At 70.9% G+C, this 56116-nt stretch carries 51 protein-coding genes and 2 pseudogenes; 25 read left to right on the forward strand and 28 right to left on the reverse strand.

Features of this window, described 5'->3' with window-relative positions; all coding sequences use genetic code 11:
- The 6 genes from ACWEBX_RS17740 to ACWEBX_RS17765 form a co-directional block, all read left to right on the forward strand.
- Nucleotides 1-395: hypothetical protein (locus ACWEBX_RS17740; protein WP_451885762.1), on the forward strand; the 395-nt coding region annotated here is incomplete at its 5' end.
- Complete coding sequence (iolE, locus tag ACWEBX_RS17745) at nucleotides 392-1306, forward strand: myo-inosose-2 dehydratase (protein WP_451885763.1); 915 nt, start codon at nucleotides 392-394, stop codon at nucleotides 1304-1306. The genes ACWEBX_RS17740 and iolE, both read left to right, overlap by 4 nt.
- A gap of 2 nt (nucleotides 1307-1308) precedes the next feature.
- Nucleotides 1309-2304 (forward strand): sugar phosphate isomerase/epimerase family protein, encoded by a 996-nt coding sequence (locus ACWEBX_RS17750; protein ID WP_451885809.1) that lies wholly within the window; start codon nucleotides 1309-1311, stop codon nucleotides 2302-2304.
- A gap of 19 nt (nucleotides 2305-2323) precedes the next feature.
- On the forward strand, nucleotides 2324-3151 hold the full coding sequence (locus ACWEBX_RS17755; protein WP_451885764.1) for an MBL fold metallo-hydrolase: 828 nt from the start codon (nucleotides 2324-2326) through the stop codon (nucleotides 3149-3151).
- Nucleotides 3152-3170: 19 nt separating this feature from the next.
- Nucleotides 3171-4826, forward strand: coding sequence for an alpha-keto acid decarboxylase family protein (locus ACWEBX_RS17760; RefSeq protein ID WP_451885765.1), 1656 nt, complete (start codon nucleotides 3171-3173; stop codon nucleotides 4824-4826).
- Between the two features lie 70 nt (nucleotides 4827-4896).
- On the forward strand, nucleotides 4897-7746 hold the full coding sequence (locus ACWEBX_RS17765; protein WP_451885766.1) for an NACHT domain-containing protein: 2850 nt from the start codon (nucleotides 4897-4899) through the stop codon (nucleotides 7744-7746).
- 25 nt (nucleotides 7747-7771) lie between these two features.
- Here ACWEBX_RS17765 and ACWEBX_RS17770 read toward each other — a convergent pair whose 3' ends face one another.
- Nucleotides 7772-8896 (reverse strand): PLP-dependent cysteine synthase family protein, encoded by a 1125-nt coding sequence (locus ACWEBX_RS17770; RefSeq protein WP_451885767.1) that lies wholly within the window; start codon nucleotides 8894-8896, stop codon nucleotides 7772-7774.
- Nucleotides 8897-9302: 406 nt separating this feature from the next.
- On the opposite strand from ACWEBX_RS17770, the gene ACWEBX_RS17775 reads away from it, so the two are divergent.
- Nucleotides 9303-9626: a hypothetical protein gene (locus tag ACWEBX_RS17775; protein ID WP_451885768.1), complete on the forward strand. Its 324-nt coding sequence runs from the start codon at nucleotides 9303-9305 to the stop codon at nucleotides 9624-9626.
- 214 nt (nucleotides 9627-9840) lie between these two features.
- The gene (locus ACWEBX_RS17780; RefSeq protein ID WP_451885769.1) at nucleotides 9841-10356 is read left to right on the forward strand and encodes an ATP-binding protein; all 516 of its coding nucleotides are present in this window, start codon (nucleotides 9841-9843) and stop codon (nucleotides 10354-10356) included.
- Between the two features lie 62 nt (nucleotides 10357-10418).
- Here ACWEBX_RS17780 and ACWEBX_RS17785 read toward each other — a convergent pair.
- The 5 genes and pseudogenes from ACWEBX_RS17785 to ACWEBX_RS17805 form a co-directional block, all read right to left on the reverse strand.
- Nucleotides 10419-12981 (reverse strand): annotated as a pseudogene (locus ACWEBX_RS17785) (FtsX-like permease family protein).
- Nucleotides 12978-13736 (reverse strand): ABC transporter ATP-binding protein, encoded by a 759-nt coding sequence (locus ACWEBX_RS17790; protein WP_451885770.1) that lies wholly within the window; start codon nucleotides 13734-13736, stop codon nucleotides 12978-12980. Before ACWEBX_RS17790 ends, ACWEBX_RS17785 begins: the two are co-directional and overlap by 4 nt.
- Complete coding sequence (locus ACWEBX_RS17795; protein ID WP_384783232.1) at nucleotides 13733-14038, reverse strand: SHOCT domain-containing protein; 306 nt, start codon at nucleotides 14036-14038, stop codon at nucleotides 13733-13735. The genes ACWEBX_RS17790 and ACWEBX_RS17795 overlap by 4 nt, the downstream gene beginning before the upstream one ends.
- Nucleotides 14039-14292: 254 nt before the next feature.
- On the reverse strand, nucleotides 14293-15531 hold the full coding sequence (locus tag ACWEBX_RS17800) for an ROK family protein (RefSeq protein ID WP_451885771.1): 1239 nt from the start codon (nucleotides 15529-15531) through the stop codon (nucleotides 14293-14295).
- 81 nt (nucleotides 15532-15612) lie between these two features.
- Complete coding sequence (locus ACWEBX_RS17805) at nucleotides 15613-16290, reverse strand: alpha-ketoglutarate-dependent dioxygenase AlkB family protein (RefSeq protein WP_451885810.1); 678 nt, start codon at nucleotides 16288-16290, stop codon at nucleotides 15613-15615.
- A 59-nt stretch (nucleotides 16291-16349) separates the two neighbouring features.
- Between ACWEBX_RS17805 and ACWEBX_RS17810 the strand changes: the two genes are divergently transcribed.
- Nucleotides 16350-17504, forward strand: a complete 1155-nt coding sequence (locus tag ACWEBX_RS17810; protein WP_451885772.1) for a methyltransferase — start codon at nucleotides 16350-16352, stop codon at nucleotides 17502-17504.
- A 140-nt stretch (nucleotides 17505-17644) separates the two neighbouring features.
- The gene (locus tag ACWEBX_RS17815; RefSeq protein WP_451885773.1) at nucleotides 17645-19042 is read left to right on the forward strand and encodes an NAD(P)/FAD-dependent oxidoreductase; all 1398 of its coding nucleotides are present in this window, start codon (nucleotides 17645-17647) and stop codon (nucleotides 19040-19042) included.
- Nucleotides 19043-19177: 135 nt separating this feature from the next.
- Here ACWEBX_RS17815 and ACWEBX_RS17820 read toward each other — a convergent pair whose 3' ends face one another.
- From ACWEBX_RS17820 to ACWEBX_RS17830, 3 genes are all read right to left on the reverse strand, one after another.
- Complete coding sequence (locus tag ACWEBX_RS17820) at nucleotides 19178-20410, reverse strand: MAB_1171c family putative transporter (protein ID WP_451885774.1); 1233 nt, start codon at nucleotides 20408-20410, stop codon at nucleotides 19178-19180.
- Between the two features lie 542 nt (nucleotides 20411-20952).
- Nucleotides 20953-21804, reverse strand: coding sequence for a class II fructose-bisphosphate aldolase (locus ACWEBX_RS17825; RefSeq protein WP_451885775.1), 852 nt, complete (start codon nucleotides 21802-21804; stop codon nucleotides 20953-20955).
- Nucleotides 21805-21934: 130 nt separating this feature from the next.
- Nucleotides 21935-22816 carry an SIS domain-containing protein gene (locus ACWEBX_RS17830; RefSeq protein ID WP_451885776.1) on the reverse strand — a complete coding sequence of 294 codons (882 nt, stop codon included), beginning with the start codon at nucleotides 22814-22816 and terminating at the stop codon, nucleotides 21935-21937.
- Nucleotides 22817-22938: 122 nt separating this feature from the next.
- Here ACWEBX_RS17830 and ACWEBX_RS17835 point away from each other — a divergent pair, with 122 nt between their 5' ends.
- Nucleotides 22939-23718 (forward strand): DeoR/GlpR family DNA-binding transcription regulator, encoded by a 780-nt coding sequence (locus ACWEBX_RS17835; RefSeq protein ID WP_451885777.1) that lies wholly within the window; start codon nucleotides 22939-22941, stop codon nucleotides 23716-23718.
- A gap of 233 nt (nucleotides 23719-23951) precedes the next feature.
- A complete protein-coding gene (locus ACWEBX_RS17840) occupies nucleotides 23952-25397 on the forward strand; it encodes a glyceraldehyde-3-phosphate dehydrogenase (RefSeq protein WP_451885778.1) in 1446 nt (481 codons plus the stop codon).
- A 118-nt stretch (nucleotides 25398-25515) separates the two neighbouring features.
- Here the strand turns inward: ACWEBX_RS17840 and ACWEBX_RS17845 are convergent, their stop codons facing one another.
- Complete coding sequence (locus ACWEBX_RS17845; protein WP_451885779.1) at nucleotides 25516-26010, reverse strand: SRPBCC family protein; 495 nt, start codon at nucleotides 26008-26010, stop codon at nucleotides 25516-25518.
- A gap of 363 nt (nucleotides 26011-26373) precedes the next feature.
- On the opposite strand from ACWEBX_RS17845, the gene ACWEBX_RS17850 reads away from it, so the two are divergent.
- Together ACWEBX_RS17850 and ACWEBX_RS17855 are read left to right on the forward strand one after the other, a co-directional pair.
- Complete coding sequence (locus tag ACWEBX_RS17850; RefSeq protein ID WP_451885780.1) at nucleotides 26374-27540, forward strand: MFS transporter; 1167 nt, start codon at nucleotides 26374-26376, stop codon at nucleotides 27538-27540.
- A gap of 278 nt (nucleotides 27541-27818) precedes the next feature.
- Nucleotides 27819-28589 carry a maleylpyruvate isomerase family mycothiol-dependent enzyme gene (locus tag ACWEBX_RS17855; RefSeq protein WP_451885781.1) on the forward strand — a complete coding sequence of 257 codons (771 nt, stop codon included), beginning with the start codon at nucleotides 27819-27821 and terminating at the stop codon, nucleotides 28587-28589.
- 62 nt (nucleotides 28590-28651) lie between these two features.
- On the opposite strand, the gene ACWEBX_RS17860 is transcribed toward ACWEBX_RS17855, so the two are convergent.
- Nucleotides 28652-29065 (reverse strand): MarR family winged helix-turn-helix transcriptional regulator, encoded by a 414-nt coding sequence (locus tag ACWEBX_RS17860; protein ID WP_451885782.1) that lies wholly within the window; start codon nucleotides 29063-29065, stop codon nucleotides 28652-28654.
- An 85-nt stretch (nucleotides 29066-29150) separates the two neighbouring features.
- On the opposite strand from ACWEBX_RS17860, the gene ACWEBX_RS17865 reads away from it, so the two are divergent.
- On the forward strand, nucleotides 29151-30647 hold the full coding sequence (locus ACWEBX_RS17865; RefSeq protein ID WP_451885783.1) for an MFS transporter: 1497 nt from the start codon (nucleotides 29151-29153) through the stop codon (nucleotides 30645-30647).
- A 66-nt stretch (nucleotides 30648-30713) separates the two neighbouring features.
- Entirely contained in the window at nucleotides 30714-31061 is a 348-nt protein-coding gene (locus ACWEBX_RS17870; protein ID WP_451885784.1) for a DUF6332 family protein, read from the forward strand.
- Here ACWEBX_RS17870 and ACWEBX_RS17875 read toward each other — a convergent pair.
- From ACWEBX_RS17875 to ACWEBX_RS17885, 3 genes are all read right to left on the reverse strand, one after another.
- Complete coding sequence (locus ACWEBX_RS17875) at nucleotides 31022-31687, reverse strand: response regulator (RefSeq protein WP_451885785.1); 666 nt, start codon at nucleotides 31685-31687, stop codon at nucleotides 31022-31024. The genes ACWEBX_RS17870 and ACWEBX_RS17875 overlap by 40 nt on opposite strands.
- Entirely contained in the window at nucleotides 31684-32922 is a 1239-nt protein-coding gene (locus ACWEBX_RS17880) for a histidine kinase (RefSeq protein WP_451885786.1), read from the reverse strand. Before ACWEBX_RS17880 ends, ACWEBX_RS17875 begins: the two co-directional genes overlap by 4 nt.
- Before the next feature lie 278 nt (nucleotides 32923-33200).
- Nucleotides 33201-33929: a TetR/AcrR family transcriptional regulator gene (locus tag ACWEBX_RS17885; protein ID WP_451885787.1), complete on the reverse strand. Its 729-nt coding sequence runs from the start codon at nucleotides 33927-33929 to the stop codon at nucleotides 33201-33203.
- 233 nt (nucleotides 33930-34162) lie between these two features.
- On the opposite strand from ACWEBX_RS17885, the gene ACWEBX_RS17890 reads away from it, so the two are divergent.
- Entirely contained in the window at nucleotides 34163-34612 is a 450-nt protein-coding gene (locus ACWEBX_RS17890; RefSeq protein WP_451885788.1) for a nitroreductase family deazaflavin-dependent oxidoreductase, read from the forward strand.
- A gap of 201 nt (nucleotides 34613-34813) precedes the next feature.
- Here the strand turns inward: ACWEBX_RS17890 and ACWEBX_RS17895 are convergent, their stop codons facing one another.
- The gene (locus ACWEBX_RS17895) at nucleotides 34814-36070 is read right to left on the reverse strand and encodes a geranylgeranyl reductase family protein (RefSeq protein WP_451885789.1); all 1257 of its coding nucleotides are present in this window, start codon (nucleotides 36068-36070) and stop codon (nucleotides 34814-34816) included.
- Between the two features lie 176 nt (nucleotides 36071-36246).
- Here ACWEBX_RS17895 and ACWEBX_RS17900 point away from each other — a divergent pair, with 176 nt between their 5' ends.
- Nucleotides 36247-37602 carry a M20/M25/M40 family metallo-hydrolase gene (locus tag ACWEBX_RS17900; RefSeq protein ID WP_451885790.1) on the forward strand — a complete coding sequence of 452 codons (1356 nt, stop codon included), beginning with the start codon at nucleotides 36247-36249 and terminating at the stop codon, nucleotides 37600-37602.
- A 178-nt stretch (nucleotides 37603-37780) separates the two neighbouring features.
- Here the strand turns inward: ACWEBX_RS17900 and ACWEBX_RS17905 are convergent, their stop codons facing one another.
- The 3 genes from ACWEBX_RS17905 to ACWEBX_RS17915 form a co-directional block, all read right to left on the reverse strand.
- Nucleotides 37781-38821, reverse strand: coding sequence for an NUDIX domain-containing protein (locus tag ACWEBX_RS17905; RefSeq protein WP_451885811.1), 1041 nt, complete (start codon nucleotides 38819-38821; stop codon nucleotides 37781-37783).
- A gap of 129 nt (nucleotides 38822-38950) precedes the next feature.
- Nucleotides 38951-39148: a hypothetical protein gene (locus ACWEBX_RS17910; protein ID WP_451885791.1), complete on the reverse strand. Its 198-nt coding sequence runs from the start codon at nucleotides 39146-39148 to the stop codon at nucleotides 38951-38953.
- A gap of 382 nt (nucleotides 39149-39530) precedes the next feature.
- Nucleotides 39531-40484 (reverse strand): ROK family protein, encoded by a 954-nt coding sequence (locus ACWEBX_RS17915; protein WP_451885812.1) that lies wholly within the window; start codon nucleotides 40482-40484, stop codon nucleotides 39531-39533.
- A 236-nt stretch (nucleotides 40485-40720) separates the two neighbouring features.
- On the opposite strand from ACWEBX_RS17915, the gene ACWEBX_RS17920 reads away from it, so the two are divergent.
- The gene (locus ACWEBX_RS17920; protein ID WP_451885792.1) at nucleotides 40721-41803 is read left to right on the forward strand and encodes a LacI family DNA-binding transcriptional regulator; all 1083 of its coding nucleotides are present in this window, start codon (nucleotides 40721-40723) and stop codon (nucleotides 41801-41803) included.
- A 15-nt stretch (nucleotides 41804-41818) separates the two neighbouring features.
- Here ACWEBX_RS17920 and ACWEBX_RS17925 read toward each other — a convergent pair whose 3' ends face one another.
- Nucleotides 41819-43123, reverse strand: a complete 1305-nt coding sequence (locus ACWEBX_RS17925; protein WP_451885793.1) for a DUF6986 family protein — start codon at nucleotides 43121-43123, stop codon at nucleotides 41819-41821.
- A 216-nt stretch (nucleotides 43124-43339) separates the two neighbouring features.
- Between ACWEBX_RS17925 and ACWEBX_RS17930 the strand changes: the two are divergent.
- Nucleotides 43340-44234, forward strand: a pseudogene (locus tag ACWEBX_RS17930) (endonuclease/exonuclease/phosphatase family protein).
- Nucleotides 44235-44287: 53 nt separating this feature from the next.
- Here the strand turns inward: ACWEBX_RS17930 and ACWEBX_RS17935 are convergent.
- The 4 genes from ACWEBX_RS17935 to ACWEBX_RS17950 all read right to left on the reverse strand — a co-directional run bounded on the left by ACWEBX_RS17935 (nucleotide 44288) and on the right by ACWEBX_RS17950 (nucleotide 47532).
- Nucleotides 44288-45250, reverse strand: a complete 963-nt coding sequence (locus ACWEBX_RS17935; protein WP_451885794.1) for an electron transfer flavoprotein subunit alpha/FixB family protein — start codon at nucleotides 45248-45250, stop codon at nucleotides 44288-44290.
- 99 nt (nucleotides 45251-45349) lie between these two features.
- Nucleotides 45350-46135 (reverse strand): electron transfer flavoprotein subunit beta/FixA family protein, encoded by a 786-nt coding sequence (locus tag ACWEBX_RS17940; protein ID WP_384783153.1) that lies wholly within the window; start codon nucleotides 46133-46135, stop codon nucleotides 45350-45352.
- Between the two features lie 231 nt (nucleotides 46136-46366).
- Complete coding sequence (locus tag ACWEBX_RS17945; protein ID WP_451885795.1) at nucleotides 46367-46876, reverse strand: flavin reductase family protein; 510 nt, start codon at nucleotides 46874-46876, stop codon at nucleotides 46367-46369.
- A 242-nt stretch (nucleotides 46877-47118) separates the two neighbouring features.
- Nucleotides 47119-47532, reverse strand: a complete 414-nt coding sequence (locus ACWEBX_RS17950; RefSeq protein ID WP_451885796.1) for a TlpA family protein disulfide reductase — start codon at nucleotides 47530-47532, stop codon at nucleotides 47119-47121.
- A gap of 75 nt (nucleotides 47533-47607) precedes the next feature.
- Here ACWEBX_RS17950 and ACWEBX_RS17955 point away from each other — a divergent pair, with 75 nt between their 5' ends.
- Nucleotides 47608-48024, forward strand: coding sequence for a DUF4395 domain-containing protein (locus ACWEBX_RS17955; protein ID WP_451885797.1), 417 nt, complete (start codon nucleotides 47608-47610; stop codon nucleotides 48022-48024).
- A gap of 184 nt (nucleotides 48025-48208) precedes the next feature.
- A complete protein-coding gene (locus ACWEBX_RS17960; RefSeq protein WP_451885798.1) occupies nucleotides 48209-48937 on the forward strand; it encodes a lysophospholipid acyltransferase family protein in 729 nt (242 codons plus the stop codon).
- A 39-nt stretch (nucleotides 48938-48976) separates the two neighbouring features.
- Here the strand turns inward: ACWEBX_RS17960 and ACWEBX_RS17965 are convergent, their stop codons facing one another.
- The 4 genes from ACWEBX_RS17965 to ACWEBX_RS17980 form a co-directional block, all read right to left on the reverse strand.
- A complete protein-coding gene (locus ACWEBX_RS17965; protein WP_451885799.1) occupies nucleotides 48977-49549 on the reverse strand; it encodes a transglutaminase domain-containing protein in 573 nt (190 codons plus the stop codon).
- 89 nt (nucleotides 49550-49638) lie between these two features.
- A complete protein-coding gene (locus tag ACWEBX_RS17970) occupies nucleotides 49639-50712 on the reverse strand; it encodes a threonine aldolase family protein (RefSeq protein WP_451885800.1) in 1074 nt (357 codons plus the stop codon).
- Complete coding sequence (locus ACWEBX_RS17975) at nucleotides 50709-51464, reverse strand: SDR family NAD(P)-dependent oxidoreductase (RefSeq protein WP_451885801.1); 756 nt, start codon at nucleotides 51462-51464, stop codon at nucleotides 50709-50711. Before ACWEBX_RS17975 ends, ACWEBX_RS17970 begins: the two co-directional genes overlap by 4 nt.
- 41 nt (nucleotides 51465-51505) lie before the next feature.
- Nucleotides 51506-52903 carry a DUF6421 family protein gene (locus ACWEBX_RS17980; RefSeq protein WP_451885802.1) on the reverse strand — a complete coding sequence of 466 codons (1398 nt, stop codon included), beginning with the start codon at nucleotides 52901-52903 and terminating at the stop codon, nucleotides 51506-51508.
- Nucleotides 52904-53374: 471 nt separating this feature from the next.
- On the opposite strand from ACWEBX_RS17980, the gene ACWEBX_RS17985 reads away from it, so the two are divergent.
- Nucleotides 53375-54058, forward strand: a complete 684-nt coding sequence (locus ACWEBX_RS17985) for a glycerophosphodiester phosphodiesterase (protein WP_451885803.1) — start codon at nucleotides 53375-53377, stop codon at nucleotides 54056-54058.
- Nucleotides 54059-54194: 136 nt separating this feature from the next.
- On the opposite strand, the gene ACWEBX_RS17990 is transcribed toward ACWEBX_RS17985, so the two are convergent.
- The gene (locus ACWEBX_RS17990) at nucleotides 54195-54737 is read right to left on the reverse strand and encodes a GNAT family N-acetyltransferase (protein WP_451885804.1); all 543 of its coding nucleotides are present in this window, start codon (nucleotides 54735-54737) and stop codon (nucleotides 54195-54197) included.
- A 92-nt stretch (nucleotides 54738-54829) separates the two neighbouring features.
- On the opposite strand from ACWEBX_RS17990, the gene ACWEBX_RS17995 reads away from it, so the two are divergent.
- Both ACWEBX_RS17995 and ACWEBX_RS18000 read left to right on the forward strand, forming a co-directional pair.
- The gene (locus ACWEBX_RS17995; RefSeq protein WP_451885805.1) at nucleotides 54830-55216 is read left to right on the forward strand and encodes a VOC family protein; all 387 of its coding nucleotides are present in this window, start codon (nucleotides 54830-54832) and stop codon (nucleotides 55214-55216) included.
- An 83-nt stretch (nucleotides 55217-55299) separates the two neighbouring features.
- Complete coding sequence (locus ACWEBX_RS18000) at nucleotides 55300-56067, forward strand: VOC family protein (protein WP_451885806.1); 768 nt, start codon at nucleotides 55300-55302, stop codon at nucleotides 56065-56067.
- The last annotated feature ends 49 nt before the right edge of the window (nucleotides 56068-56116 follow it).

Genomic DNA, 56116 nt, shown 5'->3' on the forward strand with positions numbered 1-56116 from the left:
AGATCGTCACCGCCCTCCTGGAGGCCCACAGGGCGGCCCGGGCCGACGCGGCCGGCGAGGCCGGAAGCCGCACCCGGGCCCCGCTCGACCGGGATCTGTTCGACCGGGCCCTGCGCCACCGGATCTTCGGCGACGACCGGCTCGGCCCCGTGGCCCGCAACGTGATCAAGCTCTGGTACGCCGGAATGTGGTACGCGCTGCCTGCCGAGTGGACCGACCGCTACGGGGCCAGGGCAGCGGGCGAGACCTCCACGGTCACCGCCGCCGCCTACCAGGAGGGGCTCCTGTGGCGGGCCATCGGGGCCAATCCCCCGGGTGCCAAGGCCCCCGGATACGGCTCCTGGGCTCAGCCGCCCCGCATCGCGGACCGCTACCTGAAGGGGGCGACGAGATGACGGACACACTCGAACGTCTCAGCCCGGACAAGGTGAAGCTCGGCGTCTGCTGCACCCTGTGGTGGAACGACGACTTCCCCGCCATCGACGCCGGCATCTCCTTCGGCCAGGCCGTGAGCGACATGGCGCTCGCCGGCTTCCAGGGCTGCAGCATCGGGCACAAGTACCCCTCGGACGCCGCCGAGCTCAAGGCCGCACTCGATCTCCGCGGCCTGAGTGTGTCCGAGCCCTGGACGAGCACGTACTTCACGATCGGCAGGATGCGGGAGAAGACGGTCGCCGCTTTCGAGGAGACGCTGACCCATATCAAGACCCTGGGCGGGACCGAGCTGGTCGTGGCCGAGTTCGGCGCCTCGTCCCACCTGCTGCCCGTGGACGTCTTCGCCAACCGCCCGGTCTTCACCGACTCCCAGTGGGACGCCTTGACTTCGGGCCTGAACGAGCTCGGCGGGATCGCCGCCTCGGCCGGGCTGAAGCTCAGCTATCACCACCACATGGGCACGGGCGTCATGACGCGGGCCGACATCGACCGGCTGATGGCCTCGACCGATCCGGAGCTGGTCCACCTGCTGCTCGACACCGGGCACATGGCCTTCGCCGGTGACGATCCGCTGGATCTGGCCCGGGACTACGCCGACCGCATCGGTCACGTCCACCTGAAGAGCGTCCGGCCCGAGGTCGTGAGCCGGGTGCGGGAAGAGGGCCTGTCGTTCCAGGAGGCCATCCAGCTCGGCGTCTTCACCGTGCCGGGAGACGGCGGGATCGACTTCCGGCCCATCCTCGAAGCGCTGGCCGCCGCCCACTACCAGGGGTGGCTGGTCGTGGAAGCGGAACAGGACCCGAACAAGGCCGTACCGCTCGAGTACGCCAAGAAGGCCCGTGCCTACCTCGCCGACATCCTGGGCTGGTGACCATGAACGCGACCATCGGACGAGACGTCTTCTTCAGCTTCTTCATGTTCACGGCTGATCTGCGACCACAGGACGCGCGGTACAGCCGCGTACTGATCGATCACTTGAAGGTCCTGACCGACATGGGCTACGACGGCTTCGACGTGCACATCGCCGCCCAGCCCGCGAGCGTCGATCACAAGCTCGAGGTCGACGGTTACGCCGGCCTCAGGAAGACATTCGAACGGGCGGGGCTGGGGGACGTGAAGTTCACCACCAACGTCGGGACCACACGCACCTTCGACCCGACGTCGCCCTACGAGGAGCAGCGCGCGCAGGCCCTGTCCTACCTCAAGTCGCGCGTCGACATCACACGCGTCCTGGGCGGCGACTCCATCATGTCCGGGCCGTTCATCTATCCCTACGGGGTCTTTCCCCTCACGGACACCGATGAGCCGATCTGGAGCGACGCCCTGCAGGACTGGATGAAGCCGCGCTACGACGCGGCGCGTTCCGTCTTCGAGGAACTGCTGGAGTACGCCGCGGCGCGCGAGGTGAGGCTCGCCGTCGAGCCCGTCAAGAGCTGGGAGACGCCGCCGCCCAACATGGTCTCGGAGGTACTGGACTTCCTCGAGGGCCTGGAGCACCCGCAGGGCGGCGTGACGATCGACACGGCGCAGGTCGTGATGGAGAGCCAGGGTCCGTCGGTCCTCAGGGAGAACGTCGGGCGGGCGACACGGCAGGACCGGCTCTACTACGTCCACATCTCCGCACCCGACCGGGGGGCGGTGAAGGACAGCTGGATTCCGTGGGACGTCCTCGCGCGCGAGATCGAGCCGGTGTACCGCGGGCCGTACCTGATCGAAGTGTTCAACGCGATCCCGCCGTTCGACGCTTCCATGCGCATGGCGCGCCGGCGTTTCTGGCGACCCGGCGAGGACGAGCCGGTGCCCGGCAGGGACAGCGCCTACGACGTGGCCGAGGCCGCGTTGGAGGAGCTGCGAGAGAAGACCGCCTAATCCCGGAAAGGGGACTCCCGTGCTGGCTCAGGTGTCGGATCCCATCACCATGGTCGTGAAGCAGACGGGCGACGTGCGTATTCACACGTTCGTCGCGTCCTTCACGGGCAGCAACATCGCGAACGCCACGCATGTCATCGAAACCAGGAACCAGCTCGTTCTCGTCGACGCGCAGTTTCTCGCCCCCTACGCGAGAGCCTTCAGGGACTACGCGGACAGCCTGGGCAAGCCGATCGAAAGGCTGTACCTCTCCCACCGTCATCCCGACCACTGGTTCGGTCTCGGGACCGCGTTCAGCGACGTCACGGTCCACGCGCTGTCCGAGACCATGACGTTCATCCACGACCATGGCGAGGACTCGAGAAGCGACCACTGGAAACTCGGTGACCTCGCCCCGGAGCGCGTCGTCGTTCCGGAACGGGTCGCCAGTGCCGGCGAGGACAAGATCGACGGGGTCAGGTACGTCTTCGACCGGGTGACGGACACCGAGATCGACTACCACCTCACCATCAGGCTTCCCGATCTGGGCGTGTACTTCACTCAGGATCTGCTCTACAGCGGCACCCATCTGTACCTGACGAAACACATGGACCACTGGATCCGGGTGCTGGGCGACATGCTGGTGTCGGACTACGAACTGTTCCTGCCGGGCCACGGTCTGCCGGCCGACAAGAACGAAGTCGCCCGCAACATCGAGTACCTTTCCGCCGCTCGGCAGGCGATCGGTGACGGGCTGACAGGCGACGCCTTCAAGAGCTTCATGCTGCAGCGGTATCCGGAGCGCAAGTGCCCGGGGATCTTCGACATCTACATGCCCCGGCTGTTCGGCAGCGCGAGCGACTACTGACCACGGAGGTGCTTCAACCATGAACGAGAGTTGCACTGTAGGGCGTTACCTGGTGGACCGGCTCCGCGAACTGGGGCTGGAGCACCTGTTCGCCATCGCGGGAGACTACTCGATCGAATGGCTGAACCGGTACGTCGCGCCGAGCGGCACGAAGATCATCGAGGAAGTCAACGAGGTGAACGCCGGTTACGCGGCGGACGGCTACGCGAGGCTGAGGGGAATCGGCGCCCTCTGCGTCACCTACTCCGCGGGCGCCCTCTGCGCCGTGAACGCGGTCGCCGGCGCCTATGTCGAGAAAGTGCCACTCGTGCTGATCAACGGCACACCGAGCGTCAAGAAGACCATCACCTTCGAGCAGACCGGCTTCAGCGCGCATCACTTCATCAGCGGACGGGAAACGGATCTCCAGTCGTTCGAGCACCTGACGGTGGCGGCCATCCGGATCGACAATCCGGACCTCGCGCCGACGCTGATCGACTACGCCTTGACCCGGTGCATCAGCGAACGGCGCCCGATCTACATCGAACTGCTCCAGGACATGGTCGACTTGGAGTGCCGGCCGCCGGAGGGCGTACTGAAGCCGGTCAGGGTCCTGTCGGACGAGACCAGCCTGGAACAGTCGGTCGCTCAGATCTGCGCGAAGCTCGAAAGCGCCGAGAGTCCTCTCATCTGGCTCGGTGTGGAGATCGACCGTCTCGGCCTTCAGGACAAGGCCATGCGTCTGATCCAGCAACTGAACGTCCCGTTCGTCACGGAACTCCTCAGCAAGGCCGTCCTGTCCGAGGACGACGCCCTGTTCGCCGGCGTGCTGGACGGCCAGGCGTCGTCGAAGGTCGTGACGGATCTGGCCGCCACGTCCGACTTCGTCCTGGCGCTCGGCGTATGGCTGACGGACATCAACTCGTTGGGCTGGGACCCGGACTACGACAAGACCGCGTTCGCGTCGTTCGACGCGGTCAAGTTCGGAACCTACTTCGGCGGGCAGGTCGCGTTGGAGCACCTGATCGACGGCATTCTGGCGGAGAAGATCGCGCCCAAGGAGCGGAAACTGCCGGAGATCCCGGCGCGCAGCGCGCCGACGATGGAGAAGGCCGATGTCATCACTTACCAGGGGTTCTACGACTACATCCAGCGGTACGTCGACAGGAACACCATCGTCGGTGCCGACGCGAGCATGAACTACTTCGGAAGCCTGCTGCTCGACGTGCCCAGTCCCGGCGGATTCGTCGTCCAGTCGTCCTACTCGTCGATCGGCTACAGCGCGCCGGCCGCGACGGGTATCTGCCTGGCGAAGCGTCCCGACCAGAGGGTCCTGGTCTTCTCGGGTGACGGCGGCTTCCAGATGACGGCCCAATGCCTCTCGACCCAGACCCGGCTGGGGCTCGATCCGATCGTCTTCGTCATCGACAACGGCGTCTACGCCGTGGAGCAGTGGCTCGCCGACGCGGCGGTGTTCCACTCCGACGAACCGTTCTACAAGCCCTGCGAGCTGCACCGGTGGAACTACAGCACGCTGGCGGAGGTCTTCGGCTGCCGGGGATGGGAAGTCGGCACGTACGGCGAACTGGAGGATGCCGTGACGGGTGCGCTGGAGTACTCGAGCGGTCCGTCCATCATTCAGGTACGCGTGCCTGAGAAGACGATCCCGGACAACGCGAACTGGAAAGCCCGGTAGCAGGACTCCTCGCGCGGACGGCGAGGCGTGACGGGGACGTGTGATGCGGTGGTGGCGGCATGGTATTTGGATGGGTGCGGTCGCGCTCACAGGGACCGTGCTCTGCGTGGCGTTCTCCAACGGCGATCTCGGCAAGACCTCGGTCCTGACCGCCGTTCTCGGTTTCGGGTTCTCCCTCTTCGGGCTCTCGGTCAATCTGTGGAAGAGCGCTCCGCAGGGCGAGGAGGCGAACGAGGGCTCGGCTCCCTCCCGGGAGCGATTGGAGCAGTGGGCCGAGCGGCTGTCGGGCGCGGTGGAGGAGCAGTGGCGGGCGGAGTGGCGGCTGCGCCGGCTCCAGGACCCCTACCCGCTGGAGGTGCGCTGGTCGCCCGCCGAAGCGTGGCTGGTCGACGCTCCGGGCGAGGTCGGTCCCGTCGTGACGGAAGGTGACCGGCTCGAGGACATCTCCAGCGTCCTGGAAGCCGTCCCGTCCCGGCGGCTGGTGGTGCTCGGTGAACCGGGAAGCGGCAAGACCATGCTGGCCGTGGGGTTCATCCTGGACCGGCTCGCCCGATGGCAGCCCGGCGATCGCGTCCCGGTGCTTTTCCCCCTGTCGAGCTGGCAGCCCGAGCAGAAGAGTCTGCGGGGCTGGATGGCCGCCCATCTGGCCGCGACCCATCCGGGCGCCTCCTGGGCCGACAAGCTGCTGCGAGCCGGGCTCGTACTGCCTGTTTTCGACGGGTTGGACGAGATGCCGCAGGCATCGTGGGCAACGGCTCTGCGGCGGCTCAACACGGAACTCGACTCGGGTGAGCCGGTTCTGGTGACGTGCCGTACGGAGGCGTACGCGAAGGCGGTGGAGACGAGCGACGTGTTCACCGCCGCGGCGGTCATCGAACTGCGGCCTCTGACGTTCGAGACCGTGGGCTCCTATCTGGCGCGCACCGGCCGGCCCGTACGCGGAGAGGGCGGAGAGCGCGCCACGCGCTGGGATCCGGTGCTCGCGGAGTTTCGCCGGCATCCGGACGATCCCGTCGCCCGTACGGTGCGCTCGGCCCTCAGCACACCGCTGATGGTGGCCATGGCGCGGGCCGCCTACGGCGACACCGGCCGGGACCCCACCGAACTGCTCGACGGCCGGTTCGCCGATCCGGACGTCCTGGAACGGCATCTGCTGGACAGTTTCGTCCCGGCCGCGTTCGCGGACAGCCCACGCGCCGAGGAGGCCGGCGCCTGGCTGGGCGAACTCGCCGCTCAGCTACAGCGGCAGACCACCCGGCAGCTCGCCTGGTGGCGGCTGCGCCGCGCGCTGCCGTGGCCGCTGCGCACGCTGGGCCCGATCCTGCTCCTCGGATGCGTGGCGCTCGTGCTCGGCGTGGCCTGGATCCCCGTCGCCGGACTCAAGGCGCCCGCGATGATGTGCGGGTTCATTCTCGGAGTGGGGCTGGGCTACACCGTGCTCGGGGCGTGGATCTCGACCCGTCGGCGGACGGCGGAATGGTCGGCGCGGGTGATCGTCACCGCCGTGCTGGCGGGGGTTCTGGTCGGGTCGGTCGCCAGCACCAGCCTGGACTGGACCACCTCCCTGCCCAACGCGAACGTCGGCCCGACGTGGCTCGGCGCGGCCGCGTTCGCCATGGCGTTCGGACTCACCACGGCCATCGCGCTGGGGGTACTGGGGATCATCGGGGAGCCGCTTCCCTCCTATGCGGCTTTCGGTGGGCGGGGGTCGGTCAGAGCCGTCGTGGTCGTGTTCATGTCCGCGGTGATCGGCTTCTTCCTCCCGCAGCTGTTCGTCGTTCCGCCGTGGGTACCGCCCACGACGGCGATAGCGGCCGGCGCCCTGGTGGCCATGGGACTGCGCAACTGGCAGGGCGGCACCGCCCGCGGGGCGACGTCCCCCCGTCCCCAGCGTGCTCGCGGACACTTCCGGACGGCCCTGGTCCGCGGGCTCAGAACCGGTCTCCTGACCGGTCTGGCCCTGGGCGCGGCGTTCGGTGTCACGACCGCCACCGTGGCCGGCGCCCGGGCCACCGTGTCGGCGGACTTCCCCGCCGGCGTGGTGCACCACCTCACGGACGGCACGCGCTATGTCGTCACGGCGGACGGCTGGGTCCACGGCGTACGCCCCAACGACGACCGCTATCTGCGCACACCCGAGCCGGTCGACGGCGTCGTCGAGGTGCACGCCGACGGCACGGCGTACGCGTCCCCCGCCGGGACAGCGCGCCAGGACTGCTCGGGTTCCGTGCGCTGCACCCCCTTCCACGGTCGCATAGAGCTGGAGCTGCGCGCTTCCCGGACCAACCCGCAGGTCAGACTGCCGAGCGGGGCGTACGTGGAGGATTCCGCGTTCCAGACCGAGGTACCCGGCCGTTCGTACGACTGGCTGTTCGCGGCACCGCCGAGCGTGCTCTTCGGCAGCTATCTGAGTCTGGGGCTGACCGCCGGCCTGGGCCTCGGTCTGGTCAGCGGACTGGCGGCCGGCTTCCACGCGTGGATGGTCTCGCCGATCGACACCGCGCGAGCCGCCGGACCCCAGGCCACGTTGCGGTTCGACCGGGTCGCCGCCATCACGCGGGGCGTCACGCTGGTGGCGTTCGGCGTCGTCGCCGCGGTACTCGCGTCGGTGACCCTGGCCCGGACGTCCGGGACATCCGATTCCTTCGGCCTCGTCCTCCTGACCTGGCTGCTCGTCGGCCCCTTCTCCGTGTTCATCAGCGCTTGGGGCTGGCTCCTCGTGACCCGTCTGTGGCTGTGCGGCAACGGGCGGCTGCCCTGGCGTCTGATGGCGTTCCTGGAGGAGGCGCACCAGCGCGGTGTGCTGCGTCAGGCGGGAGCGGCCTACGAGTTCCGGCATGCCCGGCTCCAGGAACACCTGGCGTCGTCCGCGGCGACGCCCGCGCCGGACCCTCTCTGGCCGAACGGCGGCCGGACATAAGGGTGTTCACCGCGCCCGACCCGGGTCAGGCCGGCCAGACGCCCGTCTCCAGCAGGGAGTTGATCGCCGTCATGTACGGCGCGATGTCCAGGCCCTGTTCGGCCAGCCACGTGTCCGAGTAGTACTTGTCGAGATAGCGGTCACCGGGGTCGCAGAGCAGCGTCACCACGCTTCCCGTGCGCCCCTCGGCCACCATCTCGGCGACGATCTTCAGGGAGCTCCACAGGCCGGTGCCGGTCGAGCCGCCCGCCTTGCGGCCGATGGCCTGCTCCAGGGCGCGTACCGCGGCGATGCTCGCGGCGTCCGGCACCTTCATCATGCGGTCGATGGCCCCGGGCACGAAGCTCGGCTCGACGCGCGGTCTGCCGATGCCCTCGATGCGCGAGCCGCGGTCGCAGGTGACGTCCGGATCGCCGGTGGTCCAGCCCTCGAAGAAGCAGGAGTTGTCCGGGTCGGCCACACAGATGCGGGTGTCCGCCTGCATGTAGTGGACATAGCGGGCGAGGGTCGCCGAGGTGCCGCCGGTGCCGGCCGTGGCGACGATCCAGGTGGGTTCCGGGAATCGCTCGAGGGCCAGTTGGCGGAAAATGGACTCGGCGATGTTGTTGTTCCCGCGCCAGTCCGTGGCCCTTTCCGCGTAGGTGAACTGATCCATGTAGTGGCCGCCGGTCTCGGCCGCGAGAGCGACGGACTCCTCGTAGATCTTGCGCGAGTCGTCCACGAAGTGGCACTGCCCGCCGTGGAATTCGATCAGCCGGCATTTCTCGGCGCTCGTCGTGCGCGGCATGACGGCGATGAAGGGCACCCCGACGAGCCCCGCGAAATAGGCCTCGGACACGGCCGTCGAGCCGCTGGACGCCTCGATCACCGGGCGGCCCGGCCGGATCCAGCCGTTGCACAGGCCGTACAGGAAGAGCGAGCGGGCCAGGCGGTGCTTGAGGCTGCCCGTGGGGTGGGTCGACTCGTCCTTCAGATACAGGTCGACACCCCACTCCTCGGGGAGCGGGAAGCGGAGCAGATGCGTGTCCGCGGAGCGATTCGCGTCCGCCTGGACCTTGCGCACGGCTTCTTTGAGCCAGCTCCGGTACTCCGCGTCGCTCCGGTCGACGTCGAGGGTCTCACCGGTCCTGATCGGCTGGGCAGTGCTCACGGGAAGGCTCCTAACGCGCGGCGCGCCGACACCGCTTCGACTGGTCGGACGCTTCGATCATAGGCACCTTCCACACGCTTCTCACCTGCATAAACACACCTTTGGGCAGCCCAAAGACGCCCCTGGGGGAGGCGGGGAATCCGCATCCGGGAATCATCGGATCCCCGGATCCGGATCCATCGGATCCCGGATGCGGATCCATCGGATCCCGGTTCCGGGCCCATCGGATCCCCTTCAGGGGGCGCATCCCGGCCTTTGCTCCCGTCACCACGACCACCTCGCCATACGCACTGGTGCTCGTCGCCACCTGCGGGCAGACTGCACCGCGCGGGGCGGTCGTCCCCGACGCGGATGCACACTGGGTCACGACAGGGCACAGCCGGAGCGCACAAGGGGGCGGAGCACCATGGCGGAGCCGGAGTTCACGGCCACGGGCGTGCGGATCGGGAAGAGGCTGCGTTCGCTCACCCGGGCCGGACAGGTCCGGATCAGCGAGGGCAGGCTGGAACTGCTCACCAGCTACGGCAGCGAGATCGACAGCGCGCCGGTGCAGGCGGTGCGCGCCTCGAAACCCTGGTTCGCTCACGAGGACCGGGCGTTGGCGGATGTCAACGGCACGCGGTACTCGCTCACGCTCGGCGAGAGCGATCCGGCACCCGGCCGGCCCGGGCCCCCGTCGGCGCGCCGCTTCATCGAGGCGGTCCGCAAGGCGGCCGGACGCAGCGGCTGAGGTGCGCCGACCGCGCCCGCCCCACCCTCTGGAGCACCGCGAGTTGCGGGACCGTGTCCCCTGAGTCACTCTGATGTCACATCACTCTGGGTTTACCGGCGATAACGCTGCGAACCAGCCCGCCGGTCATCACAGCAGGCGGCCGTTCGACTCAGCCACTCTGCTGGATCCGATCTCCGCCTTCTTCCGGACCTCAATTCGGGGAGTCGCAGCCGTGATCAGCCAGCCAAGCAGGCATTGCACGGTGGAGCTCCAAGCCCTGCCGTCGCGGATCGGCCAGGTCCGCAGAATCGTCTCTGCGCAGTTGCGCTACTGGCATCTTGACCCCTTGATAGACCGGGCCGCGCTCGGCGTGACCGAGCTGCTGTCGAATGTCCACCGGCACGCCCAGCCGGACAAACTCTGCACCGTGGAGATCGAGCTGCTGCTCGACCGGCTCACGGTCTCGGTGCACGACCACGACCCCCGGCTTCCCGTGGTACGCGAGGCCGACCCCGGCTCCACCTGCGGACGCGGCCTCGCCATGGTCGCGGCGGTGAGCGAGAGCTGGGGTGTGCGCCCCGACGGCGAGTCGGGCAAGGTCGTGTGGTTCACCCTTCCGGCCTCCACCCCCGTGGTGACGGCCTCACTGCGTCCGCCGTACGAGACCACCGCCGAGGTCACCCTCCGGCACACCGTCGACGTGCTCAGGCCGGAACACGCTCCCGCCCGGTCGGCCGTTGCCGGCTGACCGGGCGGTGATCCCCCTCCCGTACGCCGTTCGCTCACGGACGTCGTACGGCACCGGGTGGCTCACTCCGTGGCGATGGCCCGCAGCACGTCGAGGCGGGCCGCCCGCCGCGCCGGACGCAGTCCCGCGAGGGCCCCGGCGGCGAGACCCACCAGCGCCACCACCGCGAGGCGCGCCGGCGGGATCGCGAAGGCGAAGGCGCTGTCCGACGCCCCGTCGGACGCCTCGACCAGCACCCAGCCGAGGAAGGCACCGAGGGCGAGGCCGCCCGCCGTGCCGAACGCGGCGACGAGGACCGACTCCCAGCGGACCATGGCACGCAGCTGCGACCGGGTCTGTCCGACGGCCCGCAGCAGACCGAGTTCCCGTGTGCGTTCGTGGATCGCCAGCGTGAGGGTGTTGGCGATGCCGAGCAGCGCGATGAGCACCGCGAGCGCGAGCAGCGCGTAGACCAGGGTCAGCATCATGTCGATGCCGGACGCCGAGGACTGCGCGTACTCCTCCCGGGTCTGCACCTCGGGACTGCCGTACCGCTCGGCCACCTTCCGCACCGCCGCCTTGCCGTCGGCCGTGCTCACACCGTCCTTGAAGGAGACGGCGACGAGCGTGTCGGCGTCCTGGGTGCGGTGCGGGGCCCATGCGGCGCGGCTGATGACGTAGTCGCCCGCGAGCTCCGAACGGCCGTAGACGGCACGGACGGTGAAGTTCACCCGCTGTCCGTCGGTGAAGGTGAGACGGGCGGTGTCGCCGGTCGTCAGGTGCTGTCTGCCGGCCTCCGCGCGGGTGATCGCGATGCCGTCGGCGCCGAGGCCGTTCAGCGAGCCCCGCACGTGTCCGAGGTCGAAGACCTTGCCGAGCGTGACCGGATCGGTGACCGTCAGCGCGCGGCCCTGACCGTTGACCTCGGCGACTCCCTTGCCCAGCCCCACGGCGTACGCGACCGCCGGCCGGCGCGCGAGGGCGGGGGCCAGTTCCGGGCTGAGTCCGCTGCCGCCCGCTCCGAACGACGGTGTGCTGACGGCGACATCACCGGCGAAGGACCGCGAGACCGTCTGGTCCATGGTGGCCTTGAGCGAGGCGCCGAAGACCGTGAACAGCGAGACGACGGCGACGCCGATCATCAGGGCGCCCGCGGTGGCGGCGGTCCGCCGGGGGCTGCGCAGCGCGTTGCGCCGGGCGAGTCCGCCCGTGACGCCGCGCAGCCCGGCGAGCGGCGCGCCGAGGACCCGTACGACCGCCGAGGACGCGACCGGTCCGAGGACGACGAAGGCGGCGAGGGCCAGCACGGCGCCGAGCCCCGCGAGCCACAGCGACGGGGTGAGCAGGACACCGGTCAGGGTGACGGCCACCGCCAGGACCGCCAGTGCCCCGCCCGCCGTCGCCCGGGCACGCGAGGCACCGGACTCGTCGACCGCCGTCTCCCGCAGGGCGGCGAGCGGAGCGGTCCGTCCGGCACGGGCGGCGGGCAGCAGGGCGGACCCGAGACAGACGACGACGCCGACGACCAGCGGCAGCAGCATGGACAGGCCGCTGATCACCAGACCGCCGTCGGGGAAGGGAAAGCCGATGGCCGGGAAGAGGGCCTGGAGTCCGGCCGCGATCCCGATGCCGCCGGCGATCCCCGCGGCCGAGGCGGCCACGGCGACGGCGCTCGCCTCGGCCAGGGTCGACGCGGTGACCTGCCGGCGCGAGGCACCGAGGGCGCGCAGCAGCGCGTTCTCACGGGTGCGCTGGGCGACGACGATCGCGAAGGTGTTGTGGATGGAGAAGGTCGCCACCAGGAGCGCGATGCCGGAGAAGACGAGCAGGAGCGCGGTGAAGAGGGTGAGGAACTGGCTGGAGACCATGTCGGTGTTCTCCTGCGCGGACTCCTGTCCCGTGATGGCCTCGACTCCCTCGGGGAGTACGGGAGTCAGAGCGGAGACGAGTTCGTCCTGACCGACTCCCGGGCCTGCGCGCACGCGGATGCTCGCGGCCTCGCCGGGCTTCGCGGTCAGATATCTCTCCGCGTCGGCCTGCGTCATGCCGGTGAACGTCACCTGGGCCATGCCGTCCTCGCCGCCGAAGGTCGCGAGGCCGACGATGGTCACCCGGACGGGGTCGGGTGTGCGCAGGACCGTCGTGTCGCCGATCCTCAGGTGGCCCTTCTTCGCGGCCCCGCGGTTGACGACGACCTCGCCGGACCTCGCGGGGGCGCGGCCTTCGGCGAGCCGGTACGCGTTGAGCTTCGGGTCGTCGATCCAGTTGCCGGCGAGGGTGGGCGGGCCCTGTCCGCCGATGGGCTCGCGGTCGGAGCCGATGAGCTGGCCCGCGCCCTGGATGTCGGGCGCCGCGGCGGCGACACCGGGGACCCGCTCGATCGTGCCGACCAGATCGGTGCCGACGGGCGCGCGGACGCCCTGGCTCTCCCCCGGGCGTCGTGATGACGTCGGCGCTGCGGACGACGGCGTCGGTTCCCTTGGTCGCGTTGCCGAACATCGTGTCGAACCCGGCGCGCAGGGTGTCCCCCATGACGAGGGTGCCGGCCAGGAAGGCGACGCCGAGGAACACGGCGAAGAACGTCCCGGCGAAGCGGCGCTTGTGCCCGCGCAGCGACGAGAGGCTGAGGCGCAGTACGGCGTTCATACGGGCGCGCCTTTGCCGTCGAAGGCCTTCATGCGGTCGAGGACCCTGTCGGCCGTCGGGTTCTCCATCCGGTCCACGAGGCGTCCGTCGGCGAGGAAGACCACCTCGTCGGCGTGCGCGGCGGCGACCGGGTCGTGGGTGACCATCACGACCGTACGGTCCATCCGGCGCACCGCCCGGCCGAGCAGGTCGAGGACGTCCCGGCCGGAACGGGAGTCGAGGTTGCCGGTGGGTTCGTCGGCGAAGACGACGTCGGGTTGTGAGGCGAACGCCCGTGCCACGGCGACGCGTTGCTGCTGTCCGCCGGACAGTTCGCTCGGCCGGTGGTGGAGCCGGTCGCGCAGACCGACGACGTCGACGAGGGCGTCGGTCCACGCGCGGGAGCCCTTGGTGCCGGCGAGGTCCATGGGCAGGGCGATGTTCTCGGCGACGGTGAGCGTCGGGATCAGGTTGAACGCCTGGAAGACGAAGCCGATCCGGTCGCGGCGGAGCAGGGTCAGCCGGCGGTCGTCGAGGGCGCCGAGCTCGGTGTCGCCGATGTACGCGGCTCCCGAGGTGAGGGTGTCGAGACCGGCCGCGCAGTGCATGAGGGTGGACTTGCCGGAGCCCGAGGGCCCCATGATCGCGGTGAAGCGGCCGGCCGGGAAGCCCACGCTCACCCCGTCCAGGGCCCGGACGGCGGTGTCGCCGCCGCCGTACACCTTCACGGCGTCGACGACACGGGCGGCGTCCGGGCGGACGGTCGAGGTGGTCATGCCGCACCGCCCTTGCCCGTGCGTCCGAACTGCTCGTCGAGGACGGACAGCCGGCGCCAGTACTCGTCCTCGTCGATCTCCCCGGAGGCGAAGCGGCGGCCGAGCACGGCGATCGGCGCGTCACCGGCCGGCAGGGACCCGCCGGGACCGAAGCCGCCCGTCGCCCGCCAGGGGCCACGGCCCGATCGCCAGGCGGTGCGCCGCAGCACCGTCACGACGCCGATCACGACGGCCGCCCAGATCAGCGGGAAGAACAGGATCCACGGGCCGGGACCGCCGTCCCAGTGCGCCAGGGTCTGCATCTCGAGTCATCTCCTCGGTGGAACCACGCGTCTGCGCGGGATCTCTTGGTGATGTTTCGAGACTCGCTCCGCGAGGGGGTCCGCGTCGTCGTACGGCCAGCGGCCGTGCGCGTACCTCCCCGGGAGTACGGCGGGCCCGGCGGGCTGCTTCGCGCGTCGGCTCCCCGGGAGTACGCCGGGCTCGCCGGGCTGCTTCGCGCGTCGGCTCCCCGGGCCGATCGGGCACGCTCGGCGTCCCCCGGCGCTCCCGAGGGTCAGACGGGCAGCGCCGTCAGCGGGTCGTCCAGCACCGGCTGCCAGGCCAACTCGGCCGCGCCGACCAGGCTGTTGTGGTCCAGCGTGCAGGCGAGGATCGGTACCCCGCCGCTCCGTCCCCACAGGCTGCGGTCGGCGACGACGGCGCGCAGCCGGTCGGGGTCGGCGTCCAGCAGGGTGCGGTGCAGTCCGCCGAGGATGATGCGGTCCGGATTGAGAATGTTGACGAGACCCGCGAGGCCGAGGCCCAGACGGTCGATCATCGCCTCGATCGCTGTACGGACGGCCGGATCGGCGCTCTCGTCGCGGATCAGCTCGTTGGACTGCTGGAGCAGCGACACCTCGGGTCCGGGGGCCCGGCCGGCCGCGGTGAGGAAGGCCAGCGGGTCGGCCTCGACATCGAGACAGCCGCGGCTTCCGCAGTGACAGGGGCGGCCCTCGGGGTTGACCGTGAGATGGCCGACTTCGAGGGCGAGTCCCGAACTGCCGGTGTGCAGACGCCCGTCGAGCACCAGGGCACCGCCGACGCCCCGGTGTCCGGTGGCCACGCACAGCAGATCGCGGGCGCCCCGGCCCGCTCCGTGCCGGTGCTCCGCGAGGGCGGCGAGGTTGACGTCGTTGGCGGCGAACGCCGGCCCTTCGATCCCGGCGGCGCGCACCCGCTCGGCGAAGATCTCCCGTACGGCGGCGCCGGCGGGCCAGGCCAGGTGCAGGGGGTTGAGCGCGAGCCCTTCGGGTTCGGTGACGGCCGACGGCACGGCGAGCCCGGCGCCCACACAGCGGCGCCCGGTCTCACGGAGCAGTTCGGCGCCCGCGTCGACGACCGAGCCGAGCACCTTCGCCGGATCGGCGTCCACGGTCTCGCAGCCGGGGGCGGTCGCGACGATCCGGCCGCCGAGGCCGACCAGCGCGGCGCGGAACCCGTCGGCGTGCACCTGCGCGGCCAGCGCGACGGGCCCGTCGTCGGCGAGCTCCAGCCGGTGCGAGGGCCGCCCCTGCGAACCGGCGGCGGCACCGGGCCGCGCGTCGACCCGGATCAGTCCCAGCGCCTCCAGCTCGGCGGCCACCGCGCCCGCGGTCGCCCGGGTGACGCCCAGCTCGGCGGTGAGCACGGCACGCGTCGGCGCGCGCCCGGTGTGCACAAGTTCCAGCGCCGGTCCGAGTGCTCCGCGCCCCCGGTCGAGCCGTGTCCGTGTACTGCCATCCCCCGCCGTCCGGGGGGCCGCCTTGCCGTTCATGAGGGCGAGTCTCCCATGATCCGCTCCCGCGGGGCCCGCCCGGTCGCGGCGGCCGCCGCACCGCCACGACGGCGTCCGCGGCTATCGGGCGGGCTCCGGCGGGAAGCCGCTCGCCCGGATCGTGAGGTTCAGCCGCCCGGTCAGACCCAACTCGGGGGGAGCCGTGCCCGCGTACACCTTCGGCACTCCGTGGTACGCGAGCCGTGACGGGCCGCCGAACACGAAGAGGTCGCCGCTGCGCAGCTCGACGTCGGTGTACGGCCGCGTCCGGGACTCCGTGTTGCCGAAACGGAAGACACAGGTGTCGCCCAGGCTCAGCGACACGACCGAGGCGTCGCACGATTCGTCGCTGTCGCGGTGCATGCCCATCCGGGCCTCGGCGTCGTAGAAGTTGATCAGCGCGATGTCGTACTCGGCGGACGGATCCGCGCCGGGAGCACCGGGGCCGAGGGCGTCCGTGACCGCCTCGCGGGCCAGCTCGCCGAGGGGGCCGGGGAAGGGCTTCACCGGCGAACCGTCGCCGTCGACCACGGTCCGCGCGTAGCCGTACGGGTACCAGTGCCAGCCCAGACAGACCTGCCGCGCGGTCATCGTGCCGCCGCCGGGGGTGCGGACGGTACGCAGGCCCGCCGGCGGACGGGCCCACCCGCGACAGGCTTCCAGCAGGTGCCGCTGACGTCCGGCGTCCAGCCAGTCCGGGAGGTGCACGGCGCCGGGCGCGATCTCCGTCCTGCCACGCGGGAACAGCTCCGCGTCCATCGACATGCCCCCATCCTCGCGCACGTCACACGGTCCCGGTCCCTTAGCCTGGACCCACCATGAACGACCGGATGACGACACCCTGGGGCGAGTACGAACTCGCTCGCTTTCCCGAGGACCCGCGCGACCGGCTGCGTGCCTGGGACGCCGCCGACACCTATCTGCTGCGGCATCTCGCGGAGAGCGGCACCCCGCTGACGGGTTCGGTCGTCGTCCTCGGCGACCGGTGGGGCGCCCTCACCACCGCGTTGTCGGCGCGGCGGCCGACGCTGATCACCGACTCGCACCTGGCCTGGGAGTCGACCCGCGCCAACCTCGCGCGGGCCGACGCCGAGGAGTCCGCGGTCCGTCTCCTCACGACCCAGGACCCGCCTCCCGAGCGGATCGACGTACTGCTCGTGCGGGTGCCGAAGAGCCTCGCCCTGCTGGAGGACCAGCTTCACCGGCTGGCGCCCGGGGTGCACGAGCAGACGGTCGTCATCGGCACCGGGATGGTCAAGGAGATCCACACCTCGACGCTGCACCTCTTCGAGCGGATCCTCGGTCCGACCCGTACGTCGCTGGCCGAGAAGAAGGCCCGCCTGATCTTCTGCACACCGCTCCAGGGGATCGCCCGGAAGGCCAACCCCTGGCCGTACCGCTACGAGCTGCCCGACGACGTCGGCCCGGTCTCCGGCCGCACGGTCGTCAACCACGCGGGTGTCTTCTGCGCCGACCGCCTCGACGTCGGCACCCGCTTCTTCCTGGGGCACCTGCCGCGCAGCCGGGGCGCCGAGCGGGTCGTGGACCTGGGCTGCGGCAACGGCGTGCTCGGTACGGCCGTGGCGCTCGCCAATCCCGAGGCCGAGGTGCTGTTCGCCGACGAGTCGTACCAGGCGGTGGCCTCGGCGGAGGCGACCTACCGGGCGAACGCCGGCGGGAAGGCCGAGTTCCGTGTCGCCGACGGGCTGGAGGGCGTGTCGTCCGGGAGTGTCGACCTCGTCCTGAACAATCCCCCGTTCCACTCCCATCAGGCGATGACGGACACGACCGCCTGGCGGATGTTCGCGGACGCCCGGCGCGCACTGCGGCCGGGCGGCGAGCTGTGGGTGATCGGCAATCGCCATCTCGGCTACCACCTGAAGCTGCGCCGGCTCTTCGGCAACAGTGAACTGGTCGCGGGCGACGCCAAATTCGTGATTCTCCGGGCCGTGAAGAAGGATGCCGGGCAGTAGGCCGGCCGGCGCCGACCGACCCGGGAGAGATGCCCGCGCTCCTCGCCAAGGGCACATTCCGCTCACTTTTTGATCACCCCTGGACAGTCGCGCGTACGACCGTAGAGTGATGCCGATCACCACGGACACCTGGGGGAACCATGTCGCGCCGCGCTGTCGTCATCGGCGGGAGCCTGGCCGGCATGCTCGCCGCCGCTGCCCTGTTCCGGTCCATGGACGAGGTGATCGTCCTGGAGCGGGACGAACTGCCCGACAGACCGTCCCCGCGCAAGCGGATCCCGCAGGCACGGCACGCCCACATCCTGCTGCCGAGCGGACGCGACGCGATCCGGGAACTCCTTCCGGTGGCGAACGTGCACGGCCGCCTGCTCGCCGCGGGAGCGCGCGAGCAGTCCATGACCGACATGCTGGGTTTCGGCCCGCAGGGCTGGTACGGACGCTGGCCGACCGTGACCGAGGACCTGCTGCTCACCTGCTGCAGCCGTGACCTGCTCGACTGGACCCTGCGTGACGCGGTCCTCGGCACCACTCCCGTCCGGGTCCGCCGGGCCGAGGCGCTGTCCCTGCTGGGTACCGCGGAACGCGTCACCGGTGTCCGTGTCCTCTCCGAAGGCCTCGAGGAGGACCTGCGCGCCGACCTCGTCGTCGACGCGAGCGGACGGGGTTCACGTGCCGAGCACTGGCTCGAAGCGCTCGGCGTGACGGACATACCGACCGACGAGGTCGACTCGGGGCTCGTCTGCGCCAGCCGGGTCTTCCGCGTCCCGAGGGGCGCCGAGGACTTCCCGCTGACCCAGATCGAGGCCGACCCGGCCACGTCCCGTCCCGGGCGTTCCGGGACGCTGGTGCCGATCGAGGACGGCCGCTGGCTGGTCACGCTCGCGGGCACCCGCGGCGGCGAACCCGGCCCCCGTCCGGAAGCGTTCACCGACTTCGCCCTCAGCCTGCGCCACCCGCTGATCGGCCGGCTCATCTCGGCCGCCGAGCCGCTCGGCGAGGTGTTCCTCAGCCGCAGCACCCGCAACAGACGCCGCGATTTCGAGAAGGCGGCCATGCCCGAGGGCCTGGTGGTGCTCGGTGACGCCGTCGCCACCTTCAACCCCGTCCACGGCCAGGGCATGTCGGTCGCGGCCCTGGGCGCCCAGGCGCTGAGCAGACAGTTGCGGCAGATGGATGTCACAGCTCCGGGCTTCGCCCGTGACGTCCAGCGGGCGGCCGCCAGGTCCGTCTCGGCCGCCTACACGGTGAGCACGTCGCAGGACCAGTGGTTCCCGGAGGTCGTCGGCAGGGCTCCGACGCTCTCCGACCGGCTGATCAGCCAGTACATGGGCCGGATGGCCCGGGTGGCGACCACCTCGTACGCCGTGTCCGCGGCCAGGTGCAAGGTCCTCACGCTCCAGGCCGACACGAGCCGTCTCGTGCACGGCGAGCTGCTCATGGCCACCTTGAAGGGCCCCGTCGCGGAGCCGCCGGCCGGACCTCCGCTGACGTTCGAGGAGAGCGCCTTCGTCGACTCCGTGGGCCCGCTCGCCGTGTGACGGCGGTGGGCGCGGTACGGGCGCGGGTCCCGGCCGTTCGGCGTGGGTCCCGGCCGTTCACGCTCCGGGCTTCCGTCCTGCCGTCGTACGAGCGCGCGGGGGCGGCCGTTGCGCGGGCCACCGCGCCGGACGCGGTCAGGACGGCTGCCGAACCGCGGTTCTGCGGGACTGGATCGCGGCGTCGACGATCGGTGTGCGCACCGCCTTGGACAGGCTCAGCAGGGACGGCTGCCCGGTGTCCAACGACCGCGAACCGCCGGCCGGCCGTCGTACGCGCGCGCCGACCGAGACCACCACGTCGACGTCACCCACCGAGATGCCGATGGTGCCGGTCTCCGCCAGGGGAGTCGGCGCCTCGGCGAGAGCGGCCACGGCGACCATCGCGGCCATCCCGATCATCTCGGCCTCCGCCGCCGAGGATCCGGCGGCCAGCGCGTCCCGGCAGGCATGGCTGCGCACTTGGTCGTCGAGCTGTCCGGCGAGCCGTTTGAGGCCGTCGCGGATGGCGGTCTCCCTTGTCGTGAGCCGCAGTTCGACGTCGCCGATCATCCGCCACGAGAGCGCGGTGACGCAGCGCCGGCGGCTGGTCGGCCCCGCCAGCAGCCGGAACAGCGGACGCAGCCGTACGAACGTGACGGCCGAATCGATGCGCGGGCCGACGAGGGGAAGGATGTAGCCGGCCGAGGCGAGACAGGAGCCGACGGCCACCAGCGGTGCGACGCTGGTGCTGAGGCTGTCCCAGCGGTGTCCGAGCCAATGAGCTGTCAGCGCGACGGACTTGACGACGCCGTAGGCGCTGGTGAACAGCCAGCCCAGTACGAGCAGGACCAACGAGCCCCGGGTCCAGCGTTTCACCTTCCGTATCCAGCTCCAGCACAGCAGGGTCGTCGTCACCGCGGCCACCATGTGCGCCACCAGGTACAGCACGATCATCTCCCGGATGAACGGCGTCGAGGCGTAGTAGGTGTCGAAGTCGGCCCGGCGCTCGACCGGGGCGTCGCCCAGCGAGAACAGCACGCCCTCGGCGGCGATCACTCCCAGGTAGCTGAACAGCCAGGCCCGCGACGTGCGCCGCACCTGGACGGGGTCGTTGCCCCGCCAGTGCACGATGAGGATGAGCGAGGCCGCGCCGAAGGCGGTCACCGCGCCGTAGGTCAGCGGTGCCGCCATGTTCGGTATGCCCGTAACGCTGTTGACGAGAATGACGGTCGGCGGCGCGCCGAGCACGAAGCAGAGTCCCGACAGCAGGATGACGGCGCAGAACGACCGCTTGAGCGGGTCTTCGCGGTGCCGTCGCAGGTCGGGAAGCTGGGCGGCGAGTCCCATCCAGAGGACGGCGGCGGCCAGGTAGTAGATCAGTCCGTTCACAGCGGGCCCAGAGGCACGCGCGGGCGGAGTCCCCGACGGTCACCGCGGCGAGGGCGCACGCCCCGATGCGCGCCGCGGTGCGGGCCGGTTGCGGAGATCGCCCTGTTCACCGGGGTGTACGCCCCGACCTCGGGCGCCGACCTACCGATACCGGCCAGAAGTTGACCGCTCAAGGCCTTCTCCGTCCTGCGCCCGGCCCGGTGCCGGCCCTGCCCCGAAAACACCGCAAACCCCTGCTCCCCGCGTTCATGGGGGCATCCGGACGCGTGCCCGGGTGGCCTCCGGGGCGAAGGTTCACCCGCGAGCCTGCCGTGCCCTTTCGGCCTCCTCATAGTCGTTCACCCTAGCCACCTTGTCACCCGCTCGAACTGCCGTCGGTGCAAAAGCACATGCGTGGAAAACGGCTTCCGCCCGCCTCGGTGCGCGGCGGGCGGTCGCTTTTGGGGCGCATATCCGGCTGTAGCGGTATCTGGAGGGCGCTCAGACCCGCAGCACAGGGCGTTCATGCCCGCGGCGGCTCACTCCACGCGGCACAAGGACACTCACCCTCGCAGCACGGCGATGAGCTCCGCCACCGTCCGCGCCATCGCCTCGCGCCCCACACCCAGGTACTTCCGTGAGTCCACGGCGTCGGGGCTGGCGGTGAGGAACTCCCGTACGGCGCCCGTCATCGCGATGTTCAGCGCGGTGCCGATGTTGACCTTGGCGATACCGCCTTCGACGGCCGCCCGGAGCTCTCCGTCGGGCACCCCGGAGGAACCGTGCAGGACGAGGGGGACGTCGAGCGCGGCGGCAAGGCGTTTGAGGAGGTCGTGGTCGAGGGCCGCGGTCCGGGTGGTCATGGCGTGCGAGCTGCCGATCGCCACGGCCAGGGCGTCCACGCCGGAGTCGGCCACGAAGGCGCGGGCCTCCACGGGGTCGGTACGGGCACCCGGCGCGTGCGCGTCCCGCGCGGGTTCGCCGCTCTTGCCACCGATCTCCCCCAACTCCGCCTCGATCCAGAGGCCTTGGGCGTGCACCCAGTCGGCGGCGGCGCGGGTCGCCGCGAGGTTCTCCTCGTACGGCAGGCACGAGGCGTCGTACATGACGGAGCTGAACCCGGCACCGGGCGCCTGGCGCAGCAGACCGTCGCTCTGTACGTGATCGAGGTGCAGGGCGACGGGCACGGAGGCCCGTTCGGCGGCGGCGGTCGCGGCACGGGCCAGCGGCAGCAGCCTCCCGTGGCGGAACTTGACCGCGTTCTCGCTGACTTGGAGGACCACGGGCGCGCCCGCCGACTCCGCCCCCGCTATGACGGCCTCGATGTGTTCCAGGGTGATGACGTTGAAGGCGGCGACGGCGGTCCGGTCCTCGGCGGCCCGGGCGACCAGTTCTCCGGTTGCTGCGAGGGGCACAACTCCTCCTGTTCCATGGGGGATCGAGCCGGAGCGATGGCTTCGGCGGCACCGGCGGCCTCAAGGGCTCGGCGGCTACGGCGGTTCCGCGACTACGGCGGCTTCAGCGAGTGCCGAGAGTGCAGCCGGTTCAGCCTTCGAGAATCACCGAGCGGGTGAGGTGGCGGGGCTGGTCGGGATCGAGGCCGCGCGCCGCGGCGACGGCGACGGCGAGGCGCTGGGCGCGGACGAGTTCGGCGAGCGGGTCGAGGCCCCCGTCGACCCACAGCCCACCGGTCCCGCGGACCTGTTCGGCGAGCCCCTCGGGCGCTTCGCCGAGCATCCAGGTGGCGGTCCCCCGGGTCGTGATGCTGATGGGGCCGTGCCGGTACTCCATGGCGGGGTAGGCCTCGGTCCAGGCGAGGGACGCCTCCCGCATCTTGAGCCCGGCCTCGTTGGCGAGCCCGACGGTCCATCCGCGGCCGAGGAAGGTGAACTGCGAGCAGTCGACGAGCCCTTGGGGCAGCGGGGTGTCGAGTGCGGTGCGCGCGTCCGCGACGACGGCCTCGCGGTGGAGGCCGAGGTGGGCGCGGAGCAGGGTGAGCGCGGTCGTCGCGAACCGGGTCTGCACGACGGACCGTTCGTCGGCGAAGCCGAGCACGACGACGTCGTCCGCGGACTTCATCACGGGCGTGTCCGGATCGGCGGTGACCGCGGTCGTACGGGTCCGTCCGCGCAGCCGGCCGAGCAGTTCGAGCACTTCGGTGGTCGTCCCTGAGCGCGTCAGGGCGACCACGCGATCGTACGAGCGGCCCGCGGGGAACTCCGAGGCGGCGAATGCGTCCGTCTCCCCCTGCCCGGACTGTTCGCGGAGCGCGGCCGCGGCCTGCGCCACGAAGAACGAGGTGCCGCATCCCACGATCGCGACGCGCTCCCCGGGCGCCGGCAGCGCGGCCGCGTGCGCGGCCGCCTCGTCGGCGGCGCGGATCCAGCACTCGGGCTGGCTGTTCAGTTCGTCTTCGACATACGTCATGGCTTACCCCTCCCACCGATGCTCATTTCTGCAAGATATAGCGAGGTTTCGAGCACAATCAAGCATCTGAGCGCGGATGAGGTGCGTTAAGGTCGCGGAGGAGCGAGGAATGGAGAGCGCCGATGTCGCGGGACGCCCGGTGGAAGGCGCTGCTGGAACTGCTCGTGGAGCGGGGCCGTCTGGACGTCGAGGAGGCCGCGGCGCGGCTGGAGGTCTCAGCGGCGACGATCCGGCGTGACTTCGACCAGCTCGCCGAGCAGCAGATGCTCGTGCGCACCCGGGGCGGCGCGGTCGTGCACGGCGTCTCGTACGAACTGCCCCTGCGTTACAAGACCGCCCGTCACGCCTCGGAGAAACAGCGCATCGCGAAGGCGGTCGCCGGCCTGATCACCCCCGGCGAGGCGGTGGGTCTCACCGGCGGCACCACGACGACCGAGGTGGCCCGCGCTCTCGCCGTACGCCCGGACCTGGCGTCGGGCTCCCCCGCGCTGACCGTGGTCACGAACGCGCTCAACATCGCGAACGAGCTCGCCGTACGCCCCCAGTTCAAGATCGTCACGACCGGCGGGGTCGCCCGGCCGCAGTCGTACGAGCTGATCGGACCGCTCGCGGATGCCGTCCTCAAGCAGATCACCCTGGACGTCGCGGTGCTCGGCGTGGTCGCGTTCGACGCCACGCACGGCGCCGCCGCCCACGACGAGGCGGAGGCGGCGATCAACCGCCTGCTGTGCGAGCGGGCCGAGCGCGTGATCGTCGCCGCCGACTCCAGCAAACTGGGGCAGCGCGCGTTCGCCCGCATCTGCGCGGCCGAGTCGGTGAACACCCTCGTCACGGACGCAGCGGCGGGACCCGAGACGATCGGACGGTTCGAGGAAGCCGGCATCGAGGTCATGGCCGTATGACGGTCCGGTACTTCAACCGGACGACCGCCCGCGCCTGAAGGACCCGGCTTTCGGGGGCGTGGCCCGGCTCGCGGGGGCGCGACCCGGCTCGCGGGGCGGGACCCGACCGCCCCCGATTCCCCTGCCACGACGCCCCGGCGGACGTCGACCTCCCCACGAGTGGACACCGCATGAACGCCAGAAACAGGAGCCGGTTACCATATGAGCGCCACCTAGCTCGAAAGATGATTCCTGTGACTGTCAACGACGACGCGTTCACCAACTGGAAGACCCGCGAAGAGATCGCGGAGTCGATGATCCCCATCATCGGGAGGCTGCACCGGGAGCAGGACGTCACCGTTCTCCTGCACAGCCGCTCCCTGGTGAACAAGTCGGTGGTGAGCATTCTCAAGACCCACCGCTTCGCCCGGCAGATCGCCGGCGAGGAGCTCTCGGTCACCGACACGCTTCCGTTCCTCCAGACCCTCACCACGCTCGATCTCGGCCCGTCCCAGATCGACATCGGCATGCTCGCCGCGACGTACGCCGCCGACGGCCGCGGGCTGTCCGTCGAGGAGTTCACCGCCGAGGCGGTCGCGGGGGCCACCGGCGAGAACAAGATCGAGCGCCGCGAGGGCCGTGACGTCGTCCTTTACGGCTTCGGCCGCATCGGCCGTCTGCTCGCCCGGCTGCTCATCGAGAAGACCGGCTCCGGCAACGGCCTTCGCCTGCGCGCCATCGTCGTGCGCCAGGGCGGCGACCAGGACATCGTCAAGCGCGCCTCGCTGCTGCGCCGCGACTCCATCCACGGTCAGTTCCAGGGCACGATCACCGTCGACGAGGCGAACAGCACGATCATCGCCAACGGCAACGAGATCAAGGTCATCTACGCCAACGACCCGTCCGAGATCGACTACACCGCGTACGGCATCAAGGACGCCATCCTCGTCGACAACACCGGCAAGTGGCGCGACCGCGAGGGTCTGTCGAACCACCTGCGCCCCGGGATCGACAAGGTCGTCCTGACGGCTCCGGGCAAGGGCGACGTCCCGAACATCGTGCACGGCGTCAACCACGACACGATCAAGCCGGACGAGCAGATCCTGTCCTGCGCCTCCTGCACCACCAACGCGATCGTGCCGCCGCTCAAGGCGATGGCCGAGGAGTACGGCGTTCTGCGTGGTCACGTGGAGACCGTCCACTCGTTCACCAACGACCAGAACCTGCTGGACAATTACCACAGCTCCGACCGCCGTGGCCGCTCCGCGCCGCTCAACATGGTCATCACCGAGACGGGTGCCGCCTCCGCGGTCGCCAAGGCGCTGCCCGACCTCAAGGCGCCCATCACCGGCAGCTCGATCCGTGTTCCGGTGCCGGACGTCTCGATCGCGATCCTCAGCCTGCGCCTGGGCCGCGCGACCACCCGTGAGGAGGTCCTCGACTACCTCCGCAACGTCTCGCTGACCTCGCCGCTCAAGCGGCAGATCGACTTCATCAGCGCCCCCGACGCGGTGTCCAGCGACTTCATCGGCTCGCGCCACGCCTCGATCGTCGACGCCGGCGCCACCAAGGTCGAGGACGACAACGCGATCCTCTACCTCTGGTACGACAACGAGTTCGGCTACTCCTGCCAGGTCATCCGCGTCGTCCAGCACGTCTCGGGCGTGGAGTACCCGACCTTCCCGGCTCCGGCGGTCTGAGCCCGGATCCACCCGGGGCTCCTCCCGTATCGGCCTGAGGGCCGCCACCCGCACCGCGGATGGCGGCCCTCAGCGGTCGTCCACCGCGAGCATCGAAGCCGGTCACCCCGAGCCGGACCTACGCGGGAGAGTCGTCATGCGCGACGGAACGTGGCTGTAGGGCGCCACCGACGCCGCCTCGATGCTCGCCCACCGCGATCCGGGCCAGCTTCGTCAGCATCATGCCGTTGCGGATCGAGACGACGTAGTCCACGGGGAGTCCGTGCATCCGGATGCCCGGTCCTCGCAGGGGATGCCAGTCGAGAACGAACAGAGTGTTCTCGCCCCAGGGGATCAAGTTCATGGCGATACGGGCCGCGCCGAAGGGACCCGCCTTCGCTTCCAGCTCCAGACGGCGTGGCGGCTCACAGATGCGTACGACACAGACGTCGTCGAGGACCAGAGAGCCGACGCCGACTCGGACCTGCAGGCGGGCACCCACTTCAGGCCAGTGCGGGTCCACCGCGATGACTTGTCGGGTTCCCGAGACCCATTCCCCGTAGCGGTGGCCGTCGGACAGCAGGCCCCAGACTCCGGAGGGCGGGCTCAGGATCAACCGGCGATTCCGGGCCACGCCGACCACGCTCCTTTTCCGTCGGGACCGGCCCTCACGACCACGCTGTCGGGCGCGGAACGCCTCCTCAGTCGTCGAGCGCGCTCCTCAACGCTAGCCGCGCCGTACGTCTCCAGCACCCGCAACAACGGCCGGCCCGGTACCGGCGGCGGCACCGAGCACCTCGCCCCGCCCACACGGGCCCAGAGCGGCTCGACCGGAGCGCGACGAGGGCCCGAGCGGGGTTCCCTTCGGCCTCCACCAGCGCATTCGTACCATCGCGACCCCTCGCATCCCGCCCCGCCACTCCCCCTTGCCCCGAGCGTGGCAGCCGTCTAACGTGAGTTTGTGTCGCTAATAAACAAAACCGTTCCGCACAGTGTCGTGCCGGATCGTTCCCTCACCCGACTCCGTATCACCCTCACCGCCTTCTTCGCCCTGGACGGCTTCGTCTTCGCCGGGTGGGTCGCCCGTATCCCCGCCATCAAGCACCAGACCGGCGCCTCCGCCGGCACTCTCGGCCTCGCCCTTCTCGGCGTCTCCGCCGGAGCCGTGATCACCATGATGCTGACGGGACGCCTGTGCCGGCGGTTCGGCAGTCACCCGGTGACCGTGGCCTGCGCGGTGCTGCTGTCCTTGAGCATCGTCCTGCCCCCGCTCGCCCACTCGGTACCGCTGCTCGGACTGTTCCTGCTGATCTTCGGCGTGGGCTACGGCGGCATCAACGTCGCCATGAACAGCGCGGCCGTCGATCTCGTGGCCGCGCTACGACGCCCCGTGATGCCCAGTTTCCACGCGGCCTACAGTCTGGGCGGCATGCTCGGAGCGGCTCTCGGCGGGCTGGTCGCCGGGTATCTGTCACCGGCCCGCCATCTGCTCGGCATCGCCGTCATCGGCCTGCTCGTGACCGGCGTCGCGGGACACGCGCTGCTGCGCGAGGACGTCCCGGTGTCACCGGACCGCCCCCGGGGTGACGCGCCCGAGCGGCGACGCCGTCTCGACTCCCGCACGCGCGGCCTGGTGGTGGTCTTCGGGCTGATCGCTCTGTGCACCTCGTACGGTGAGGGCGCTCTCGCGGACTGGAGCGCGCTGCATCTGCAGCAGGACCTGGACGCCCGCCCGGGGACCGCCGCCGTCGGCTACTCCTGCTTCGCCCTCGCCATGACGATCGGCCGGCTGAGCGGGACGGCACTCCTCGAACGGCTGGGCCGCACCCGCACGTTGGTCATGGGCGGCGCGACGGCCTCGCTCGGGATGCTGCTCGGTTCCCTCGCGCCTTCCGTCTGGGCGACGTTCCTCGGCTTCGCCATCACCGGGCTCGGCCTCGCCAACGCCTTCCCTGTGGCGGTCGACCGGGCCGGTGCGCTCGCCGGAGCGAACGGTGTCGCGGTCGCCTCCACGCTCGGGTACGGGGGTCTGCTGATCGGGCCGCCCGTGATCGGGTTCATGGCCGACGGGTACTCCCTGCCGACGGCGCTCACCAGCGTGGCGGCACTGGCGGCCGTGGCCGCCCTGATCGGCTTCGCGACACGCCGCGCCGCCGTGGGTTGACGGGGGGGCTGGGAGGCGCGGCCACCGACGGGGGTGAGGACGCGCCGCGCCCCAGTGAGCCGACGAAAGCGGGCAGGCGCCGGGCCGCCATGGCCGACGGGGGCGGGCAGCCGCCAGGCCGACGGGCGCGGGCAGGCGACGGGCTTCCAGGGCCGACAGGGGCGGGCAGGCGCCGTCAGGGTCGAGGTCCCGTTCCGGCACGCTGAAGTCGGCTCCCCTCCCCCGCACTTCGGCCCCGCCCTCCGCGCGAGGCGCCCGCGTCCGGCACACTTCTCGGCATGGAGATTCGGGAGTTCGTGGAAACCCTGGACCGGGAGGGCCGGTCGCTGGCCACGGCCGCGGAGAAGGCGGGCGTCGACGCCGAGGTCGCGACCTGTGCCGGCTGGCAGGTCAGGGATCTGGTGCGGCACACGGGCATGGTCCACCGCTGGGCCACCGCGTTCGTCGCCGAGGGGCACACCTCGTACCACCCCGACGGCGGCCTGCCGGAGCTGGACCACGACGCGTTGCTGACCTGGTTCCGCGACGGGCACCGCCGGCTCGTGGACACCCTGACCGACGCCTCACCGGACGTGCGGTGCTGGAGCTTCCTGCCGGCACCCTCGCCCCTGGCCTTCTGGGCACGCCGTCAGGCGCACGAGACCACCGTGCACCGGGTCGACGCCGAGTCGGCGCTCGGCGGAGAACCCACCGCCGTCCAGCCGGACTTCGCGGTCGACGGGATCGACGAGTTGCTGCGCGGATTCCACGGCCGGGACAGGAGCAGGGTCCGCACCGAGGAACCCCGTGTGCTGCGCGTGCGCGCCACGGACCGCACGGACGCCGTGTGGACCGTACGCCTGTCGTCCGAACCACCGCTCGCCGAGCGCGGCGGTCACCCGCACCCCGACACCGACCAGAACGCGGACGTGGACGTGGACTGCGAGTTGGCGGGACCGGCCGCGGGTCTCTACCTGGCCCTGTGGAACCGCGCCCCGTTCCCGACCGTGACGGGTGACGCCTCACTCGCCACGCTGTGGCGGGAGAGGTCCGCCATCACCTGGAGCTGAGGGCCGCCTCCGCCGACCGGGCCTCCGGGTCCGGGCGGTGGACCGCACACCGGGCAGCCCGGTCAGTCCCCGCACACCGCCGGGTCGCCCGCCAGCATCCGGGCCAGGACCGCACGCTGCAACGGCAGTACCTCGCCGTGCAGTTCGCGCCCCTTCGGCGTGACGCACACACGCACGCCCCGCCGGTCCTCGGCGCACATTCCGCGCGTCACGAGGCCGTCCTTCTCCAGGCGTCCGATCAGCCGGGACAGGGCGCTCTGGCTGAGATGGACGCGCTCGGAGATCTCCTGGACGCGGAAGCTGGGGCCGCCGTCCGTCGCGGTGCCCGCCGTCAGCAGGTCGAGGACCTCGAAGTCACTGGCTCCCAGACCGTGCGGATGCAGCTCGCGGTCGAGTTCACACAGGGTGCGGGCGTGCACCGTCAGGATGCCGCGCCACTGGTCCACGAGCCCTTGCTCGGCATTCTCGGCAGCCATGCCCGCACCGTAGCAAAGAATCGACTTTGTTGCGTCGTAATTAAATGCGCTTACATTGAATGCATGTGCATGTACTGTCGGATCTATGACCTCTCCGCTCACCCACCCCGTGCCGGGACGCTGGACTCCCCGGCTGTGGGGCACCCTGCTCGTGCTCTGCGCCGCGATGTTCCTGGACGCGCTGGACGTGTCGATGGTCGGCGTGGCACTGCCGTCCATCGGCTCCGAACTCGACCTCTCCACCTCGACGCTCCAATGGGTCGTCAGCGGCTACATCCTGGGATACGGCGGACTGCTGCTCCTCGGCGGACGCACCGCCGACCTGCTGGGCCGCCGCCAGGTCTTCCTCGTGGCCCTCGCCGTCTTCGCGCTCGCCTCGCTGCTCGGCGGTCTCGTCGACTCGGGCCCGCTGCTGATCGCCAGCCGTTTCATCAAGGGTCTGAGCGCCGCGTTCACCGCGCCCGCGGGCCTGTCGATCATCACCACGACGTTCGCCGAGGGTCCGCTGCGCAATCGCGCGCTCTCGATCTACACCACCTGCGCGGCCACCGGATTCTCCATGGGCCTGGTCCTGTCGGGGCTGCTCACCGAGGCGAGCTGGCGGCTGACCATGCTGCTTCCCGCCCCCATCGCCGTCGTCGCCCTGTTCGTCGGCCTGAAACTCATCCCGCGCAGCGAACGCGAGAAGAGCCACGGGGGTTACGACATCCCGGGCGCCGTCATCGGCACCGCCTCGATGCTGCTGCTCGTCTTCACCGTCGTCCAGGCGCCCGAAGCCGGCTGGGGATCGGCCCGGACCCTGCTGTCCTTCCTCACCGTCGCCGTGCTGCTCACCGTGTTCGCCGGCATCGAGCGGCGCAGCCCGAGCCCGCTGATCCGGCTCGGCGTGCTGCGCTCCGGCAGCCAGGTCCGGGCCCAGCTCGGCGCGATGGCGTTCTTCGGCTCGTACGTCGGCTTCCAGTTCCTCGTCACGCTGTACATGCAGTCGCTGCTCGGCTGGTCGGCCCTGCACACCGCGCTCGCCTTCCTGCCGGCCGGCGCGCTGGTCGCCCTGTCCTCCACGAAGGTGGGGGCCGTCGTCGACCGGTTCGGCACACCCCGGCTCATCGCGGCGGGCTTCGCCCTGATGGTCGCCGGGTACGCGCTCTTCCTTCGCGTCGACCTCGACCCCGTCTACGCGACGCTCATCCTGCCCACCATGCTGCTGATCGGCGCCGCCTGCGCCCTCGTCTTCCCGTCCCTCAACATCCAGGCGACCAACGGCGTCGACGACCACGAGCAGGGCATGGTCTCGGGCCTGCTCAACACCTCCGTACAGGTCGGCGGCGCGATCTTCCTCGCGGTCGTCACGGCCGTCGTCACCGCGAGTTCCTCCGCGGGGTCCTCGCCCCAGGACGTCCTCGACAGCTACCGCACCGGCCTGATGGTGGTGACCGGCATCGCCCTGGCAGGCCTGCTGATCACCCTGCCCGGCCTGCGCACACGGCGACAGCGCGAGTCCCTCGTCGTCGCCCGGTCCGACCAGACCGACCAGACAGTGGCGAAGCCCGAGTCGGAACGGGTCACCGTCCACGATCGCTGAACACGTCCGACGCGCGCGCCCGCCGGAGTCCTTGCTCCGCCGGGCGCGCGGCTGTTGACTCGGCCCATGAACAACAACGGGGACGTCGCGGCCAGTTACCGCGACGGTTCGGACGTGAAGCGGGTGCGACGCACCCGTGCACAGCATCAGGCACGGCGCGACGCCGTGACCGTCGAGATCGGATACGCCCTGGCCAGCGCGGCGTTCCTTGCGGCGGTCGCCTTCGGGGTCGTGACCGGTCCCGCTCTCTTCCTGGACCTGTCGTCCTCCACGGTGCACGCGCTCATCACCGTGGGCGGCACCCTGGCCGCCGTCCTCTTCGCGCTACGGGTGGCCACCGTACTGTTCCGCTTCCACCGGGAAGCCGCCGTTCCTCAGCCCAGCCAGCCCGGTCGTACCAGCCCCGACTCGTAGGCGAGTACGACCAGTTGGGCGCGGTCGCGGGCGCCGAGTTTCACCATCGTCCGGCTGACGTGGGTCTTGGCCGTGAGCGGGCTGACGACCAGGCGGCGGGCGATCTCCTCGTTCGAGAGGCCGATGCCGACCAGCGCCATCACCTCCCGTTCCCGGTCGGTGAGTTCGGCCAGCGTCGCGACCGACTCGGGCTCCTTCGAGCGCGCCGCGAACTCGGAGATCAGCCGGCGCGTGACCCCGGGCGAGAGCAGAGCGTCGCCCTCGACCACCGCCCGTACCGCGCGCAGCAGTTCATCGGGCTCGGTGTCCTTGACCAGGAAGCCGGAAGCGCCGGAGCGGATGGCCTCGAAGACGTACTCGTCCAGCTCGAACGTGGTGAGCATGACCACCTTCACGTCCCCGAGCGCCGCGTCGCCGGTGATGCGGCGCGTGGCGGCGAGGCCGTCCAGTACGGGCATCCGGATGTCCATCAGAACGACGTCCGGAACCAGTTCACGGACCGCGCGCACCGCTTCCTCGCCGTCGGCGGCCTCCCCGGCCACCTCGATGTCCGGCTGGGCGTCGAGCAGCGCCTTGAAGCCGGCCCTGACCAATGACTGGTCGTCGGCGAGCAGTACACGGATCACCGGTTCTCCTCCTTGGCCTTCCACGGCAGTACGGCCAGCACCCGGAACCCTCCGTCGTCGCGCGGACCAGCCTCGATCGTGCCACCCAGCGCGGACGCCCGCTCCCGCATGCCCGCGAGGCCATTGCCGCTTCCGCCCGCGTCCGCGCCGGTGGCCGGACCGTCGTCGTCGATCCGCAGGCGCAGCACGCCCCGCTCGTGATCGAACCGCACCCGCGCCCGGCGCGACCCCGAATGCCGTACGACATTGGTGAGCGCTTCCTGGACGATGCGGAACGCGGCGAGGTCGGTGCCGGGCGCGGGCGCCGGCACCTCACCCTCGACCTCGACGGTGAGACCGGCGCTCGCCGCCTGCTCGACCAGTTCGGGAAGCCGGTCGAGACCGGGAGCGGGCGCGCGCGGCGCCTCCCCAGGTGCTCGCAGGGTGTCGAGCACCTGCCGGACCTCGCCGAGCGCCTCCTTGCTGGCCGCCTTGATGGTGGTGAGCGCCGTACGCGCCTGTTCGGGATCGGAGTCGAGGAGCGCGAGGCCCACGCCCGCCTGGACGTTGATCACCGAGATGCTGTGCGCCAGCACGTCGTGCAGTTCGCGGGCGATCCGCAGCCGTTCCTCGTCGGCGCGGCGCCGGGCCGCCTGCGCGCGCTCGGCCCGTTCGCGGCTCCACTGCTCGCGGCGCACCCGCACCAGCTCCGCCAGGGCCACCACCGCCACGACCCAGGTGGCGATGCCGATCTCCTGCATCCAGGACGGAGCGTGGTCGCCCGTCGGGGGCAGCCGGCGGTACAGCCAGTGGGCGATCAGAAGATGCCCCACCCACAGCAGACCGACCGCCGTCCAGGCCGCTCTGCGGTGCCCGGCCACCACCGCGCTGAAGCAGGCCACCGCCACGGGGAGGAAGACCGGCCCGTAGGGATATCCGGAGGCCACGTAGACCAGGGCCACCGCGGCCGTGCCGAACACGACGAGCACGGGATGGCGTTGGCGCCAGAGCAGGAGGCCGGAGCCCACCAGGAGAAGCGCCCGGGAGAAGGCGTCCAGAGCGAGCCGGTCGCCGTGCTGGGCGTGGGCGGCGAAGTTGGAACCGATGAACACGAAAGCGGTCAGCAGCAGCGTGGAACGCCACGGCCATCGCGCGCGGCGCCCTTCGTCGTCCCGGCGGTCCCACCCGGGCGGCCCGTGCCACCAGCGCGACGGACCGCCCCACGCCGGCGCCGCGGGTGTGTGCTGCTCTTCCATGGCCGTCACGCTAGACGGCCGACCGCGACGGAGGCGTCCGCCGGGCGAGGTGGTCACCCGTACTCCCCACGGAGTACGAGGCGGTCGAGGCCCGGCCCGCGCCGGGGAGAACCGGCCCGCGCCCGAGGGCGGCCCGATCCACGCCGAGGGAGGCGTATGCCGAGGGAAGCCCGCCCCGCACCGCCGGGTGCGGCCCGCCCTACGCCGGGGAAACCCGGCCTACGTCGACGGAACCCGGCCTACGTCGACGGCGGCTCGGCCTACGGCGGCGGCCCGGCCTACAACGGCGACGACCCGGCGGTGGTGTCACCCGCCTCCGGATACACCAGCCCCACGTCCTGCGCGAGCCGCCCCACCGCATGCCGGAAGAACGGCTCCCGGTCCTCCACCACCCGGTTGAACTGGCCGAACAGCTCGAACCCGATCAGCCCGTAGAGCTGCGCCCACGAGGCCACCAGCGCCACCACCACCTCGGGCGGCAGATCGGGCGCGAGATCGGCGGCCATCCGCCGCGCCTCTGTCTTCAGTCCGTAGGACAGCGGCGTACGGGCCACGCCCTTGCCCCGGTACGCGTCCCTCACGACTCCGATCAGGAGCAGGCCGACGCGGGAGGCGGACGGGACGGTCTCCTGCGGCGCGACGTACCCGGGGACGGGCGAACCGTAGATGAGCGCGTACTCGTGCGGATGCTCCAGCGCCCAGCGCCGCGCCGCCGCGCACACGGTGATCCAGCGTTCGCGGGGGCCGGCGGCGGCCACCTCGGCGTGGGCCGACTCGGCCGCCTCGCCGAGGGAGTCGTAGGCGTCGATGATGAGCGCGGTCAACAGGTCGTCCCGGCTGGGGAAGTACCGGTAGAGGGCGGAGGAGACCATCCCCAGCTCGCGGGCGACGGCCCTCAGCGAGAGCTTCGCGGCGCCCTCGGCGGCGAGCTGTCTGCGCGCCTCGTCCTTGATGGCCGCCGTGACCTCGATCCTGGCTCGGGCACGTGCCCCTCGCGCGGTACTCATACGGTGCAGTGTCCCATGTTTTCAGAGCAGTGCACACAAACGAGAGCGGTGATCCGAAAATGGATCACTGCTCCACCTGGCGATCGCCCACCACAAAAGAGATCGGTGCACAAAAACGAGAGCACTGCTCTTGCTTTGGATCACCGATCCGATGCAGACTCTTCTCAAGCGAGAGCGGTGCTCACAAAACAGATCGGCGCTCTCATCAACCCGCCCCTCCCCGAGAGGTCACCGTGTCCACTCACGTCCAGAAGCCCGGCTGGTTCACCGTCAACGTCCTCAACCGTGCCGTGGCCTGGATCACCAAGCGCGGCCTCAGCCTCCGCGGCTCGCGCGTCCTGGCCGTCCGGGGCCGCAAGAGCGGTGAGTGGCGGACGACCCCGGTCAATCCGCTCACCCTGGGCGGTGAGCAGTACCTCGTCGCACCGCGCGGTCATGTCCAGTGGACGCACAACATGCGGGCGGCCGGCGGGGGCGAGCTGCGCCTCGGCAAGAAGGTGGAGACCTTCACCGCGGTGGAGGTGTCCGACGACGACAAGGCGTCGATCCTGCGCGCGTACCTCAAGCGCTGGAAGGCCGAGGTCGGCGTGTTCTTCGGCGGCGTGGGCCCCGACTCGTCCGACGAGGAGCTGCGGCGCATCGCTCCCGACCACCCGGTCTTCCGGATCACCGTCAAGAACTGACGCCGGGCGCGTCGTCTCCTGAACCCCGAGCGGGTCCGACGATTCCGCGCGCCGCTCCCGACCCCTGAACCTGTCCGACGATTCCCGTCCGCCCCCGGCAGTCTTCGGGTGACGACAGGAACCGTCGGGCAGGTTTCTGGTTCTGGTGGCCCTCTGCTTTCGGTCCCCTGCTTCCAGGCCCTTGCTTCCAGTCCCCTGCTTCTAGTCCTCCGCGCCTTCCGCCACCTGGGGCCGGCGGTCGAGGGTCGTCAGGGCGCGCCCGACCATCGGGTGGGTCCGGATGATCTCCCCGAGCGTGGTGGAGCCGCGGGTGATTCCGGTGAAGGCCTTCCAGACCGGGCGCAGGCCGGTGAGCCCCGCGTGGAACACGCCGGGGCGACGCTCGAAAGCGCCGAGCAGGCGCTTGCCGACACTCATCTCGACACCGAGCCCGGCCTTGATCGCGAAGGCGTAGTTCAGCGCCTGCCGTCGGGCGTCCACCGCGTCGTGCGCCTCGGCGATCCGTACGGCCCACTCGCCCGCGAGGCGCCCGGAGCGCAGCGCGAACGAGATGCCCTCACGGGTCCAGGGTTCGAGCAGTCCCGCCGCGTCACCGCAGACGAGCACCCGGCCGCGCGACAGCGGCGAGTCGTCGGCCCGGCAGCGCGTCAAGTGGCCCGAGGAGATCGACGGCTCGAAGCCGGCGAGGCCGAGCCGGGCAATGAAGTCCTCCAAGTACCGCTTGGTGGCGGCGCCTTCGCCGCGCGCGGAGATCACGCCGACGGTGAGCGTGTCGTCCTTGGGGAAGACCCATCCGTAACTGCCGGGCATGGGGCCCCAGTCGATCAGGACGCGCCCCCGCCAGTCCTCGGCGACCGTCTCCGGCACAGGGATCTCGGCCTCCAGACCGAGATCGACCTGGTCGAGCTTCACACCGACGTGGGCTCCTATCCGGCTGGCACTGCCGTCGGCACCGACGACCGCACGCGCCAGAACGGTCTCTCCGCCCTGGAGAACCACTGCCACGGTCCGCCGGTCCGGCACCGCCGAACCGTGCTGCTCGACGCGCGAGACCGTGGCCCCCGTGCGCAGTTCGGCGCCGGCCTTCTGCGCGAACTCGACGAGCTGCTGGTCGAACTCCGGACGGTTGATGAGCCCGAACAGCATGTGCCGGGACCGCCGCGTGCGGGCGAACTTGCCGTCCATCGAGAAGGTGACCGCGTGCACCCGGTCTCTGAACGGCAGTTCGAAGCCTGGGGGCAGCGCGTCGCGCGAGGGACCGATGATGCCCCCGCCGCATGTTTTGTAGCGGGGCAGTTCGGCTTTCTCCAGCAGCAGGACGCTGCGTCCCGCGACCGCTGCCGCGTAGGCGGCCGAGGCACCCGCCGGCCCTCCACCGACGACCACGACGTCCCACACCTGCTGTTCGTCGTCCGCCGCACGCCGCTCGTCGTCCGCCGAAGAGTTCTCGCTGCTCACGTTGGTCTACTGCTCCCAGTCCAGCCGTCTGCCGCACCTGTCCCCCGCATCCTACGGCGGGCGTCACCGCGAGCCGCTGTGGGAGGATCTGCCACGGATGCGTCCTGTACACCAGTCCGCATCACTCGATCATCTGTACACAGAAGTACAACGTCGCACCTACAAGGAGCGTGCCCATGTCGTCGAATCCGGTCGCCGAGACCGTCGCCTCGCTCATGCCCCGGGCGAAGGCGGAACTCACCGAGCTGGTGGCTTTCAAGTCGGTGGCGGACTTCGACCAGTATCCGAGGAGCGAGAGCGAGGGTGCCGCCAACTGGATCGCGGACGCGCTGCGCTCCGAGGGCTTCCAGGACGTGGCGCTGCTCGACACCCCGGACGGCACGCAGTCGGTGTACGGCTTCCTGCCGGGCCCCGAGGGCGCGAAGACGGTCCTGCTGTACGCGCACTACGACGTGCAGCCGCCGCTGGACGAAGCGGCTTGGACGACGCCTCCGTTCGAGCTGGTGGAGCGCGACGGCCGCTGGTACGGACGGGGCAGCGCCGACTGCAAGGGCGGTGTCGTCATGCATCTCCTGGCGCTGCGCGCCCTGAAGGCGAACGGTGGCGTGCCGGTGCACGTCAAGGTCATCGTCGAGGGTTCCGAGGAGCAGGGCACCGGCGGTCTGGAACGGTACGCCGAGGCGCACCCGGAGCTGCTGACCGCCGACACCATCGTCATCGGCGACGCCGGCAACTTCCGCGCGGGACTGCCGACGGTCACCGCGACCCTGCGCGGCATGACCCTCGTACGGGTGCAGGTGGACACCCTCGAAGGGAACCTGCACTCCGGTCAGTTCGGCGGTGCGGCGCCCGACGCGCTGGCGGCGCTGATCCGCGTCCTCGACTCGCTGCGGGCGAAGGACGGTTCGACGACCGTGGACGGCCTGGCGGGCGAGTCCGCGTGGGACGGGCTGCAGTACGAGGAGCAGGCGTTCCGTGAGGACGCGAAGGTGCTCGACGGGGTGGAGCTCATCGGCTCCGGCACGGTCGCCGACCGGGTCTGGGCGCGTCCGGCCATCACGGTGCTCGGGATCGACTGCCCGCCGGTCGTCGGCGCGACGCCGTCGGTGCAGGCGGGTGCCCGTGCGCTGATCAGCCTGCGGGTGCCGCCGGGCGTCGACGCGGTCGAGGCGACGAAGCTGCTGGAGGCGCACATCGAGGCGCACACGCCGTGGGGGGCGCGGGTGAGCACCGAGCGCATCGGTCAGGGCCAGGCGTTCCGCGCCGACACCTCCAGCCCCGCGTACGCGTCGATGGCCGAGGCCATGGCGGTCGCCTACCCGGGCCAGGAGATGCAGTCGGCGGGCATGGGCGGCTCGATCCCGCTGTGCAACACGCTGGCCTCCCTGTACCCCGACACGGAGATCCTGCTCATCGGCCTGAGCGAGCCGGAGGCGCAGATCCACGCGGTGAACGAGAGCGTGTCGCCGGACGAGCTGGAGCGGCTGTCGGTCGCGGAGGCACTGTTCCTGCGGAACTACGCGGCGAACTGATCGTCCCCGGACATGGCAAGGGCCCTCGCCGACAGGCGAGGGCCCTTGCCATGTCCGGTCGTTCACCCCTTGGGAAACTCTGCCGTCGCCAGGCCCCCGCACCGACGGCGGCCCCTCCGGCGGCGGTAGGGACGCCGGGCCACGGGATCCGCACAGAGCCGCCGACGGAGCGACGATATCAGCCGAGTGGCACTCCGGCCTCCAGATACAGCGCCGCGCCGCGCTCGCGGGCTCGCAGGGCCCAGCGGAGGCGCTCGTAGCGCACGGGCGGCAGCAGGTCGGCCGCCTCCTGCTCGGTGACGAAGCGCCAGCCGCGCAGTTCCGGTCCCGGCAGCAGAAGCCCTCGGACGGCCTGTTCGTCGAGGCGGCCGCCGTCGAAGAGGAGCCGCAGACCGCCGTAGCCGGGCGGTGCGGGGGACTCCCAGTCGACGACGAGCAGCGTGGGCACCTCGTCGAGGGTGATCCCGGTTTCCTCGGTGACCTCGCGCATACCGGCACGGGCGGGGGCCTCGCCGGCCTCGACGACCCCGCCGGGGAACTCCCATCCCGCCTTGTACGTCGGGTCGACGAGCAGGACCCGGTCGCCCTCGTCGAAGAGGAGCACTCCGGCGGCGACGGTCTCCGCGGTGGGTTCGGGAGTCTGCACGATGTCGCACACGGGTGCCGCCCCGGTGCGTACGGCTTCGGCGACGCGCAGGGCGGAGTCGTACGGGGTGAGCGCGCTGGTGTCGACGGGGTGGGCGTCGGCCGTGAGCCAGGGGAGCGCGGCGCGGTAGGGCTCGATGTGGTCGTAGGACCACTGCCGGACGCGCATCTCGCCGTCGGGGAGGTCCGGCGGTACCTCCCGCCCGGCTATTCGCTCCCGCAGGATCGTTTCCGCCGGAGCGAGGAGCACATGGTGTACGGGAATCCGGCGCGCGGCGAGCCCGCCGAAGATCTCGTCGCGGTACTCCTGCCGCAGCAGGGTCATGGGGACGACGAGGACGCCGCCGAGCTCGGCGAGCAGGGCGGCCGCGGTGTCGACCACGAGCCGGCGCCAGATCTTCAGGTCCTGGAAGTCGCCGACCTCGGCGAGGTGCTTGGCCGGGAGCAACTGCGTGAGTGTGGCCCCGATGAGCTCGGGGTCGAAGAGCGTGCTGTTCGGGATCAGCTCGATCAGTTCCCGTGCGGTGCTGGTCTTTCCCGCACCGAACGCACCGTTGATCCAGACGATCACGATTCCCCCTCTTCTGTGGCCCCCTGAGGCTTGCCCGCTCCACCCTGCCACGGAAACCAGCCGCTGATGAGGGCGCGGACAAGGCGACGCCGGTGCCCCCGTGGCGGGGACACCGGCGCGGCGCGGGGGCCTTCAGCCGTTCTGGCCGCCCAGGGCACCCTCGTCGACCGCCGGGCTGTCGGCGCCGACGGTGTGGTCGAGCGAGCTGAGCGAGTCGTTGACGTTCAGGTCGCTCAGGCTGTCCCCGCTCAGGGCGTGGGACGGGGTGATCGCCGCGACGACGAACCCGGTGGCGAGGGAGGCGATGGCGAGCATGCTGCGCTTCTTCATGCCCGGTTCAACTACGCGGGCTGGACGGAGTCACGGGTGGACCGGACACCAACATCCACACAACTCGATCCGGCTTGGTGCGTGAGGTGTGAGACCTGAGCCACGAGGGGTGAGGTGTGAGACCTGGGGCCTGAGACGTGAGGCCTAAGGTGTGAGGCCTGAGACGTGAGGCCTGAGACCCGAGGCCAGGTCACGTGCCCGGCACTCGACGCCCGGCGACCCCGCCCGGCGCCCGCGCCCCGCACCCCGCGCCCCGCACCCCGCACCCCGCACCCCGCGGGATCGTCCGAGCCCGGCCGGGACCCCTGGCGGCATCGATCACCTGCAACACCCCCTGGTCGCGTGCGATACGACGCGACCCGGGACCGGACCAACCACCGGATCAGACGCGTGCCGTAGCCGTCCGCGACCGGCGGGTGAGAGCCGCCGCAGCCGCGCCGACCAGCCCGGCGTCGGTGCCCATCAGGGCGGGCGTCACCGTCAGGCGCCGTACGAAGGAAAGCGTCGCGTAGTCGGCCAGGGCCCGGCGCAGCGGTGCGAAGAGCACGTCACCGGCCTTGCCCACTCCCCCGCCGATCACGGCGATGTCGATCTCGACCAGGGTCGCGGTCGCCGCGATGCCCGCCGCGAGAGCCTGTGCGGCCCGCTCGAAGGAGGCCACGGCGACCGGGTCGCCGGCGCGGGCCGCCTCGGCGACCGCCGCGGCCGAGGTGTCGCCGTCGGGGCCCGGCCGCCAGCCCGCCTCCAGCGCGCGGCGGGCGATGTTCGGGCCGCTGGCGATGCGCTCGACACAGCCCCGGGAGCCGCAGGGGCAGAGATCGCCGTCCAGGTCGACGCTGATGTGCCCGATGTGGCCCGCGTTTCCGGTGGGGCCCGCGTGGAGCCGCCCGTTCAGGACGAGCCCGCCGCCCACGCCGGTGGACACCACCATGCACAGCGCGTTGTCGTGGCCACGGGCGGCGCCCTGCCAGTGTTCGGCCGCGGTGATCGCGACGCCGTCGCCGATCAGCTCGACGGGCAGTCCGCCCGCGGCCTCGGAGGCCCGTTCGACCAGCGGGTAGCCCCGCCAGCCGGGAACGTTGACGGGACTCACCGTGCCGGCGGAGGCGTCCACGGGGCCCGCGCTGCCGATGCCCAGGGCTCCGGCGCCGCTCCACAGCGGGGAGACCGCCAGTTCACCGATGACGTCCTCGACGGCACGCATCACGGTGTCGCCGTCCTCCTGGGCGGGCGTCGGGCGCTGCGCGCGCAGAACGATCCGGCCGTGGCCGTCCACCAGCGCTCCGGCGATCTTGGTGCCGCCGATGTCGAGCGCGGCCACGAGGTCGGTGTGCATCAGTTTCAGGTCTCCCATGGGGTGTGGTGACGGGCCCGCCGCGCCGCGGGTCCGGTCTCCGGCCGGGAACGGTTCGGGATCGGGCCCCGTCGTAGGCCGCGCGGAGTGCGCCGACGGACCCCGGGGACCGTGCGTCCTGGGGAAGACGCAGGCCGGAGATTGCGGTGGACAGTGTCTCCCGCATCTGACAACGTTGTCCAGGCTCTATGCTCGACGCCACATCCTCATACAACCCCATGGACCTACGCATCCCCGTGGACGACAGGACAGGACAGCACATCGTGGCCGAGACCGCCCGCCGATCCGAGAACCGCTACGGAAACCGTCCGACGATGAAGGACGTAGCGGCGCGTGCGGGAGTCGGTCTGAAGACGGTCTCCCGCGTGGTCAACAGTGAGCCCGGGGTCACCCCGGACACGGAGCGGCGCGTCCAGGAGGCCATCGAGGCGCTGGGTTTCCGCCGCAACGACAGCGCCCGGGTGCTGCGCAAGGGCCGCACGGCGAGCATCGGGCTGGTGCTGGAGGACCTCGCGGACCCGTTCTACGGGCCGCTGAGCCGCGCGGTCGAGGAGGTGGCGCGGGCGCACGGAGCCCTGCTGATCAACGGGTCCAGCGCGGAGGACCCGGACCGCGAGCAGGAACTGGTCCTCGCGCTGTGCGCGCGCCGGGTGGACGGGCTGGTCGTGATCCCGGCCGGCGACGACCACCGCTATCTGGAGCCGGAGATCAAGGCGGGCGTCGCCACGGTCTTCGTGGACCGCCCGGCGGGGCGGATCGACGCCGACGTCGTCCTGTCGGACAGCTTCGGCGGCGCCCGGGACGGTGTCGCCCACCTGATCGCCCACGGCCACCGCCGGATCGGCTTCATCGGCGACATGCCGCGCATCCACACCGCGGCCGAGCGACTGCGCGGCTACCGGGCCGCGATGGAGGACGCGGGGATACCGGTCGAGGACGACTGGATGTCCCTCGGTGTCACCGACCCGCAGCGGGTGCGCAAGGCGGCCGAGGACATGCTGTCGGGTCGCTCCCCGGTCACCGCCGTCTTCGCGGGCAACAACCGTGTCACCGTGACCGTCGTCCGTGTCATCGCCGAGCGCGGCCGCCCGGTCGCCCTCGTCGGCTTCGACGACATCGAGCTCGCCGACCTCCTGGAGCCCGGCGTCACCGTCGTCGCCCAGGACGCGGCGGCTCTGGGCCGCACGGCCGCCGAACGCCTCTTCCGCCAGCTCGACGGCAACCTCATCGCCCCGGAACGCATCGAACTCCCGACCCGTCTGATCACCCGCGGCTCGGGCGAACTGCCTCCGGCGCCCTGAGCGACGGCCGCGCCGCTACCGCCCCGACGCGGTGAGATTCCCCCGTCGCGGCCCCGCGAAGCTCTCCAGTTCGGGGCGGGTCAGGCCCGATTCGCGGGCGATCTCCGGGAGGTCCAGGGCGCCGCAGTCCAGGCCTCGCAGGAGGTAGCCACTGAGGGCCTTGGCCGTGGCGGGTTCGTCCAGGACGTCGCCCGGGGCGTGGCCGGCGTAGCGGGAGAGGCGGGCGGCGGCCTGCCGGAAGCCTTCGCGGTAGAAGGCGAAGACGGCCGCGTAACGGGTCGGGATGTGGGCGGGGTGCATGTCCCAGCCCTGGTAGTAGGCGCGGGCCAGGGCGCGGCGGGTGAGGCCGTAGTGCAGGCGCCAGGCGTCGTGGACCTTCTCGGTGGGTCCGACGGGCAGGACGTTGGTGGAGCCGTCCGAGAGGCGTACGCCGGTGCCGGCGGCCGCGACCTGCATGATCGCCTTGGCGTGGTCGGCGGCGGGGTGGTCGCTCGACTGGTGGGCGGCGGAGACGCCGAGGCAGGCGCTGTAGTCGAAGGTGCCGTAGTGCAGTCCGGTGGCGCGGCCCTCGGCGGCCTGGATCATGCGGGCGACGGTGGCCGTGCCGTCCGTGGCGAGGATGGCCTGGCTGGTCTCGATCTGGATCTCGAAACCGATCCGGCCGGGTTCCAGACCGCGGGCCTTCTCGAACTCCTCGAGGAGCCTGACCATCGCGGTGACCTGCCGTGCGTACGTCACCTTGGGCAGGGTGAGCACGAGCCCGTCGGGCAGGCCGCCCGCCTCCATCAGACCTGTCAGGAAGATGTCGAGGGTACGGATGCCCCGGTCGCGGACCGAGGCCTCCATGCATTTCATGCGGATGCCCATGTACGGGGCCGCGGTGCCGTTCTCGTACGCCTCGGCGATCAGCCGGGCCGCACGGGCCGCGGTCGCGTCCTCCTCGGCGTCCGGGCGGGTGCCGTAGCCGTCCTCGAAGTCGACGCGCAGGTCCTCGACGGGTTCGCGTTCCAGCTTGGCCCGGACGCGGTCGTACACGGGTCCGGCGAGTTCGTCGGCGAGGCCGAGGACGGCGGCGAAGGACGCGGCGTCGGGGGCGTGTTCGTCGAGGGCGGCGAGGGCACGGTCGCCCCAGGCGCGGACGGTGTCGGCGGCGAACGCGTCTCCGGGGACGTACACGGTATGGACGGGCTGGCGGGTGCCGGGGTCTCCTGGATAGCGGCGTTCCAGTTCGGCGTCGACGGGGGCGAGGGAGGCGCCGACCGCTTCGGTGACGGCGCCCGAGAGGCTCGTCGCCACCGTCTCCTGCTGACCCTTACCCATCCGACAGCCTCCAGTTTTCCGCGACATGGAATCAACAATCTGTTGAATGAAGTTATCCGGCGGGCTTCCCGCGGGTCAACACCCTCTGGACCGCGGGACACGCCAGGGCCCCGCCGCGTTCACTCCCGTCCCGGTCGCCCGGGGCGGACTTTCCCGGTTCCTTCTTCCCCTCCGGTGGTGCGCGCCCCGTCCCGACTCGCGAGCGAAGGAGCACACGTGCCCGACTCCAGGAGAGTGACCCGACGCACCGGGCTGAGAAACGCGGTGGCCGCCGCGGTCGCCCTGCCCCTGCTCACCACGGCGCGGGCCTCCGCCACCCGGCGCCCCCGCCCTCGCCCCCGTCTCGACGTCATGACCTACAACCTGCGCTTCGCGAGCGATGCCGAGCCCAACAGCTGGGCGGTGCGCCGTCCGGTGATGCGGGAGCTCCTGCGCCGCGCCCCACGTCATCGGCACCCAGGAAGGCCTGTACCAGCAACTCCTCGACATCGAGGACGACCTCGCGCCGCACTACGAGTGGATCGGCACCGGCAGGGAGGGCGGGAGCGGCGACGAGTCCGCGGCGATCTACTACGACACCCGGCGTCTGGCCCCGCTGGAGCACGACACGTTCTGGCTCTCCGACACCCCCCGGGTGATCGCCTCGAACACCTGGGGCGCCGCGTTCCCCCGCATCGCCACCTGGGTGCGCTTCCGCGATCTGCGGGACGGCGGGCGGCAGTTCCATGTTCTCAACACCCACCTGGACCACGCGAGCCAGTACGCGCGGGTACGGGCCGCCGCGCTCGTCGCCGAACGGATCGCGCGGTTCGATCCGTCCCTTCCGTGCCTGGTCACCGGTGACTTCAACGCGCCGGCGCACCGGAACGAGGTCTACGACATCCTGCTGGGCGCCGGACTCACCGACACCTGGGACACGGCCGCCTCGCGGAGCAGGGTCTACGCGACCTTCCACGGCTACGCCCCGCTGACGCCGGACGGCGACCGCATCGACTGGATCCTGGCCGGCCCCGGCACCGAGGTGGCGCGGGCGTCGATCGACACCTTCTCCCTGCACGGCCAGTTCCCGAGCGATCATCTGCCCGTACGGGCCTCGCTGACCCTGGGATGAACGAAGGCCCCCGCGACCGGTGCGGTCGCGGGGGCCTTCTCAGCGCTTCGGGATCAGCCCTTGCGGGACTTGACCTCCTCGGTGAGCTGCGGGACGACGTCGAAGAGGTCGCCGACCACTCCGTAGTCGACCAGGTCGAAGATCGGCGCCTCGGCGTCCTTGTTGATCGCGACGATCGTCTTCGAGGTCTGCATACCGGCGCGGTGCTGGATGGCGCCGGAGATGCCGGAGGCGATGTAGAGCTGCGGCGAGACGGACTTGCCCGTCTGGCCCACCTGGTTGGTGTGCGGGTACCAGCCGGCGTCGACCGCGGCACGCGAGGCACCCACGGCGGCACCGAGCGAGTCGGCGAGGTTCTCGATGATCGAGAAGTTCTCGGCGCCGTTGACGCCACGGCCGCCGGAGACGACGATCGCGGCCTCGGTCAGCTCGGGGCGGCCGGTCGACTCGCGCGGGGTGCGGGCGGTGACCTTGGTGCCGGTGGCCTTGTCGGAGAAGGTGACCGCGAGGGCCTCGACGGCGCCGGCGGCCGGGGCGGCCTCCACGGCGGCCGAGTTCGGCTTGACCGTGATGACCGGGGTGCCCTTGGCGACACGGGACTTGGTGGTGAAGGAGGCGGCGAACGCGGACTGCGTGGCCACCGGACCCTCGTCACCGGCCTCCAGGTCGGTGGCGTCGGTGATGATGCCCGAGCCGATGCGGACCGCGAGGCGGGCCGCGATCTCCTTGCCCTCGGCGGAGGACGGGACGAGCACGGCGGCCGGGGAGACGGCGTCGTACGCGGCCTGGAGCGCGTCCACCTTCGGCACGACGAGGTAGTCGGCGTACTCGGCGGCGTCGTGCGTGAGGACCTTCACCGCACCGTGCTCGGCGAGCGCGGCGGCGGTGTTCTCGGCACCGGAGCCGAGGGCGACGGCGACGGGCTCGCCGATACGGCGGGCCAGCGTCAGCAGTTCGAGGGTGGGCTTGCGGACGGCACCGTCCACGTGGTCGACGTAGACGAGAACTTCAGCCATGGGGATGCTCTCCTGCGGATTGCGAAGTCTGAGGGGCGGTAAGCGGGGTGGGCCTTGGCCGCGGAGACGGTCCGGAGGCGCGCCCCGGACCCTCGGCGACTAGATGAACTTCTGGCCCGCGAGGAACTCGGCGAGCTGCTTGCCGCCCTCGCCCTCGTCCTTGACGATCGTTCCGGCGGTGCGCGCCGGACGCTCGGTGGCGGAGTCGACCTTGGTCCAGGCACCCTCGAGACCGACCTCGTCCGCCTCGATGTCGAGGTCGGACAGATCCCAGGACTGCACCGGCTTCTTCTTGGCGGCCATGATGCCCTTGAAGGACGGGTAACGCGCCTCGCCCGACTGGTCGGTGACCGACACGACCGCGGGGAGGGAGGCCTCGAGCTGCTCGGAGGCGGTGTCGCCGTCACGGCGTCCCTTGACCACGCCGTCCTCGACGGAGACCTCGGAGAGCAGGGTGACCTGCGGGACACCGAGACGCTCGGCCAGCAGCGCCGGGACGATGCCCGCGGTGCCGTCGGTGGAGGCCATGCCGGAGACGACCAGGTCGAAGCCGGCCTTCTCGATCGCCTTGGCCAGCACCAGCGAGGTGCCGACGGCGTCGGTGCCGTGCAGGTCGTCGTCCTCGACGTGGATGGCCTTGTCGGCACCCATGGACAGCGCCTTGCGCAGCGCGTCCTTGGCATCCTCGGGGCCGACGGTCAGCACGGTGATCTCGGCGTCGTCCGCGTCCTCGGCGATCTGCAGCGCCTGCTCGACGGCGTACTCGTCGAGTTCGGACAGCAGGCCGTCCACGTCGTCACGGTCGACGGTCAGGTCATCGGCGAAGTGCCGGTCGCCAGTGGCGTCGGGCACGTACTTCACAGTGACAACGATCCTCAAGCTCACGCCGGCTCTCCTACTGCATCGTCATGTCTGGGCTGCCTTCTTTCAGGCAGCATAGGCGCCTGAAGCGGCCGATCCCGGTCGGGGCGGCCCGCGCTCCGACCGAAATATTACTCACCAGTACACCCAGTGGACGCACACTAAGCAAGCGCTTTGGACTGTGACCTTCGCAACGCTGTGTAACCAGCGAGTAGAACCGGCGAGTAGCAAAGCCTCTGCCCCCGGCCTGCGGGTTCAGTCACGCAGACCGTTGAAACGGCCCTGGTGGTACAGGAGGGGGCTGCCCGCGCCCGAGTGATCGCCCAGCACGACCTCCGCCAGGACGATGCGATGGTCGCCCGCCGGCACCCGCGCCACGACACGGCACACCAGCCAGGCCAGGACGTCGTCCAGCACGGGAACTTCCTCGGGCCCCTTACGCCAACGGGTGGGCGCGCCGAACCGGTCGGCGCCGCTGCGGGCGAAGGTGGCGGCCAGCTCCCGCTGGTGCTCGCCGAGCACGTGGACGCCGACGTGACCGGCCCCGGATATCGCGGGCCAGCTCGAGGCGCCGGTGCCGATGCCGAACGAGACGACCGGGGGCTCGGCCGAGACCGAGGTGAGCGAGGTGGCGGTGAAGCCGACGGGACCGCGGGCACCCGAGGCGGTGATCACGGCCACACCGGCCGCGTGGCGCCGGAACACGGAGCGCAGCAGGTCGGGTGACGCGGGCCGTGGAGTACCGAGGCCGGGGGTGGCCGTCATGGAACTGTCCTTCTGCGAGAGCCGGCGGGAGGTTCCCGCCGCTCGGGCGGAACCGGGGGCGGGAGACGGTCCTCGGCCGGTCAACAGCCCGGACCGCGCGCGCCCGCGGTGCGGGGCGGGTCCGTGTCGGCGAGCTCGGGGAGAAGGCTGTGCGGTGACATACGGTCAGGCTGACGAGAGGCGGCGGGCGCAGTCAAGGGCGTACGGGCATGTGGGAGATGGCTCACCATGATCGCCACCGGTCAGACGGCCTCGCCGAGCGCCGCGATGACGTCCGCCTTGCGCGGCTGTCCCGCCGCGCGCCGCACGATCAGGCCGCCGGCGTCGAGCACGAGCACGGTGGGCGTCTTGAGGATGCCGAGATCGCGTACGAGGTCCAGGTGGTCCTCGGCGTCGATCTCCACGTGCGACACGCCGGGGACCATGCCGGCCACCTCGCCCAGCACCCGCCGGGTGGCCCGGCAGGGGGCGCAGAAGGCGCTGGAGAACTGCACGAGCGTGGCCCGATCCCCGAGGGCCTGTCCCAGCTCCGCCGCGCCGAGCCGCTTTCCGCCGTCGCGCCCGCTCACCCGCACCCTCCCGCTCCGCCGCCTGTGCAGCACTCCGAAGACGCTCGCCGCCGCGAGCACGACCAGGCACACCACAAGTCCGCTCATCACCTGCACAAGCATTCACGAGACCGCAAAGATTCCCGGGTCCGGGGGGCGCCCTTCGTACGGAATGCTTGATTCATGGACATCGATGCGAGAGGGCCGCGTTTCGGCGCGGCGGTGACGGCCGTCGTGCTGGCGGTCACGCTGATCACCGGCAGCGTCTGGCTGCTGGCGTGGCAGACGCTGGCGTTCGCGCTGGGCGCGGCGGGCGGCGTGACGCGCTCGCCGTACGGCTGGGTCTTCAGGAAGGCCGTACGACCGCGGCTCGGCCCGCCGACGGAGTTCGAGGCGCCGGAGCCCCCACGGTTCGCGCAGGCGGTCGGGCTCGGCTTCGCGGTGGTGGGCCTGATCGGCTGGACCGCGGGGCCGGCGTGGCTGGGGTCGGCGGCGACCGCGTGCGCCCTCGCGGCGGCGTTTCTCAATGCCGCGTTCGGGTACTGCCTCGGATGCGAGATGTACCTTCTTGTACGGCGCGTGACGGTACGCGCAAAGTAAAGGCATGTTAAAACCCCGAGGTGGATCAAGGGGCGACGTGACGAGGATCTCGCCGTTCCCCGGCACCAGGACTGGCCACCCGTCCGTTCTTCGGGCACGATCTGCGCATTGCCGTAAACCTACGGCAGCGTAACTTCCCGCCGGGAGACCCCTTCCCAGGCAGAGAGAAGGGTCCACCCCGTCCATGGCAGAGCTTGTCTACCGTCCCGTCGTCGGCCTCGCCCAGACACTCTTCAAGGCGTGGGACCTCAAGATCGACTGCAAGGGATCGGAGAACATTCCGCGCTCGGGCGGCGCCGTGCTGGTCAGCAACCACATCAGCTACCTGGACTTCATCTTCGACGGCCTGGCCGCCCTGCCGCAGAAGCGCCTGGTGCGCTTCATGGCGAAGGAGTCGGTCTTCCGGCACAAGATCTCCGGTCCGCTGATGCGGGGCATGAAGCACATCCCGGTGGACCGCGCCCAGGGCGAGACGGCCTACCAGCACGCCCTGGAGTCGCTGCGTTCCGGTGAGATCGTCGGCGTCTTCCCCGAGGCGACGATCTCGCAGTCGTTCACGCTGAAGAGCTTCAAGTCCGGTGCCGCGCGCATGGCCCAGGAGGCCGGCGTGCCGCTCATCCCCGTGGCCCTGTGGGGCACGCAGCGGCTGTGGACCAAGGGTCACCCGCGCAACTTCAAGCGCAGCCACACCCCGATCACCATCCGGGTCGGCGAGCCGGTGGAGGCCCCGAAGGACCAGTACGCGGGCGCCATCACCCGGCGGCTGCGCGAGCGGGTCCAGGAACTGCTCGAATCGGCCCAGCGCGCCTATCCCGTACGCCCCAAGGGGCCGGACGACACCTGGTGGATGCCCGCCCACCTCGGCGGCACCGCACCGACCCCCGAAGAGGTGCGCGCGGCCGAGACCCGCTGACCCTCTCCCCTCCTCACCGTGAGGGACGCTTCCCCCGCGTCACAGCGCGAGGGGAAGCGTCCGGAGCAGGGACACCCGGCCCGGGGCGGCCTTCATGGCGCCGATGACGGCGGGGTGTGGTTCGGCGTACAACCCGGGATAGTCCAGCTCGTCGAGGTCGGGGTCGGGCGTGAAGGCGAGCCGTTCGCCGTCGAGGGAGAAACGGGCGTCGACGCCGGGCTTGTTGCCCCGGGGGTCCTGCCGGTGCCAGGCACCGTCGAGACGTATGGCGACGAGACCGTGCAGCGCCTCGAACTTCTGGTAGCAGAACGCGGTGGGAATGTCCTCGGCCCGCAGGAGCGCGGCGAGCGCGTGGGCCTTGGCGTGACAGATGCCGGTGCGCTGTTCCAGTACGTCGGAGGCGCGCCAGGTGACGCGCGGATCACCGGAATCGGCCGAGTGCGGGATGGTGTCCCGCACGAACTCGAACGCCGAGCGCGCATAGGCATACGAATCGACGGATTCCTTGGCCAGCCGTGCGGCCGTCTCACGGACGCGTGGATGATGGTGGTCGACAATCTCGTCGGCGGCCAGGTAGGCGGACAGGGCGCTCGTTGTCTGGATCAGCTCCATACCCGTAGAGCATAAGAATGCGACCACCCGAGAGTCAATAACTTTTCGGACGGTCGCATATTTATGCACCCCGTTCGGTGCCGGCCCCGCTACTGCTGGGCCATCTCCTCCTTGAGCGCGGCCACGAAACCGTCGACGTCGTCCTCGGTCGTGTCGAAGGCGCACATCCAGCGGACGTCGCCCGCGGCCTCGTCCCAGAAATAGAAGCGGTAGCGCTTCTGGAGCCGCAGGGTGACGTCGTGCGGGAGCCGGGCGAAGACCGCGTTGGCCTGGACCGGGTGGAGGATCTCCACTCCGTGCACGGCGCGGACGCCTTCCGCGAGGCGCTGGGCCATCTCGTTGGCGTGCCGGGCGTTGCGCAGCCACAGATCCTTGGCCAGCAGCGCCTCCAACTGCACCGATACGAAACGCATCTTGGAGGCGAGCTGCATCGACAGCTTGCGCAGGTGCTTCATGTGGCTGACGGCGTCCTGGTTGAGGACGACGACCGCCTCGCCGAACAGCGCCCCGTTCTTCGTACCGCCCAGGGACAGGATGTCGACGCCGACCGCGTTGGTGAACGTCCGCATCGGGACGTCCAGGGAGGCGGCCGCGTTGGATATCCGGGACCCGTCCAGGTGCACCTTCATGCCGTGCGCGTGGGCGTGGTCGCAGATCGCGCGGATCTCCGCGGGCGTGTAGAGCGTGCCCAGTTCGGTGTTCTGCGTGATCGAGACGACCTGCGGCATCGCGCGGTGCTCGTCGTCCCAGCCGAACGCCTGCCGGTCGATCAGTTCGGGCGTGAGCTTGCCGTTTGGGGTGGGCACCGTGAGCAGCTTGAGGCCGCCCATGCGCTCGGGGGCGCCGCCCTCGTCGACGTTGATGTGCGCGCTCTCCGCGCAGATCACCGCACCCCAGCGGTCGGTGACCGCCTGGAGCGCGACCACGTTCGCGCCGGTGCCGTTGAAGACCGGGAAGGCCTCGGCGCCGGCACCGAAGTGACTGCGGATGATCCCCTGGAGGTTGTCCGTGTAGTCGTCCTCGCCGTACGCGACCTGGTGCCCGCCGTTGGCCAGGGCCAGGGCGGCGAGCACCTCGGGGTGGGCCCCCGCGTAGTTGTCGCTGGCGAAGCCGCGGACGGCCGGGTCGTGATGACGCCGGGCGTCGGTCTTCGGAGGGTTCACGGCTTCTCGGTCAGCCACAGGCGCTTTCCGTTCACTTCGGCGGCGGGCTTGTCCCAGACGCCGACGATGGACTCGGCCAGTTCCGTGACGTCCGTGAAGCCCGCGAACTTCGCGTTCGGCCGCTCGGCGCGCATCGCGTCGTGCACCAACGCCTTCACGACCAGGATGGCAGCGGCGGAGGTCGCGCCGTCGGCGCCCTCGGCGATGCCGGCCTTGCGGAAGTAGTCCGCCATGGCCAGGGTCCAGGCTTCGGCGGCGGCCTTGGCCGCGGAGTAGGCGGCGTTGCCCGCGGTGGGGTTGCTCGCGCCTGCGGCGCTGATCAGGACGTACCGGCCGCGCTCGCTGGCCTGAAGCGCCTCGTGGAAGGCGAGCGTGGTGTGCTGCACCGTGCGGATCAGCAGCAGTTCGAGCAGGTCCCAGTCGTCGAGAACCGTCTTGGTGAAGGTCTCGCTGCCGCGCCAGCCGCCGACGAGGTGGACGAGGCCGTCCACATGGCCGAAGTCCTTCTGGATGCGCGCTGCCCAGTCGCGGGTGGACTGGAGGTCCAGCAGGTCGACGGTGTCGCCGACGACGGTGGCGCCGCCGTGCGCGTAGCGGGCCGCGTCCACGGCCTCCGCCAGGCGTTCCGCGTCGTTGTCCGCGCCGATCACGGTCGCGCCCGCCTCGGCGAGCCTGAGCAGCGCCGCCCGGCCGGCGGGTCCACCCGCGCCCGCCACCGCGATCACCGCACCGCTGAGAGCCCCGTTCCCCATGATCTTCTCCTCCTGAGCAATGTTCTCGCTACCGCGGTCGGTCACGCGGCGACCCGCTCGGGGCCGGCCGCGGTGATGCCCTTGGTGGAGGCGATCACGTTCTTCAGCTTCTTGGCGAGCGCCTCATAGAACATGCTCAGGGGAAACTCGTCCGGAAGCACGTCGTCGACGAGCTTGCGCGGCGGCAGGGACAGGTCGAGTGCGTCCGGACCCTTGGCCCAGCGGGAGCCCGGGTGCGGGGCGAGGTAGGTGGAGACGAGCTCGTAGGCCTTGAACCAGTGGACGAGCTTGGGGCGGTCGATGCCGGCCCGGTACAGCTCCTCGATCTCGGCGCACAGCTGGTTGGTGACCTGCGGGGCACGCTGCCAGTCGATGTGCAGCTTGTTGTCGGTCCAGCGGACGACGTCGTGCTTGTGCAGGTAGGCGAAGAGGAGCTGGCCGCCGAGACCGTCGTAGTTGCGGACGCGGTCGCCGGTGAGCGGGAAGCGGAACATCCGGTCGAAGAGCACGGCGTACTGCACGTCGCGGCCGTGCGCGTTGCCCTCGGACTCCAGCTTCACGGCCTCCTTGAAGGCGGTGAGGTCGCAGCGCAACTCTTCGAGGCCGTACATCCAGAACGGCTGGCGCTGCTTGATCATGAAGGGGTCGAACGGCAGGTCGCCGTGGCTGTGGGTGCGGTCGTGGACCATGTCCCAGAGCACGAAGGCCTTCTCGCAGCGCTCCTGGTCGTGGACCATGGCGGCGATGTCCTCGGGGAGTTCGAGGCCGAGGGTGTCCACGGCGGCGTCCGTGACGGCACGGAAGCGGGCCGCCTCGCGGTCGCAGAAGATGCCGCCCCAGGAGAAGCGCTCGGGCGCCTCGCGCACGGCGATCGTCTCCGGGAAGAGCACGGCCGAGTTGGTGTCGTACCCCGCGGTGAAGTCCTCGAACGTGATGCCGCAGAACAGCGGGTTGTCGTAGCGGGTGCGCTCCAGCTCGGCCAGCCACTCGGGCCACACCATGCGCAGCACGACCGCTTCGAAGTTGCGGTCCAGGTTGCCGTTCTGGGTGTACATCGGGAAGACGACCAGGTGCTGGAGGCCGTCCTCGCGGTGCGCGGCGGGCTGGAAGGCCAGCAGCGAGTCCAGGAAGTCGGGCACCTCGAAGCCGCCGTCGGCCCAGCGGCGCAGGTCCTTCACGAGCGCCTCGTGGTACGCGACGTCGTGGGGCACCAGCGGGGAGAGCTCGGTTATCGCCTCGGCCACGCGGCGCACGACCGCTTCGACGTCGGCGGCGGCCGGAGCACCGTCGGCCGCGAAGTCGATGGAGCCGTCCTTGGACTGCCACGGCCGGATCTCCTCCACGGCAGCCTTGAGGACGGGCCATGCCGGGTGATCCACCACCCTGCCCACGGGAGGAACCCGCTCCTCCGAACCCACCTGCACAAGAACTTCCGTCATGTCCCATCCTCCACAGGAAAACCTCGCGTATGGACACCGTATGTATGCGAGGTTCCGTTACGCAAGAGGAAAGCCGGGAGATTATCCTGCGCACCCCCCGTCTTCACCGCTCTTTTTCCTGTCCGACACCGTCCATGCGATGACATGCGCCACAGCTTCCGTAGCGGCACGGGTGTCCGCGGGAAGCTCCGGGTATCCGAACGGTCCGTGGAACACGCCCCGTTGGCCGTTCTCGGCGACCCGCGCTCCGGCTTCCCCGGCCGCCTCTCTCCGCCGCTTCCCCCGGACCGGCGGCGTACGCGTGGCCCTCGTCACGGCGCTCCCGCCGCGCCGTGTGAATCCGACACTCCCATTGCACGGCGTAGGAACGGGTACACAGCACAGCCAGGCCATTAGGCTGCGGCCTGCCGCGTGGCCGCCCGTCGGAACCACGCGCGAGCCGAGCCGCCGTCGACGGAAGCGAGTCGAATCTTGAACTTCCTCACCATCGGTCACCGCGGAGTGATGGGTGTCGAACCCGAGAACACCCTCCGTTCCTTCACCGCCGCCCAGAACGCGGGCCTCGACCTCATCGAACTCGATCTGCATCTGAGCAAGGACGGCGCCCTCGTCGTCATGCACGACGCCGAAGTGGACCGTACGACCGACGGCACGGGGCCGATCGCCGACAAGACGCTCGCGGAGTTGCGCACGCTGGACGCGGGACGCGGCGAGCGGGTCCCCGTCTTCGAGGAGGTCCTGGAGGCGGTCAGGACGCCGTTGCAGGCCGAGATCAAGGATGTCGCGGCGGCCAGGGCGCTGGCCGAGGTGATGCACCGCAAGGACCTCGTCGGGCGGGTGGAGGTGTCCTCGTTCCACGACGAGGCGATCGCCGAGATCGCCCGGCTGGTGCCGGGCGTCCGTACCGCGCTGATCGCGAGCCGCTACGGCACCGACGTGGTGGACCGCGCCGTCGAGGCCGGCTCCGCGACCGTCTGCCTCAACATCCGCAGGCTGAGCCTGGAGGTCGTCGAGCACGCCCGCAAGGCCGACCTGAAGATCATCGGCTGGATCGTGAACACCCAGGACCACCTCCGGCTGGTCCGCGCTCTGGAGCTGGACGGCGCCACGACCGACTACCCCGAGATCAAGCGCACGGGCCGTTTCACGGCGTAGCGGGACGAGGCGAGCCCGCGCCGTCCGGGGCGACGCGTACGGGCCGCTCGGCGAGGACGCGCCGGGCGGCCCGGCCGGCGGCCGTGGTCGACGGCCCCGGCCCGGACCCGGGCAGGGAGGGTTCGGCCGAGCGGATTCAGCCGAGCGGCTTGACCAGCAGTTCGAAGCGCAGGTCGTCGCGCTGCGGGACACCGAAGCGCTCGTCGCCGTACGGGAAGGGCGTCATCCGGCCCGTGCGGCGGTAGCCGCGCCGCTCGTACCAGGCGATGAGCTCCTCGCGTACGGAGATCACGGTCATGTGCATCTCCGTGGCGTCCCACACCTCGCGGACCGTCCGCTCCGCCTCGGCGATGATCACCTTGCCGAGCCCACCGCCCTGGAACGCGGGGCTGACCGCGAACATGCCGAAGTAGGCGTGGTCACCGCGGTGCTCGAGCTGGCAGCAGGCGACGAGCACGCCGTCCCGCTCCACGGTCAGGAGCCGGCTGTCGGGTGCCTCGACGATGGCCCGGACGGCGTCGGCGTCGGTCCGCCGGCCTTCGAGGATGTCCGCCTCCGTGGTCCAGCCGGCCCGGCTGGAGTCACCTCGGTACGCCGACTCGACCAGCGCGACCAGCGCGTCCACATCGCTGTCGACGGCGTCGCGGAAGGTCAGTCCGGTGGCGGCGGCGGTTTCCATGGCAGCGGTTCTCCGATCGGTGGCGCTTGCGGGGCACGCCCGAGCGTAACGCTCCCCCGGAACCCGTCGGACAGGTCCTAGGCTCCGTGCGCATGGTGCATGTACTGAGCAGCCGGACCCTTCTGCGTCCGACCGACCCGGAACGTTCACGCGTCTTCTACGGTGAACAGCTCGGCCTGGCCGTCTACCGCGAGTTCGGCACGGGGCCCGAGCGCGGGACCGTGTACTTCCTCGGCGGCGGATACCTGGAAGTCGCCGGACGCTCCGAGACGCCGCCCTCCCCTGCGCTCAAACTGTGGCTCCAGGTCGCGGACATGACGGCGGCCCACGAGGAGCTGACGGCCGCGGGAGTCGAGGTGGTGCGCGGGCCCGTACGGGAGCCGTGGGGGCTCGTCGAGATGTGGATCGCGGACCCGGACGGGACCGAGATCGTGATCGTCGAGATCCCGTCCGACCATCCGCTGCGCTACCGCCCCTGAAGCCCCCGAGACGGTGTGTCCGGATGGCCGGTGCTCCACGGCAGGCTTAGCGTGCTGAGGGAACTCGCTGCGGAAGGAACGTCATGAAGCTCGACAGGCCCGTGCCCGGCGGACCCTGCTGGACGGAGCTCGGCACCGACGACCTGGAGGGCGCCAAGGCCTTCTACGCCGATCTGTTCGGCTGGCGCCCGGAGACGGACCCGCGCCAGGAGGCGGGCGGGTACACCGTCGCCCACCTGGGGGACGCGGCCGTCGCGGCGATCACCCCGATCTACCAGGAGTCGCAGCCCGTCGCCTGGAACGTGTCCTTCGGCGTCACCGACGTGGACGCGACCGCGGCGGCCGTGGAGGCCGCCGGCGGAACGCTCGTCCTCGCTCCGATGGACGTGCTCGACGTGGGCCGTTTCGCTGTCGCCGTCGACCCGGGCGGCGCCGCGTTCCAGATGTGGCAGGCGCGGGCCTTCCCCGGTGCGGGTCTGTTCAACGCGCCCGGAGCGCTCGGCTGGGTGGAACTCCTCACCCGGGCCCCGGACCGGGTGACCGAGTTCTACACGACGGTGTTCGGCTGGACCGTGAAGCCCTCGGCGCACTACCCGCAGTGGGGCATCGACGGCGCCGACTTCGGCGGCATGGTCACGATGGACGAGAACTTCGCGCACGAGGTTCCCTCGCACTGGCTGCCCTACTTCGCCGTCGAGGACGTGGACGAAACGGCGAACGCGGTCCTCATGGCGGACGGCCACCTGCTGATGGAGCCCGTCTCCCAGCCGGGCGGCCACCGCCGCCTGGCCGTCGCCCGGGACCGACAGGGCGCGGCCTTCGGCATCTACGCGGAGGGCTCGAAGGGCTGATCCGGACGGTCGGAGGGCTCTACGGAGTAGACGGGCTCCACGGGCTCGA

It is taken from the genome of Streptomyces sp. NPDC005070 (genome assembly GCF_053600395.1).

Coding starts and splice junctions, on each gene's coding strand:
- iolE (WP_451885763.1), top strand. CDS start 392: ATGACGGACACACTCGAACGTCTCAGCCCGGACAAGGTGAAGCTCGGC.
- ACWEBX_RS17955 (WP_451885797.1), top strand. CDS start 47,608: ATGGACATCGATGCGAGAGGGCCGCGTTTCGGCGCGGCGGTGACGGCC.
- ACWEBX_RS17995 (WP_451885805.1), top strand. CDS start 54,830: ATGGTGCATGTACTGAGCAGCCGGACCCTTCTGCGTCCGACCGACCCG.
- ACWEBX_RS17910 (WP_451885791.1), bottom strand. CDS start 39,148: ATGAAGAAGCGCAGCATGCTCGCCATCGCCTCCCTCGCCACCGGGTTC.
- ACWEBX_RS18000 (WP_451885806.1), top strand. CDS start 55,300: ATGAAGCTCGACAGGCCCGTGCCCGGCGGACCCTGCTGGACGGAGCTC.
- ACWEBX_RS17855 (WP_451885781.1), top strand. CDS start 27,819: ATGGAGATTCGGGAGTTCGTGGAAACCCTGGACCGGGAGGGCCGGTCG.
- ACWEBX_RS17795 (WP_384783232.1), bottom strand. CDS start 14,038: ATGCAGACCCTGGCGCACTGGGACGGCGGTCCCGGCCCGTGGATCCTG.
- ACWEBX_RS17965 (WP_451885799.1), bottom strand. CDS start 49,549: ATGGAGCTGATCCAGACAACGAGCGCCCTGTCCGCCTACCTGGCCGCC.
- ACWEBX_RS17750 (WP_451885809.1), top strand. CDS start 1,309: ATGAACGCGACCATCGGACGAGACGTCTTCTTCAGCTTCTTCATGTTC.
- ACWEBX_RS17900 (WP_451885790.1), top strand. CDS start 36,247: ATGTCGTCGAATCCGGTCGCCGAGACCGTCGCCTCGCTCATGCCCCGG.
- ACWEBX_RS17920 (WP_451885792.1), top strand. CDS start 40,721: ATGGACCTACGCATCCCCGTGGACGACAGGACAGGACAGCACATCGTG.
- ACWEBX_RS17765 (WP_451885766.1), top strand. CDS start 4,897: ATGGGTGCGGTCGCGCTCACAGGGACCGTGCTCTGCGTGGCGTTCTCC.
- ACWEBX_RS17945 (WP_451885795.1), bottom strand. CDS start 46,876: ATGACGGCCACCCCCGGCCTCGGTACTCCACGGCCCGCGTCACCCGAC.
- ACWEBX_RS17915 (WP_451885812.1), bottom strand. CDS start 40,484: ATGCACACCGACCTCGTGGCCGCGCTCGACATCGGCGGCACCAAGATC.
- ACWEBX_RS17865 (WP_451885783.1), top strand. CDS start 29,151: ATGACCTCTCCGCTCACCCACCCCGTGCCGGGACGCTGGACTCCCCGG.
- ACWEBX_RS17935 (WP_451885794.1), bottom strand. CDS start 45,250: ATGGCTGAAGTTCTCGTCTACGTCGACCACGTGGACGGTGCCGTCCGC.
- ACWEBX_RS17975 (WP_451885801.1), bottom strand. CDS start 51,464: ATGGGGAACGGGGCTCTCAGCGGTGCGGTGATCGCGGTGGCGGGCGCG.
- ACWEBX_RS17990 (WP_451885804.1), bottom strand. CDS start 54,737: ATGGAAACCGCCGCCGCCACCGGACTGACCTTCCGCGACGCCGTCGAC.
- ACWEBX_RS17880 (WP_451885786.1), bottom strand. CDS start 32,922: ATGGAAGAGCAGCACACACCCGCGGCGCCGGCGTGGGGCGGTCCGTCG.
- ACWEBX_RS17960 (WP_451885798.1), top strand. CDS start 48,209: ATGGCAGAGCTTGTCTACCGTCCCGTCGTCGGCCTCGCCCAGACACTC.
- ACWEBX_RS17830 (WP_451885776.1), bottom strand. CDS start 22,816: ATGACGTATGTCGAAGACGAACTGAACAGCCAGCCCGAGTGCTGGATC.
- ACWEBX_RS17815 (WP_451885773.1), top strand. CDS start 17,645: ATGTCGCGCCGCGCTGTCGTCATCGGCGGGAGCCTGGCCGGCATGCTC.
- ACWEBX_RS17950 (WP_451885796.1), bottom strand. CDS start 47,532: ATGAGCGGACTTGTGGTGTGCCTGGTCGTGCTCGCGGCGGCGAGCGTC.
- ACWEBX_RS17810 (WP_451885772.1), top strand. CDS start 16,350: ATGAACGACCGGATGACGACACCCTGGGGCGAGTACGAACTCGCTCGC.
- ACWEBX_RS17870 (WP_451885784.1), top strand. CDS start 30,714: ATGAACAACAACGGGGACGTCGCGGCCAGTTACCGCGACGGTTCGGAC.
- ACWEBX_RS17925 (WP_451885793.1), bottom strand. CDS start 43,123: ATGGGTAAGGGTCAGCAGGAGACGGTGGCGACGAGCCTCTCGGGCGCC.
- ACWEBX_RS17835 (WP_451885777.1), top strand. CDS start 22,939: ATGTCGCGGGACGCCCGGTGGAAGGCGCTGCTGGAACTGCTCGTGGAG.
- ACWEBX_RS17980 (WP_451885802.1), bottom strand. CDS start 52,903: ATGACGGAAGTTCTTGTGCAGGTGGGTTCGGAGGAGCGGGTTCCTCCC.
- ACWEBX_RS17805 (WP_451885810.1), bottom strand. CDS start 16,290: ATGGACGCGGAGCTGTTCCCGCGTGGCAGGACGGAGATCGCGCCCGGC.
- ACWEBX_RS17860 (WP_451885782.1), bottom strand. CDS start 29,065: ATGGCTGCCGAGAATGCCGAGCAAGGGCTCGTGGACCAGTGGCGCGGC.
- ACWEBX_RS17800 (WP_451885771.1), bottom strand. CDS start 15,531: ATGAACGGCAAGGCGGCCCCCCGGACGGCGGGGGATGGCAGTACACGG.
- ACWEBX_RS17885 (WP_451885787.1), bottom strand. CDS start 33,929: ATGAGTACCGCGCGAGGGGCACGTGCCCGAGCCAGGATCGAGGTCACG.
- ACWEBX_RS17760 (WP_451885765.1), top strand. CDS start 3,171: ATGAACGAGAGTTGCACTGTAGGGCGTTACCTGGTGGACCGGCTCCGC.
- ACWEBX_RS17790 (WP_451885770.1), bottom strand. CDS start 13,736: ATGACCACCTCGACCGTCCGCCCGGACGCCGCCCGTGTCGTCGACGCC.
- ACWEBX_RS17775 (WP_451885768.1), top strand. CDS start 9,303: ATGGCGGAGCCGGAGTTCACGGCCACGGGCGTGCGGATCGGGAAGAGG.